This window comes from Streptomyces sp. NPDC056479 (assembly GCF_042795335.1).
In the GTDB taxonomy this organism is placed as follows: Bacteria; Actinomycetota; Actinomycetes; order Streptomycetales; family Streptomycetaceae; genus Streptomyces.
The window spans coordinates 57,672-110,001 of the sequence record NZ_JBHTRZ010000015.1 but is presented as its reverse complement, the minus strand read 5'-3'; the positions used below and the strand labels follow the sequence as shown (position 1 = coordinate 110,001).

Below are 52,330 nucleotides of genomic sequence, written 5' to 3'. Positions count from 1 at the left end.
CCTGGCTGGCCGGGCCTCGTCTGGGCGAGCCGGCGCGGGAGCTCTACCGGCGCGTCAGCGACAAGGCGGACTCGTCGTGAGGGCATTGAGCCGGGCACGCACGCCCTCCTGATCGGCATGGCCGAACCTGGCTGGCCGGGCCTCGTCTGGGCGAGCCGGCGCGGGAGCTCTACCGGCGCGTCAGCGACAAGGCGGACTCGTCGTGAGGGCATTGAGCCGGGCTCGCACGGCCTCCTGATCGGCATGGCCCAGTCGTTCCAGAAGGGCGAGGGCCTGCGTCCATGCCGCCCGGGCCTGCTCCACCCGGCCTGAGGCGAGGTGGGTGTCCCCCAGGCGGCGCAGCGTGCCGGCTTCGGCGTGGGCGACGCCGATCTTCCGCAAGAGGGCGAGGGCCTGTTCGTAGCCGGCGACGGCGTCGGTGTGCCGTCCCAGATGGTGCTGGGCCAGGGCGATGCTGTCCCAGACGTCCGCTGCGAGGTAGGGCCGGTGGTGAAGCTCCGGTATGGCCAGAGCCTCCTGGCAGTGATCGAGCGCCTGCTGGTGCTGTCCGAGCAGGATGTGGCACCAGCCGACGGCGTTGAGCGCCGCAGCCGTGCGCGGCCCCAGGCCGCCGGCCGCCCGATGCCGAGCGAGGGACTGCCGGGCGTGGAACAGAGCTCCTTCCAGGTCGCCTTGCTGCTCGGCCACCCAGCTCAGCTGCCGGTGGCCGTCGGCGCAGGCGGTGATCTCGCCCGCCGCGGCGAAGAGCTGAACCGCTCGCTCCATGCCGATGCGCGCCTGTCCGACCCGGCCCAGGCAGGCCGCGGCCCGGGCAAGGCCCTGGTGGACGTGTGCCTGGGCACAGGGATCTTCCAGGCGCTCGGCCGCCTCCATCGCCAGGTGCTGGGTCGCTTCGAGGTCGTGCCACCGAGCCTTCCGGTCCAGGTGGTGGGCGACGGACCAGGCGAGTTGCCAGGTGTGCGCAGCAAACCCATGGGCGGCCGCCGTTCTGATGGCCGCCATCACCACGGCCCGTTCGGTGTCGAACCAGGATGCGGCCGGGCTCGAGCGTTCCGGGCCCGGCGGGAATTCCTCGGCCTGAACGCCCCGGGAAGGCGCCGGCAGGGCGATGGCATGCCGGTCGGGAGAGTACGCCCGCCCTGCGCGGTGCGCGCTGTGCAGATAGTGGTCCAGGACGCGCAGGCGGGCGGCGTGCTGCTCGTGCGGTGCGTCGGCGGCACGGACCAGCTCGCCGGCATAGACGCGCAGCAGGTCATGCAGGGCATACCGGCCGGGCACGGGCTCGTCGGCGAGATGAGCCTCCAGCAGTTCCGACAGCAATCCGTGTGTCTGCGCGAGGGTCAGCCCGGCCAGGCTCCCCACGGCGGCGAGGGAAGCGTCCGGGCCCGGATGCAGAGCGAACAACCGGAACAGGCGTGCCGCGGCAGGAGTGAGAGCGTGATACGACCAGGACAAGACAGCGCGCACGTCGGCAGCCGCATCGCAGCCGCTCAGCGCGCCGAGGCGGCCCTGGCCGCCGCCTGAGCCGCACCGGAAGAACCCGCCACAAGCCCTGCCCCGAGCACGAGCGCGGTCGTGCCCACGCTGAAGATCCGGCGGATACTGCGCATCTCTTCTCCTTGATCGAAGGGCTGAGGGCGCCCACAGATCGGCCCATTGCCGTAATGCCCGCCTGCCGGGACCTTCGTCATGTCGACACAATGACCACTACGGTCACCCGACCGGAGCGATCACGTCGTACCTGCCCAAGCCGGCGTAGCGGCCAAGGGGCCCCCGAGCCAGCGCCTCGAACGGTAGACCGTGCCTGGGACGTCCCGTCCCTGACAGATGTCAGGGTGTTGAGGGTGCGTGCCAGGCGTCGGAGCGCAGGCGGGGGTTCACAAACAGGCTCTGAGAGGCTGCTGCGGTGCACGCCTCCGTGTCAGTACATTTCCTGAGGGGTAGACACTGCGGCGAAGCGCATGGCTACCCGCCGGCTAGAGGCGGGGCGCAGGCGCGATGGGGGCGGTGCCAGTGCGGCGCGTGGTCAGTCTGCAATCGGTCGAGCAGAAACTGTTGCTGCTCGCTCTGCTGTTCGTGATCGGTGGGTCGATTGTCGCGAACCTCTTCTCCTGGGACGTGAAGTGGCAGATACCGCTGATCTATGCGGTCCTTTACATCCTGCTATCGGTCGTTATCGAGATCCGCGATCGCCAAGCCCCAACGGCATCCACGCACTATCGCACCAGCGACGAGTTCTTCCTGTCCTTCGCCCGCCTCGTGCGCACCGCCGAGCGACACATCTACACCAGCTACGTGCGCAACACTCCACCGCCAAGTTTTCAGTCCCCGGCAGCGCAGCAGTATTTCAGGGCCGCAGCCGACTGGACTCGGCGTAATCCTGGCGCGTCGTTCCACCGCATCATCGGTGTCCCGGCTCAGGAACCAGGCCAAAGTGCCATGCGTCAATGGCTACGCGAGCACTACGAAGAGATGCAGGGCCTGGCCAACTACCACGCCCGCGTGGTGACCACGAACAGCGGTGTCGACGCGGTCAATATGGCGATCATCGACGACACCGCCGTGCTGCTGCTGCTGACTGCAGATGGATCGTTCATGAGCGGGCACAGCCTGGAGACGGCCGAAGCCGTCAACTCCTTCCGGGACTACTACAGGTCCTGGTGGGCCTCAGCGGAGCCGCTGGAGGGGTACGCTCAACGAACCGGCCTGATGGCCTCCAATCCCTGAGAGCCGCGTCTGACACATCTATGTCGACCCCGCCCGGATAGAGGCAGAGCCAGGCGCGATGGGGGTGGGATGTCGGTACGGCGGGTGGTCAATCCGTAATCCGTCGAGCAGAAACTGTCGGCAAGCCTTGTCGCCATGAAGCTTGCCTGGCATGCGGGCCGCCGGCCACGGCGGGAGCGGAACGGCGGGAAGCCCATCATCAGCGGGTCAGGGCCTGGCTGTCGTGCCACCCGCTTGGGGCCGGAGCAGGCTCGAACCCGAGTCGGGTGGGACAACTGCGGCAACCGCCGCGTAGTCCTCAAGAATCTGCAGCAGATGAGGTACTGGGACCAGCTCACGTTCGCGTCGCACGAACGGGCCGATCGCCTCCCATGTGCGGACGACCCTGTTGTTGAGGGTCATCAAGTAGCTGGCGTCGATGATGCCCAACCGCATGAGCACTACGAAGTTATGGAGGAAGAAGGCGACGTCATAGATGGCCTCCTGAGCCTCCGTGGGCAGGCCAGAGATACCAAGATCGGGATCATGATCGGCGCCGAGTCGGTCAATGACATACCGATGGTGCTGGTGGAACTTCACTGACCGGAAGTCATCGAGCAACGCTAAGTAGGCCGGAAGGTAGTTGGCGCGCTTCATGGACGACACCTGCTGAAACGCGAAGTAAGTCGAACTCAGCAACGCTAGTACCGACAGGCCGATCGCCATGATATTGAGCATCACCTGATTCCATCCCCTTCGCCGGGAACCTGTGCACCAATGAAAGAGACTCCTATAGCTCTGGTTCCCAAGCATGAGCACCAGCCGCAACCGGAGACTGGGTACGTCGTTGCGGCCACGAAGGCATCCAGCGCCGGCTCATCGCGATCTTCGATCTGCCTGTGCACGCCACAACTCCGGCTGTACCGCAGAAGACGGGGCAACGGATGCGAGCCGCGCAGCCCGAGAGCCAGCGACGCCTTGCCTGGCACACCGCCATGCGGCGGGCCAAGTCTGTTAGGGGTGGCTGTAGTCAACCGCCGAGGGCTCGGCGTACTCGTCGAGTTCAGGGAGATTCACGACGATGGGGTCGACGCCAGAGCGGACGACGGCCAAGACCGTCTCGAATTCGGGTGAGGCGTTGATCTCCTGGTGGATGAGACGCGCCGGGATGAACACGAAGTCGCCGGGCCCGGCTTCGGCGACGCTCTCCAGCTTGTCGCCCCACCGCAAGCGGGCGTTGCCGCTGATGACGTAGAGGACCGTCTCCTGGTCGCCGTGGTGATGGGCGCCCGTGGCCGCGCCCGGTTGGACGATGCCGCGGAAGGCCGACAGATGGGCCGCGTCGGGGTTGCGCCCGTCGAAGGCGACCTTGCGGATCACGCCGGGTGTCTGGGGTGTGTTGCCGTCGAGCTGGTCGCAGCGTACGACGCGGATCTGGGGGTTGGTGTGAGAGTCGCCCATTGGGATCCGTTCTCCGGTGTCAGGGTGTGCGATTCGAGCGGTTGGTTCGAGGCAGCGGCCAGAACTCTCCTCCGATGACGGCAAGAAGGCCCGACGACGGCCAGGGCACCGCCCCCCTGCTGATCTTTCTGTGTAGCCGAGTGCTCACGCAGATAGCAGCATTGTGCCGATTCGTGAGCTGCGGCATAAGTCGGAGTAGGAAAGTTCCCGCTGCAGATACTGCCGAGCGTCTAGAAACGCCCTTATGCGCCGTCAATCCTTGTCGTGCAGGTGAACCGAGTGACGGCAGATAGCATGGTTCCCCCTGACGAACCGCCAAGACGAAAGTCGATGCCGAGCGTACGGTGGCCGTAGGGGCAGGGACGGGCTGCCTCGGCTACGGCTGGTCGTGGACGCGGAGAGCGATGCAGGACGGTGGTTATGCCGTGGGTGCGGCGGTCCGCTGATGCCGACGGCGAAGGCCACGGCCGTGTTCTCTTCGTCGGGCTGCCGCTCGCGACACTGGCGCCGACTGCGGCTCATGAGGGCAAGGACCGAGGCGGTCCAGGCAGCCTGGACGGTGAACTGCCGTGGGTATGGCGTGAGTTGGACGGTGGGGGTGGAACATCCTGCCTCGGCACGGTACTGCTCTCCCCGTTGTCGCAAAACAGGCCTGGCACGCATCTGCGCAAGGTCGCGGCCGCGAAGGGCCTGCCGTCCGTGACCTGGGGCAAGGTGTGGGGATACCGCAAGTTGGACGACGCGCCGGAGGTGTGGATCGGCTACGAACGGGCGTTCTTCGAGACCGTCCACCACCGGGTGGAGAACTTCATCGCCGGGGCCCTCGGGCTGCCGTCGTTGCGGGAGGCCGTGAGAAATACGCGAACGCACTTGGAGACCCGGACCGTTTCATACCGTTCGTCAACGACCACCTGTGGGCCGAGGCGCTGATCTATGTACCCGACAACGCGTACCAGCACCTCACCGGCGAGGAATGGAACCGCAGCACTCGGTAGAGCTACGAGTCCTACCGACAGGCGCTTCTACCCCACCATTTGAAACGACGTCTTACCGGTTCCCGTTCAGGCGTTGCTCCAGTACGTCGAGTTCGCTCTTGAGGCGCTCTACCTGAGGGCTGTGGTTGTCCGGGAGGGCGAGGATCTGGTCGACGTCGCGGATCAGGTCGCCGTCGCAGGGCGTGGCGTTCGACGGTGCTATGGCGTGTATCCAGGTCAGGTAGTCGGCGACCTCGTCGGCCGGGCCCAGGAACGCGACCGTACCGGCCGGGATCAGCTCCTTCTCGGCGGGCAGGCCGTGCGTCAGGGTGATCAGACCGCCGGTCAGACTGGCGAGGTTGATCGCCGCAGTAAATCGCTGCACCGTGGTGGTGCGGATCAGACGCAGGTGTTGAGCGGGGCGCCGGGTCAGCCAGCGCAGCATCAGCCCCGGCCGTCACCCGGCTGACGCGCAGCCCGAATGCGCGTCCTCACGCCGGGCAATGCGCACAAGGGCGGCTGCGCGACCGGCCGAGGCTTTGCGCGCAGCCGCAATTCGCGCGGCTGCGCACGCCTTCCCCCAGGGCACTTGAGGTCTGCCTGCACACGTTCCAGTGCCGTTTCGGCGCAGGCACCCCCGCGGTCCCAGGCAGAGGTCGGTGTGCGTGATGGGGGTGCGGGTCCGGTGGGCCGGGCCGGCAGGAAGGCCCGGCCGCGTTTCGTCGGCCGCGGCCAGTAGAGGCCGTGGCTGGCGGAGGCAGTGGTCGGGGCATGGTCGGGGTGACCGCGATCCGACCACGGGATCCGGTGTCGGGCCTGGCCGCGCAGACGACACCGCTGAGGTCGCCGCCCTCGGTCGCGAAGCGCCCCACACGCAACGCCGCTTGACCCCAGGCCAGAGCGGTGTCACGTTCTCGGTGAGCAGCTGTGCCCTCAAACGGCACCCAACTCACTCACGACGAAGCCTCAGCCTCGGTATCCCCGGCTGAGGCTTCATCGCGTGCGCGCGGGCCCGGAAGCTGACCCGGCGCCAACTCCTCAGCCCGGTCTTCATCTGGGCCCTGTGCGGAGACCTGACGAGCAGCTTCCTTGAGTTTCCGCTCCAGCCACAGTTCTGCCAGAGGACCGAGGGGCGAGTACATCACGCGGAAGATCGGCACCACAGCGACGACGACGGCGCCAGCGGCCACAAAAGCGACCAGGGCCTTGGCGTTCTCAACGTCTTTCGGCTCCTTTGGGTCCGCCAACCAAAGCAGGCAGACGAGGATCGCCACGGCCTGAGCGACCATGAGCGCACCCCACAAGAGGCCAAGCGCAAAGAACAAGAGCGACTTCGCCGCTCCCACGCCGAACTTCGGCAACTCGACCTTGAACGCCTGCAATGCCGACTGACGCTCTGACTGCGTCATGGCCGCCATGTCCACCGCCTTGTGCATGAGGTCGTCGAGCGCTGTGCGTGTCCAGCCCTGAATTGCTCTGCTGTAGGCGGCTGCCTCCAACGTTCCAGCGATGAGAATCGCCGACGACACAGAGGCTACGGTCGTCGCAAAGGCTTCTGTCATCTGCACCCAGACAGACTGCCCAGGCGCCACCTGTCCTGCGACGCACGTTGCCGAACAGTGACTTCCGCAGGGGTATCGTCGCTGGACGCGGCGAACTCACCAGCTACGACTCCCGACAGATGAACGGCCCGCCAGCCGACGCCGCAGACCACGTGATCCCCGTCAGCAAGGGCGGCGCGCGCCTTGGGCCTTCTAGTGCCGTGACCGCAAAGGTTCACCGTGTCGCGGCCGCCGGCACGGCGCCTCGCCACGTCGTCGAACAACCGAGGTACGTCCGGTAGGAACCGTGGCCCTCCGCCTTGCGATGCAGCGCACGGGCCGCCAACTGGGCGGCCTCCTTGCGGCTGGTGACCTTCACACCCCGGTCAGGGCTCACACTCGCCGCCCCGCCCTCTCGGCCGGAAGGGACGGGGCAGGCGTTTAATCAGATGTGCGTACGGCGCGGGGTTGTTATGTTCGCCGTGTGCCGAAGCTGAATCAGATCATCGCAGTCGAAAAGGGTGTCAAGTCCAAGGCCCTCCAAGAGCTCACCCAGGCTCATCAGGACGTGCAGAAGCCCGCCCTGCTGGCCGGCATCTCCCGGACCTACCAGCCCAAGGACGAGGAGGGCGAGCAGCTGCCGCCTGAGTCCACACGGGTGCAGATCAAGGCCGAAGACGCTCTGCGGGCGACCGCCGGGACGCTGACGCGGCTCTTCGACGTGACCGCGACGAAGGACTGGGCGAACCGGTCCGCGGTCGCGGACGTGGTGGTCGACGGTACGGTGCTGCTGCCCCAGGTGCCCGTCCCGTACCTGTTGTTCCTGGAGAAGCAACTCACCGACCTGCACACCTTCGTGCGCAAGCTGCCGGTGCTCGACGCCTCCGAGTCGTGGAACCTGGACCCCTCGACGGACACGTGGAAGACGGACCCGGTGCGGACCATCCGCACGAAGAAAGTTCCGCGCAACCACGTGAAGGCCGAGGCCACGGAGAAGCACCCGGCGCAGGTCGAGGTGTACTACGAGGACGTCCCGGTCGGTTACTGGACCACGGTGAAGTTCTCCGGCGCGCTGCCCGCCCGGCGGGTCAACGAGCTCCTCGACCGCGTCGAGAAGCTCCAGCAGTCCGTCAAGTTCGCCCGCGAGGAGGCGAACAACACCGAGGTCACCGACCAGCAGGTCGGCGACGCGGTATTCGGCTACCTCTTCCGGTAGCCCCCACATACGCCCTCCGTCGCGAGCGGAGGGTGCGCGATGAGCGCAAGCTGAAACTGATGTTGAAGCTGATGAAGGGGTGTCAGTTGGGGGTTCGAATCCCTCTCCCCGCACCACGTGCGGGGGTGGCCCAAGCCTGGCAGAGGCGGCCCCGTGAAACTCAGATTCTCGCTCCAGTCTCAGTATTCGCCGCCGAACACCGGATCGACCGAGCGTGGGCGAACATCGACGGATGGGGGTTCAAGTCCCTCCGGCGCCTCTCTCGTGGCGCTGTAGTTCAAAGGCAGAACACGTCGATCTCAACATGACCCGCGATTCTTAAACGCCGCCGGTGTGCGCAAATGGGTGGCAAGCTGGAGCCCGGGAGCTGGACATGCTCCCGGGCTCCGTCACGTTCCCGCCCGACCCTTAGTGCTGTGACCGGCAAGGTTTCACCGGGTTGATTGGTCGGGCCCCGGTGGGTAGGGGTCTGCCGCCCCAGCGGATGCTTCTTTCGCTCCGGATTCGGGCACGTTCGCGTCGTTGGGCGACCAGGACGTCGGGGTGGCGGGCGTTCTGGTTGCGCCAGCGCAGGTAGGCGTGCAGGGCCCGGGTCTGGACGGTGTGGTCGGGATGGTTCGAGTTGGCCAGGGTGAACTGCCGTAGTGGTCCGAAGTGGGCCTCGATGGGGTTGACCCAGGACGCGTAGGTCGGAGTGAAGCACAGCTCGACCTTGTTGCGGGCCGCCCACCTGCGGATTCGCCAGTTCAGGTGCGCGGCGAAGTTGTCGAGGATCACGTAGATCGGGGCGCCGTCCGAACGGGCCGCTCGGATCGACCGCAACGCGGCCCAGGCGTGGTCGATGCCTTTGCGGTGCCGGTTGATCCCCCACATCTGATCGTCACCGACGGAGAGCAGCCGTGGAGTTAGGTGATGCCGTGGGTGCGCCGGTAGGTGGCCGGCAGGCGTTCGGGCCGGGTCAGCTCGGCCCAGCAGGAACCGGCGGTGGGGCGGATTCCCAAGGGCCCGAACTCGTCGCACGCGAAGGTGCGGTCCGGCCGCTCGTTGATCGTGTACTCGATCCGGACCAGCTTGGCGTCGAAGTCGGGGTCCGGGGACTCCTTCCAGGTCTTCGTGCGCTGGAAGGAGACCCCGCGGCGGGCGAGTAAGCACCGCAGGGCCTTCCGTCCGATGAGGACGGGGTGGGCACGGTTTCGTCGCAGGTGATCGGCGAGCTTACGGATCGACCAGTAGGTGAACGGCTTGCCCAGGACGGTCGGGCGGGTGGTAGCCGTCCGGACGACGAGGTCCTCGTCGTCACGATTGAGAAGGCAGGGACGGCCTCCCGCCCAGCGAGGGTTCAGGCATGCGAGCCCGATCTCGTTGAACTTGTGAATCACATCGCGGACGGTGTCCTCGTCCGCCTGGACCAGGCGGGCCATGAGGGGACCGTGCTTCCGCCGGCCGAGGCCAGGAGCATCATCGTTCTTCTTGAACTTGCGATGTGGCGGTGTCACCACCCGTCCGCCGGTCTGCGCGCCCATGCCCTGATAGCCGGCGTCCGCGAGGACCTCCAGGTACGGGCTGTCGGCCAGGAGCTTGGCCAGTCCGAGCTGTCGGGCCTGCGTGATGTCGGCGCAAATGCCGGGCCGGACCGGGCTGCAGAACAGCACTCGCCCCTCAGCGTCCGTGAGGACCATTGACTTCACGGCGTTCTGCTTGGTCTTGCCAGAGACGAACTTGTCCCGGTCCGTGCGGCCGGCGGCCGGGCGCCGCACGCGGATCTCCGTGCCGTCGATGATCCCGGTCCGAGCGTCGGTACCCAGGTGCTCGATGACCTCGGTGAGGGAGCGCAGCCGGATGCCCGGTGCCACGGTGCAGCCCCGCTGCGCCAGCAGGGGCCGTACCTCGCCGATGGCGCGGGTGATGGTGGAGCGGTCCACGCCGAACCAGCAGGCCAGCAAGTCATGAGTGGTGCCATGGCGCAGATTCACGAATGTGGCCAGCAGGCGGTCGACGAAGACGAACCTGTACTTCGCACCAGCTCCCACCGGCCGACGCCGCGGCCGAGCCGTGAGCCGAGCCTGATGCTGCTCATGCCACAACGGCCCTACCTCGGCGATGAGTTCAGCGATCACATCCGGCGACAGCCCAGTGATCCGGTACTCCGCCACGATCAACTCACGCGCCCCAGCCCCCACCATGATCAGTGCAACGAGCTACCTGGGTGCCGAGCCACGGCCAACCGTGCACGAGGTCGTTAGGGACACGACAACTGACCCTGCCCAGATAGTGCAGTCAACACAGCTGATGACCCGCCGTCTGCCCCAGACTCTGGCGTGAGCGGTCCAACTGAGCGGCTCACGGTGACGAGTACGGTGCCGAGGCTCCTCAGTGATCGCGACGGCGACGGCGTACGAAGAGAGCCCCCATGACCGTGATCGCTGCCACGGCGATGATGACGAGAATGATCCCAGCCTGCTTTTCGGCGTCGGTGTCGCCGTTGACGGCGACACCGATGCCGATGAACAGGAGTGCTACGCATTGCACGCGTATATAGACCACGGCGGCGATGCGGACTATCCGGATGGCCCGGGGCCAGGCATTCCCTGGCGTGTCAGTGCGCAGCGTTGCCGCCTTTTCCCTTGGTGGAACGGAGGGCTCTGCAGTTCTGGGGACGTGAGCTGGCTTCATCCCCGGGCCGGTGTTGCCCTTGGTTCGTGGCCTCTGAGCACCTTGGCCGGGATTTCGGATTTGCCCTGGCTGTATAGGAGCTGGCCTGATGAGCGGCTGAGACCAGAAGTCGTTCCCAGAGTCAGGCTGCGGTTCCCGCGACTGGGATGGCTGGGGAGCGGGGCTGGTTGGCGTTGTCTGTGCTTCCACGACTGGCGTTGTGGCTGGCGCGGGTTCGACTGCCGACCCGGGCTGGGGCTCGGGGGCCGGTGGCAGCAGGGTCTGAAGCCGGGCTGCCGCGGCCGCGGACACGAGTCGGCTGTCGTCGTCCACCAGCCGCCGGATCTCCTCGAGGGTGCGTCGGCGCACGTGGTCGTTGCCGATCCGGTGCAGGTGAGCGAGCCCGTCGATCACACCGAGTCGGTCGGTGGCGATCGGACTGGCCAGCGCATGGTGCAGGTGGGCGGGCAGGGTCCAGTGGACGTTGCGGGCGATGATGATGCGGCCCTCGACGTTGTCCTGCTTCTTGGGCCGCTGCTGGGGCATCTCGTCGACGACCCGGTCATGGACGTAGCTGTACAGCTCGTCGAGGGTGATGTCCCCGTCACCGTCGAGATCGGCGCTGCCGTCCCGCAGGCCTGCCACCAGGTGGCGGGTGAACACCGACTGCGCGGCCGCGCCGTGCGGCTGATTGTCCTCGAACGAGTACTGGGTGGCGTCGGATGCCGTCAGCACGGTCCGTCCCCGGCCCTGGAACCGCTCCAGCGTGTGCACGTCCGTGTCGGCCTTGGCGACACGCCCAGCCGGGAAGGCACCGCTGTAGCAGCAGTCGAGGATCAGCACCTTCTGCCGGGACATGCAGCCCGACATGGCCTGGTCGATCTGCTCCGCGGGCAGCGACGTGAACAGCAGACTGCCGCGGCGTGTGTTCGTCGTCGCCAGGTAGAGCCGACCGTCGTCGTCCTTGAGACCGTGGCCGGTGAAGTACAGCAGGGTGAGGTCGTCCCGCCTTCGGTCGCGGTACAGGTCGCCGATGGCCTCACCCACCCGGTGGTGCGGCTCGTTGATCAGCGTGGTGACCTCGAACCCCGCGATGTCGGAGTCCTTCAGGACGGTGGCGAGCGCCTCCGCGTCGTGCGCCGGGGCGGTCAGCGCCCGCAGCCCGTCGTCCTGGTACTCGTACGTGGCGATCAGCAGCGCCAGCCGGCGACCCATGGCTACCCGCCGGTGTGGCGACGGACGTACGCGTCGACCAGCTCCCGCCGCTCGGCGGCAGACGCCCGCTCCAGTTCGATGGTGTCACCGTCGATGGTCAGCGAGATGCGATGCCGGGCGGAATGCCGGCCGAGCCAGTCGCGCAAGGTCTCGATGAGCGTGGTGAACACTCCGCTGGATGCGCTCATCGCGACGACGACCGCCCCCAGCGTTACGACATCGGTGCCCTTCGCCCCGTCAGGAGCCGTCCCGGCGGGCGCGGGGCCGACCGACTCGATATCCAGCTCGGCTATCTCGGCCCGCAACTGCAGCGTCAGCCGCTCGGCAGGTTCGGGGTCCAGCTCGGGATCGAACGCGATGGACAACAGCACCTGCATCACGCCATCCGAACCGGATCTCCCTGGTCCATGGTCCGTAGAATCCTCAATCTGCACGAGTCCCCCGATTACGAAGCGTCCCAGTACCGTTCCTCACAGTGTGACGAACCGCGACCGCCGACGGCAGCCCTTCGTGCTCATTCGCCCATCGGATAACCCGGCGAGGCCAGAAGGATGGGCGCAAGGGGACGGGCGCTGGACGCGAGGCGCCCACCACCGGGATCGCAAACAGGCACTGAGTGGCAGGGCAAGCAGTGCCCTTTCGGCACTGTCGCGGCCTACTCGACGAGCCGACCGATCAAGCCTCCGCGTCGCCGCAGCTGCTGAACTGACTAGTTGTCAGTTTCTGAAGAGGTGCCGACTAGACTTTGGAGTAAAGATCACGCAAAGAGGAGATCTTTATCTCTTTGGGAGAATGGGGAGGGTAATGGATCAACATGATGCCTGCCGAGGCCAGGCAGCCGGCCGCGCCAACCTGGACGCTGACCAGGGCCGCTCAACGCGAGCTGCTACGGCAGTGTCCCGCCGCTTTGCCATGGGCGTCGTCTACGGCGCCGGCACTGCTACCGGCAGCCTCCTGATCACGGCCATCGTCTGGTGGATGAGCACCCACTGACGGCCTAGCTGAGGGGTTCGGCTGCAGACGAACCCCCGAATTTTCGATCACCACGACGGACATCCTCATCGCCGTCTTCGGTATGCGACTGGTCTTCCCCGTCCATCGTCGCCAGAGGCATGACAGGGCACACCCTTGTGCCGTCGCCCCCCACCTCAGCGCCAGCGGCGACCCCGTGACGCCCGCGGTCGCCCTTCAAGCCGTGTCCAGCCCGTCTCCGGTCCTCCGCCAGCTCGAGCGAATCCTCGACACGTTCCGCACGGTCAACCGCGGCAACAAGGCCTCGTCGCGGAGCCCGCATGCAGCACTCGAGTTCGACCAGGACGACTACGACGAGGAGCCGACGTGCCCGTCGTGTGGGCCGCGATTTCTACTACGTGCAGGGGATGCTCTCCGACGACGAGGGCAAGCTGGTCGAGATCATCTACCTGCACACGCCATGCGGCTACACCGCAGACGCACATCCCCAGTACGAGCATCAGGTACATGAGCAGCTGGACGGTCACGCCGCACCTCGCTGGGTACGGTGGCTGGCGCTGGCCTTGGTGTGGAGCTGCTCGGGGATCCAGTTGCGTTGGTGGCGGACGGCGTCGTACAGGGCGTTGCCGAAGCGGGTCGTGCGCATGCGGACCGCCGAGTGGCTAATGCTCAGGGTGTCGGCGATCTCGGTGTCCACGTAGCCCTCGACGGGCATGCGGATGACCGCCTGCGCGACCGCGGACTGTTCGCCCAGGATCTCCTCGAAGTTGGTACTGAGCACGGCGGCCTCGTGCCCGGAGAGGTGTCCCGCCGCCAGGAGCGGACCGAAGAGTGCGGGTGCGGTCTCTTCCGAGCCGTCACATCAGCACGTTGATGAGGATTGCGTCGCGCGCCTCGGTGCTGGAGCGCAGCAGCGCAAGGTTGTCCAGGGTGAACCCGTCCGATGCATCCGACTCCACGCCTTGCGAGGGCACTTGTTCTTGGCAGCGGGGGGGGGAGCGCGTTCGGACTAAGGCGAGCGCTTGGAGAAGGCGCTGAACGTCACGCTCAACTCCATGGCGTTCCGCTCCTCCGGCCAGGACCTGACCACCGCTGGCACCTACATCGAGATGGCGTCCCGCGTGACTGAGCCCGTTCTCCTGGGCTTGGCCGTTCTGGCCGTCCGTAACCGCGTCAAACGCTGACCGGCGCGAAGCAAGACGTGCTCCTCACCCCAGCACCGAACCATGACAACGGTGTGCTTGCGCATTCGGGAGAGCTGTGAACGCCGTTCTGGGGACATTCACGAACTCCGTGTCGCCATCGGTGATGTGGAGGAGTAGAAGGGGCCAGTGGGGTCGTCACGCTTGTGACCGGCTGTGGTTGTGTCGTCTGCCGCTTAGCGCGGACTCGTCGACGCCAGACGGATCCCGTCGCCGGTGCGGATGCGCACCGGCCGGGGTGAAGGCCACCGACGTCACGCCGGGGGTGCGCACCGAGATGGTCCGGCGTGCTGTACCGGAGCGGGGATCCCACAGCCGGACGGTCCGGTCCATGCTGCTGCCCGTGGCGAGGCCGCCGCCGGTGGCGAGTGTCCGGCCGTCGGGACTGAAGGCGACGGAGAAGGCACTGCCGGGGGCGGGAAGGGTCTTGCGGATGCGTCCCGTGGTGACGTCCCACAGTCGTACGCGGTCGTCGATGCCGCCCGTCGCGAGTGTCCGGCCGTCGGGTGAGAACGCCACGGCCGAGAGGTAGTCGGTGTGCCCTTTGAGGGTGCGCAGAACTCTGCCCGTGGCCACGTCCCACAACCGGACCGTCCGGTCGCTGCTTCCCGTGCCGAGCATCCGGCCGTCGGGACGGAAGGCCACCGAGCTCACCAAGGCGGTGTGCCCTGCCAGTTGCCGGACGGTCTTTCCGGTGACCGGGTCCCACAGCCGGACGGAGCCCTCTTCGCCGCCGGTGGCGAGCGTGCGCCCGTCCGGGCTGAACGCCGCCGCCCGCACCGCGCCGGCGGGCTCGGTCAGGACCTTCTCCGCCTCGGTGGTCTTCGTGTCCCACAAGCGAGCGGAAAGGTCATGCCCGCCCGAGAGCAACGTCCGGCCGTCGGGGCCGAAAGCCACTGTCTGCACATAGTCCGTGTGCCCGTGGAAGGAGTCGTGTTGGCTGCCGGTGTCCGTGTCCCAGGTGGTAACGGTGTTGTCGTTGCTCCCGACTGCAAGGAACCGGTCGTCCTCCCCGAAGTCCAGGGAATGATGAAGATGAAGTCGGTGGTGATCGACTTCTTCACCTTTCCGGTGGCCAGGTGCCACAGTGTGATCTTCCCCTCGTCACCCGCCACAGCCAGCGTCCGGCCATCAGGGCTGATGACCGACGTGTAGAACTCGTCATCGTCGCGGAGCGTCTTGCGTGTTGAGGCCGCGGCCACGTCCCACACCCGTGACCGCCCGGCTCGAACACGACCTCGCTGCCCAGCGGTTCGGTGTCTTCGGGCAGGCGCGTGGTGGTCGCGATGCCCTGGCCGACCAGCCATGCGAGGAACTGCTGCTTGATGTAGAGGTGGTCGGCGCCGGAGACGCCCACCGACGCCCTGCGGCACACCACGTGCTCGGGTTCGGGGAGGTGTGCGAAGTGCGCCACCCGGCCGGGTGGCGTCCTGATCGTCAGCCGTCCCCGGCAGCCGCCCAGCCACTGCCCGCACCAGAACGTCTGCCCGGCGTGGGCCTGCCGGAACGCGCGCGCCTGGTCGGCCTGCATCGGCAGCAGGGCGGGTATCTCCGACTCCGCGCTGTCAATGACCGTGGTCTGCACCAGGCGCTGGTCTCGGGGCACGCCACCTCCCGCACGGTCGGCTCGCTAGTCCTCCAGTGTCCCTCACGGGGAGCGGTTCGGAAGAGGACACCCCTTCCACTGTGTTGCGATCGACGTAATTCTTTGCGATCGCCGTAGTCATGAATCTGATCGGTGACCTCGCAGCCATCCGCACCCCCCTGCCGCAGCCCGGTGACGTCACACCGGAGGAGCTCTACCCCGATGCCCTCGCGGAGGCCGAACAGGCCCGCGAGAACTACGCGTTCGCCCTCGAGGCCCAGCGCGAGGACCTGCAGGAAGACCCCCTGCTGATCGCTCTTGCCAACGCCCGCGCCGCTCGCGAGGCCGCTGACCGCGAGATCCGCCATCTCCTCGCCTACGGCCGCGAGTTCCACGGCGACCGCCCCTACAAGCTCGAACCCCTTGCACAGGCAAGCGGCATGACGCCCTCCGGCATCCGCACCGCCTACACCAGCAGCGAGACCGAAAGCGTCGCTCGCCGGATTGGCCGCACGCCCGACAGTCGCCGTGCCCGCCCTCCGGCCACACCGGAGTCCTCATGACCGAACACCCTCAGACCATCAGCAACACGGCCGTGATGTTGCGGGCACCTGCTGCTACGGCTGTCGCCGGCTGGCGTCAGGCCCGCGCGAACGGCATCACGGACGGCATGGCACCCGCGCATCAGGCCGGGCGCGCCGTTCGCGGCGGACCCTCCCGCCTCCGTGGCGGAGGGCCTGCCGCTGCCGACCGTGGCCAACGAGCGGAACCGCACCGGGCGCAGCGAGAACGAGGTGCGCGTGCCGACGGAGGCTGTATTCGTCGGGTGGCGCATCGACGCACGAGCACAGCGGCCGGCACTCCCGCGCCGCGGTCCACTCGCTTTATGGGATGCCTCGCCCACAGATGGGCGCATTGCACTTCAATTTCACAATTGATGATGATATGGGCCTGTCCAATGTTCCGCGCTCGAACGGAGAACGCCCCACATGCGCATGCGCAAGCTCCTGACCGTAACCGCCATGGCTGCCGCAGCAGTCCTCGGCAGCATTGGCCCAGCCACCGCCGCTGACGAGGAGAACACAGGCAGCATCGTTCAATCCGCTTCCGGGAATGACCTGCCCGAGCATGTCGGACATGAAATGCCGAGCTCGTCGCCTGAGCACGGAGTGAATCGAATCGGGGGCATTTCCTACCAACGCCAGACTCCGGCCGCAGAGAGTCCTGACCAAGACGCAGACGAAAGCCTACTTAGCAGGCTGCTCGGCTGAGCGAATGGCGCGGAGCTCCGACCTGCGCCCGGCACACCCTTGATGTTTGTGGAGCGCCGACAGGGCCCGCGACGATGCATCGTCAGATGCCAACCACGGCCAAGCGACCGACCGCGCGCTGGGGGCGCGGTTCTTGGCGGCGTAGTAGGTGCTTGGCGCGATCCCTTCGGGAGCCGCCTGCCGGGCGCCGCCGCGAGGCGGGAGTCGTCAGACCGCGCCCGCCCCCGTACGCAGTCCGTGAAGGAACAGGTCGAGGTTCCGGTCACGGACGCATCACCACGCCGGTGGTGAACATGCTCGACTGGCTCATCCGGCACCCCCGTACCGCCCACCACCTCATCGGCGAGATCATCGGCGACGCCGAACACCGCCTGGACATCCCCCGCGACGTCAGCGCCGACTCCATCCGCACCGCCTGGGACTGGACAGCAAGCTGCCCCGCCAGGCAATGCTCGACTTCCTCGAGCCGTGGCGGCAGCCGGGCGGCTGTCATCTGCTGTCCGAGTCGGGCGCGGGTGGGGGCTGCGCAGGCAGCAAAACCGGCTCGGACCGCGTGGGTGTTCCGCCCGGCAGGCGCCATGCCTGGATCAGATTGCCCAGGCGGCGGGCCGGTGTCTCGCTGGGGATGAACAGGACGACTGCAAGCAGGGCAAGGGCGCAGGCCGTGAGTGCTCCTGTCGTCCAGGCGGACAGGCCTCCGCGTGCCATCGCGATGACGAATGCGGCTGCCGCGCCCAGCAGGCCGCCGATGCGGGCCATCGCGTTCACCATCGTCGTTCCCGCCAGAGCGGGCGACGCAGCGTCAGGGACAGCCCGGGTGTGCCGAGCAGGACTCGGAGGGTGAAACGGATACGGGTACGGCGGGTGGGAAGGGTGGCCAGTTCAGCGTGCCATTCCTCCTGCCACCGTGCTCGGTGCGGGGCGGGAAGCAGCAAGGTGAGCAGGGTCAGCAGGCGTGGGTTGACGCCGGAAGCGGAGGTCGTGGGCCGCAGGACGGCGGCGGAAAGATCGTGCAGTTCACGGCTTACCTCTGTCAGGCCTGCGGCTCGGGCCAGGGGCGCCAGTACGTCGATGGTTTCGCGTGCCTTGCGGTACTGCTTGGCCGGGGCCACGAATGCGATGGTGCGCATGTTGTGCAGCCGATCGGCGAGCCGGATCGCCAGCACGGCTTCCTCACGTGTCGGCCGGGCAAAGGGCCGCGCGTGGTCAAAGGTGAGGCTTTCCAGCGGGATGGCGCTGAGTTCGGCAGTGCGGACGGCGCGGATCAGGTCGGCTACCTCCGGTCCGAAGTATTCGCTCACGCGGCCGGGCGGGCAGTGGGTGTCGACGATGTCGTGCAGCAAGGCAGCACAGATCACGGACGGCGGCATGCCGACATCGGCCACGATGGCGGCGACGGCCAGGCAGTGGGTGAGCAACGGGTCTCCGCTGCGGCGGGTCTGGCCCGTATGCCAGAGAGCGGCCTCGTCGTGGGCGTGCACGATAGGCGCGGTGTCGGCGTCGGGGTGGTGCGTACGCGCAAGGGCCAAGAGTCTACCCAGGGACGGGGCGGCGGGACGGCGCCTGTTCGGTCGAATCGTTAACCAGCGCCGCGCGGCAGTCATGACACTCCCCCGTCGCCGGCCGGGCGGGCAGCCCACCCCGGCAAGGGCTGCTTGCGGGAGCGGTAGGCGCGCGCGAGGGCGTCGCGGGCCTGCTCGGCACCGTCCTTGGTGATCTGGTAGAAGCGGCGGCGCGGCCGTCCGGCTTTCTCGTGTACGGCGGGGTCTTCCCAGGTGCTGTCCACCCAGCCGACTTGTTCCAGGCGGGCGAGGATCGGATAGATCGTGCCCGACGGCAGTCCCGCCAGCTCGCACAGCTCAAGGCCGTAGCGCTCCTTGGCGGGGTCCTCCAGCAAGGCCCGCAGCACCAGTTGAGTCTGCAGGGTCATTCGCGGACTACCCATACTCGTACTCTACATAGCCTATATACAGGCTGTCCAGAGTAAGTAACGGACCGCGAGCCGCTCCCGCGGCTTCCGCGCCTGCCTGCGCCAACGAGGTATCGCGCACACCATTGCGGAGAAGGCCGGCCAGCCACGGCACCGGCACAACCGCGGTCACCGCGGCGGCCAGCCCCTGGGACGAGGACTGCTTCAAACCGACTCAAGGTGCTTCTGCGGCATCGCCACCAGAGACGAGAAGACCGCCACCTCATACGAGGCAGCGGTCACACTCGCGTCATGTCTGCTCTGGGCAAGATCCGTTTGAAGACGGACCTAGTACCAGGCGGTCTCGGCCAGACGCTGATTGTCGCAGAAGAGCACCGCCTTGCTCAGCCGGCCGTCGAGGTTGTTGATCACCTTGGTGTAGGCGTAGTCGATCCCCGGGTCGACTGTCTCGAGCACCCACACGGTGCTGGTGTCCGTGAGGCGGTTGCTGTGTGCGGCGCAGCCCTGAGGCGCGTTCTCGATGCGGGCGAACGAACCGCACCCGGGGCTGTAGAAGTACTTCAGAGTGATGGTGCGCCCGGCGTAGACAGCCGTCTTCGTCGCCCCGCCCGGCACATTGGGCTGGTAGTAGCTTCCCGAGCAAGAAGTCTGCTCGGGGTAGAGCCCCTCGTTGGAGAGGGTGCCGTAGTTGGCGCTCTCCATGGGGGCCGCCTGCGCCTGCAACGGCGTGAGCGCCGCCAGCCCAAACGCGAAGCCGACGCCGAGCAACGCACGCCAACCCCGACCGCCACTCCGGCCGGCCTCCCTCTCCCGCTTCGAGACCACGTCCCTCATCCTCCTCAGGTTGAAACCCCGCGATACGTCGCTGGACCGTTCACCAGGAGCAAGACTAGAAACCCGCTGACAGGAAAGGACCCTGACAAATGTCAGGGTCCCCCACACCACACCACACCACACCCAACACCCCACAGACCGAACACTGAAGGCCTCGCCCGACCCCCGCTGCTCTCGGGGGAGGCGTCTCGCTGAGGCACGAGGTTGGGCTGGGCAGTGCGGAGGCGAGGTCCTGGGCAGAAAGCCACGAAGTAACTTGGCTGGGGCTGTGTGGGTTTGGTGAGTGACGAACGGAATCGGAAATCCCGGACCGGGCCTTGCTGTGAAATCGCCCTTCTGGCCCACGGTGGGCTCTAGGCTCATGCAGTGTCCGGACGCATGAACACAGGCGTCCGCTCTACCGGGGGAAGCCGTGGACGTCTCGACGTTAGTTCTGCTGGGGGCAGCAGGGGGCCTTCTGCGTGGGCTGATGGATGTCTACACCAAGTTCGCGGACTGGCAGTCGGCCCGCCGCATTCACCGGCAGCTGCCTGCTGAACAGGGGGAAGAAGCACCCCCGTTCCGGAAGTTCTGTGACCCCGTCACAGACCCCATCGCTGCCGTCTTGCACAGTATGATGGGCGCTGGGGCTGCTGTGCTCCTCGGTACCACGGGACAGATCAGTGGCGCGTACGCAGCCATTGTTGTCGGCATGTCAGCGCCGATGCTCCTCACCCAACTCGGTCGCATCCAGTCGGTGAGTGACGCAGTCCTTGGCGGTGGCCAGGCCGCGGACGCTACGCAGACCGACCCGCAGTCGCTGCCGCTTGCTCAGCAACCCGCCCTGTCACCCCTCGCGGGACAGGCCCCTTCACAGAGCGCGGACGGCTCGCCGATGGCGTCGGGATCAGCCGGCCGCTCCTCGAGAATCGGCTGGACCGACCTTCGCTTACCGGATTCCGACAACCCCAGCCCGAGTGCTGCCAGACTGGGCTTCCCCCGTCCCGGCTTTCCTGGCCCCGACTTCGGGGCGGTGGAACACCAGCGGGAAGCCGGTGCCGGGGAGTCAGCTTCGGGCGGCGCACCCCGGGGTCCGGCAGGCGGACCCGGCCTTGGAAGCCCGGGCCACGGTGCACCGCGGCTGTCGGAAGGGCCAGACTTTAGTGAGGAGGGGACCGCGTGACCACGCGCCTCTCCAAAACGCACCCACACTCGCCGGGGCCCAGCAGGTGTCCGCGCCAACCCCCGCAGGGCATAACTGTGTTGGGACCAGCACTGGACGCCGGGCGAAAGCACCACATGCCGGCACGCCCGATCGGGCCAACGACCGCTAATTTCAAGGCAGTTGGCAGCAGGGGGGTGTCTGCATGAACAGCGTTCCGCAGCACCTGCACAGCGAGGACCGCCAGGAATACGAACGGATCCTCGATGAGGCGCTGCGCTCCGCACCACACCGCCCGGAACTGGCCGCCGTCGGACAGCGGCTCAACCCTGAGCAGCTGCGCACCATGGCGCTCAACGCCTCCGCACTCATCACCGCGGCGGCAGCCACCGAGTACCAGCACTACGTGAAGGTCCGCGAGGAACTGCGCCACCCGGCGCCGCTCACTGCGCCGCCCGTCCGTGAACCCGGCTCCACGAAGCCGATTCCGGCCAAGGTGGGGCTGAGCCGACGTCTCGGGGCGTCTGTCCTGGGAGTCGAACACCGCAGGGCCCAGGTCGCGGACCGGGCCCGCCAGCGACAGCGCCAGGTGCCTTTCGGCCGGCGCCTGCTGGCATCCTTCCTCGGAGTGCGCACACGTCCGGCCACTGCGCAGGTACCCGGATCGGGTATGACCCGGCAGCAGGAGGCCAAGAGACCAGCCGGCCCTTCAGCATCTGCCAGCAGAGCCACGATGAACGAAACTCACGGCACGAACACGGTGGGGCTCGCCGCCCCCATGGGCGAGGTCGCCGAGACCGGCGGCGCGGGCTGCCTCGCCGTCACCGCTGTCCTGGCCCCCATCCTCACCGGTGCCGCCGCGGCGATCTTCCTGCTCGTGGGCTACATCCTGAAGATGATCGACCCTGCACCGGTGTTCGCCCAGACCATGCTGACCACCGGGTGGATCCTCTGCGCGGTCATGGCAACCACCGTGCTGGTCGGGGCTGTAGGGCTGCTGATCACCGCCCTGCGCAACAGGCCCTCGCTCGATACGGAGCCTCACGGCGAGCTGAGCGGGGAGGTAGCCAGGGCCAGGGAAGCCTGGCGCGAGGCCCTCCTGGAGCGTGGAATCCTGCCGTTCCTGCGGGACGCCTTGGCCGACCCCGGCGCGGCAACACTGCATCGTACGGCTCCGCCAGCACCGACCGGCCGCATGCCGCACCTCGGCTACAACCGCCCGGGCTTCAAAAGCTCCGACGGCAGCCCGAGACCGAGCTACACCAGTCCGGACTACACCAGCCCGGACTTCGGAGGCCCGGAGCATCAGCCCGAGTGACTGCCTAGCTGACGATCCGTTTCCGTGCCCCACGGGCACCGTATCCGGCACCCGTTGCCGGCGGCCGGGCGCCCCGGCGAGCGCCGGGCGAAGGCACTCAGAGCCTGCTTCTGCACCCCCGCCTGCGCTGCGACGCCGCACACCGAGAGCACACGCCGAACGCGGGTTGCGCCCGCGCTCCGCGCGGACGACGGCGGTTCAGAAACAGGCTCTCAACTTGTTCTTTAACGTCTGGCCTCGAACGATCCTCTGAGGATGGCTGTAGAAGGTGCGCCCCGCAGCAGACGCTCAGACAGGATGGACGGGTGATCGGCTACGACGACGAGGCCCGGAACTACGACGCGTCCCGAGGCGGTGAACCGTGAGCCCTGGCCGCGGCAGATGCGGTGGAATGCTGACCCGCTGATCTGCGAATATGTATGATCAAGGCCATTCGCCGGAGCCACTGGAGGCGGTCGGCATGTCATTGGGGGTACGGCATGCGCCGTTGGCTCAAGGCCGCAACGGTCGCGGCAAGTCTGGTCCTGTTCGGGGCTCAGTCGGCCGTGGCCAGTGACACAGTGGGCTGGAAGACCGTCAGTACGAACTCCAACTGGTACTGCGGAGACTATGTCCTGCACCCAGAGACCTGGGAGCCCGGGATGTTCGGCCTTAATTTCAAGGCGTGCACGATTGTGAACTCCAGTGGCGGCGCGCAGGCCGTTCTGGTCGCGCAGAACGCGAACGAGCTCCATCTCTGGTACATGCAGAAGGGCCGTGTGGTGTTCGAGTCGCAGCTGGGGGGCGACGTCTGGTGCGCCGCATCCAACCTGGGGCAGGGCCTCACCCGCGGTTGCTACGCGCCAACGGTTCCGGTTGGTAAGTGCCAGCGTGTGGACGCTCCTTACGTCGAGATGACGATCAGCGGGGTCACGAAACGAGCGTACGGAAGGGCCGCCTACACGCCGTGCTGAGGCACCCCTTCGGGCCTACGAGTTAGTTCCGTGGCGAAGAACGCGCGAGGGCCAGCCGCCCGTCAGGGCGGCTGGCCCTCGCAGTAGACGTCGGCCAGCCTTGGCGGCCCCTCACTAGGCAGGCTGCTCCCTGCCCTGAGACTGATGGGGCCGTATGGGGCCGGTCTTCGGCGCGGTTAGAGCCTGCCAGCCGGCTTCCCGTCGTGACCACCCGCAACCTTCCATGGACGTGATCCAGGCGGGAGCATCCTGGTGACGGTGGACGGGGGTGGCAGACCGTGGGGCGTAGACGGGGTGCGTGGGCCGGGTCGGCGGTAGCGGGAGGGGCGGCGTTGGTGGCGGCTGTGCTGGGGCCGGTGACCAACTACGCCAGTGCCGCGGTGCCTGGCTGGGCGGCGCAGGCGTGGGTCATCTGGCCGGTGTTCGCCGTGCTGGTGGTGGTCAGCATCGGGCTGTTGCTGTGGGGCCGGCATCTGGATGCCGCAGCAAGGCCCCCGGCGCGGCTGGCACCGATGAGCCGACTGGCCCGAGGCCAGCAGGCTTCGTTACGCCCCCCGCATGTTCAGCGCGTGCGGGGGCGTGAGGGACAACTCGCCGTGCTGGCAGGCATGCTTCGGCGGCCACAAGGCCGGTTCGCGGTGCTGTGCGCGGTCGGCGGGATGGGCAAGACAACGGTGGCCGCGCAACTGGCCACCCAGGCCGAGGCTGCGGGCTGGCGAGTGTTTTGGGTGCGCTGGCGCGACGGTGCCGAGCTGGCGCAGCAGATGGTGCAGGCGGCGCTGGCCTGCGGCCTGCCAGAGGCAGAGTTGGAGGCCGCGCGAGCGGGGCAGGCGAGCCTGCCTGATGTGGTCTGGCGACAGTTGGGCCGGGTGCGGCGGTGGCTGCTGGTGGTGGACAACGCCGACGAGCCGCACGAGATCGGCCCGGCAGGGGAGCCGGTGGCCGACTATCGCGGCTGGATCCGTCCTCACGGCCGGGGCCTGCTGGTGGTGACCAGCCGGGATGGCAGCGAGCAGACCTGGGGTCCGTGCGCACAGCTGCTGCCACTGGAGCCGCTGCCGGTGCGACCTGCGGGGCAGGTCCTGCTGGACGCTGCTCCTGTGGCCGGCACCGCCGAGCAGGCCCGGGAACTGGCGGCGCGACTGGGCGGGCTGCCACTGGCGTTGCACGCGGCCGGCACCTATCTGGCCGGACCCACCAGCCGCTACCGCACCTTTGCCGCCTACCGCCAGGCCCTGGAACAGGAACTGCAGTTCTTGTTGGGAGCGGCGCACCCGAATGCCTCCCATCCGCGGGTCGCCCGCGCCGTGGTGCGGCACACCTGGGAGGTGTCCTTGGACCAGCTCGCCGGGGAGGGCAACGCTTTGGCCCGCCCCTTGTTGCGACTGCTGGCCCTGCTGGCTCAAGCCCCCGTCCCACTGTCCCTGATCACCCCGGACCTGCTATCCGCCGTCACCGGACACGACGTCACCGCGGTGGCCCTGGAGGCCGCGTTCGCCGGCCTGCACCGCTACGGTCTCCTCGGCCTGCCCCACTCTCCCGGCAGCACCGGCCCGGCGTCGGGCAGCAGTGAGGGGGCTCAAGTGGTGCTGCATCCCCTGATCCGAGAGATCAACGCTGTCGCCCTCACGGCCGAGACCTCCGATCTCGCCGCGTGGCACCGGGCCCTTGCCGAGCGGCTGACCACGGCCGTGCACGAGGCCAACCAGCGCGAGCGCGCTGGTTGGCCTGCAGCCGTGCTCCTCGCCCCCCACCTGCCGCTGCTGCTCGACTACGCGGACCTACGCACCGCCACACACCACCGCACCACTCTCAACGCCCTGGCCCAGGTGCTGCAGAAGGCTGGCGCTTTCGGTGCGGCGCGCCTGCTGCATGAACGGGTCCTCGACGTCGAGACCCGCATGCTGGGCCCCGAGCACCCCGATACCTTGACCAGCCGCAATGACCTGGGCAATGCCTTGTTCGGAATGGGAGAGCCGGCCGAGGCCATACGCCTGCTCCGGCAGACCCTGGAGGACCGCGCCCGCATCCTGGGCCCAGTGCACCCCGATACCTTGACCAGCCGCAATGACCTCGCATGCGCTTTGGACGGGACGGGTGAGCATGCCGAGGCGGTGGGTCTGCTGCGGCAGACCCTCAACGACCGCACCCGTGTCCTGGGCCCCGAGCATCCGCACACCCTGGCCAGCCGGGACAGCCTCGGTCTCGCGCTGGATGGGATGGGCGAGCACGCACAAGCAGTGCGCATGCACCGGAGCACCCTTGACGACCGCATCCGTGTCCTGGGCCCCGAGCACCACCTCACCCTGCTCAGCCGCCACAACCTCGCCAGCGCCCTGACCAGGGCGGGTGAGCAGACGGAAGCGATACAGCTGCTGCGGCAGGCGCTCAACGACCACGCCCGCATTCTGGGCGACGAGCATCCGCACACGCTGGCCAGCCGGGACAGCCTCGGTCTCGCGCTGGATGGGATCGGCGAGCACACACAAGCAGTGCGCATGCATCGGCAGACCCTGGAGGACCGCACCCGCATCCTGAGCCCCGAGCACCCGGATACCCTTGGCAGTCGCCACAACCTCGCTCTCGCTTTGACCAGCGCAGGTGAGCAGGCCGAGGCGATAGACCTACTGCGCCGAACCCTCAATGACCGCGTCCGCATCCTCGGCGACGAACACACGCATACCTTGAGCACCCGCAATGCGCTGGAGACAGCGCTAGCCATGTCCACCCAACGGCCACAGAACCGGTGGTGGCACTGGCTGCGGCGCAGGAACGTCGCAGCCAGTGGCGGTTGAGGAGGCCCTGTATCTCCGGGCAGGCCCTCCGGGACCTCGGCCACACGGCCGCGCCCACCAGCACATCACCGAAGGAGGCCGCCTTCACCGCCGTAGCCCCTGGCACCACCGTCTCCACGTCGACGAGCCCGTGACCGCCGCCACACCGACGCGCCGCCTTCGTACGGTGCTGAACCGCACTCGCGCGAGACTCCGCCGCTCGCCACCCGCGCCCGAGCCCAGGCCCACACCGGCGCCACCCGACCCGCCGCCCGCTCCCCCACCGGCCCCGTCACCGCCGCCCGAACCCCGGGCCTGGCTGGAACTCGTCGGCCCCATCGGCTCGTTCCTCTCACTTCACCGCCGTCCTCTTCTACTTCGGCTGGGCGAGCACCGACGCCGAAACGCAGGCACTCGGGCTGCGGGACACGCTCTTCCGGTTCTCCACGACCGACTATCTGCTGCGCAGCGTGGACGCGCTCTACCTCCCCGTCCTCGTGGCGGCCGCCGTCTCGATGGCAGGGACGGCGTTGCATCAACGGGTGCGGAGCGTGCCGCACGCGTGCTGCGAGGCCAACCACGAGCGCCTCAGCGAGCTGTGGCAAGCCGCCGACCCCGACCTTCTGCTGGTCAACGCACATGACCCGCTGCTGCTCTCCCTGGCCCAGCACCGGCAGACGCGTCGCGCACCGGAGACATGACTCTCGTCTCAAACGGCACCCTCTCCCGGGACCGCCGGAGGAGGTGCCCGCTCAGGTGCCAGGCGCCTGCACCACAGCCCCAGGCGCATGGCACCCGCGCGGGTCATCGAGGTCTGCGTCAGGGTGCCGGGGCCTCTGTCCGGCAGTCGGGGCACAGGCTCGGCTCGTCAGCCTGGAATTTCGCCCTCGATGATGGCCGTGATCTTGTCACTGAAGAGCGCCGCACTTGAGGTCACGAAACTCCAGGCACCTGACAGGGCATCAGCCGAGTGCGCCTCAGGGCAGGCCTCTGCCCAGCGGCGACAGTGAACTGCGGCTGGACTGGTAAGCCGCGGGCAGTGCGCCGTCGTCCCGGTCTGCCCCGTTTCGTGTCCGGCAGTGAGGTGCGACAAGGACAAGCCTGACCTGACCTGGTCGGCCGTCACACGAGGCGCTTGCGTCCCCAGGCGAACAGGAACACCGTCACGGCGGCCGTCAAGGCCAGCAGGATCGACGCACCCAGCCACTGCATGCCGGTCATCTGGGAGATCGGGAGATAGTCCACCGACCAGCCGACGACGTCGGCCTGCTTCAGGCAGAGCTCCTGCGCCTGCTCGGTGCTCTCCGAACGGCAGGTGCTCCAGCCGAGGAGGTCGCCGCTGCCAGTGATGTAGGAGCTGTCGATCTGGTAGGCGGCGTCGGGCAGTTGGGGGAACGAGTTCTCCGCGACGACACCCTTGTCGGTGGTGACGGTGACCACGTCGCCGAGGCTCAGCCGGAAGTAGCCCCAGACGAGCTGGACGAGGACGGCGAATCCGAAGGTGACCACCATGGCCGCGAGGGTGCGGCGGAGCACGAGGCCGATCGCCACGCCACCGACCACGGTGAAGAGGCTGAGCGCGGCAGTTACGGGGCCCGTGTTGTCGAAGGCGCCGCCCTCGGCCCAGAAGGCGACCGTGTTCTGGGCCTTCACCGGGTTCCACCACCGGCTGAAGGTGATGGACAGCGCCGCCGTGGTCACCACGACGACCAGCGCGGTCACACCGAGCTTGGTGGCCAGCCAGCGGGAGCGGCCTCCGGACTGGGTGGCGACGAGCTTGGCGGTCCCGTGTTCCAGGTCGCCCGCCAGTAGCGGGGCTCCAACGAAGACACCGAACACGACGGGGATCATGCCCAGGACGTAGGAGACCCGCTGGAACGCCTGGGCGTACGGATCGAACTTCGGGCCAATGCTGTTGATGTCCTTGCCGGGCCAGCCGTTGGCGTGCAGGAAGTCCATCATCTGTGTGTGCTGGTACGTGATCCACGCCGCCAGGAGTATCGCGGCGCCCAGCAGGATCCAGTAGGTGGCGCGGTGCTGGCGCCAGACAAGCCAGGTCATGCCGCTCAGCCGGGGGCGCCGGGTTCGGTCGGCCGTCGTGGTGGTCGGGGTGCCGGTGAGGGTGCTCATGCTGCCACCGCCCGCGTGCCGGTCCGGACCTCGGCGGTGGGAGTGATCAAGGGCGGCGCCCCGGATGAGCGCAGATACGCAAGCAAGAGTTCTTCCATGTTCGGGCTGTCGGTGTCCCAGGGCCCGACGACCGGTCCGTCGGGACGTATGAGCGCGACGAACTGCCGCCCGCTGGTGCGGAATTCGATGACGGTGTGGCTCTCGAGACCCACGGGCAGGCCCTCGCCGTCGCGGGCGCCGGTGACCCGGGTGTGGGCGTACAGCAGTTCGTCCACGTCACCGGCGAGACACAAACCGCCCTCCGTGACCGCGACGAGGTAGTCGCATACGTTCTCCAGTTCGGCCAGTGCATGCGTGGACATCAGCACGGTGGTGCCGCGCTCGGCGGCCTCGGCCATGAGCGTGCCCATGAGTTCGTGGCGTACGACCGGGTCGAGGTCGGACATCGGCTCGTCGAGCAGCAGCAGGTCGGGGCGCTTACCGAAGGCGAGGGCGAAGGCGACGCGGGTGCGCTGGCCGCCGGAGAGGGTGCCGACCTTGGCGTCCAGGGGGACGTTGCCCGCGCGGACAATGGCCTCGGCGGCGCCCTGGTCCCAGCCCGCGTTCAACTCCCGTCCCAGGCGCAGGTTTTCCGCGACCGTGAAGCGCCGGAACAGGGGCTTCTCCTGGGCGAGAAATGCGGTGCGCAGGCCGGCTTCAGCCGACCCCGGGGCCGCGCCGAACACGCTCAGCGTGCCCTCCGTCGGCTCCAGCACGTTCGTGGCGATCCCCAACAGGGTGGTCTTGCCAGCCCCGTTGGGCCCGACCAGCCCGCAGATCCGCCCGGCCGGCAGCCGGAACGAGCAGTCCCGCAGGGCCCAACCCCGCCGGTACCGCTTGCCCAGTGCGACCGCCTCCAGCGCCGGCGGATCGGCGTACGTACCGTTACTCATTTACGCTCCTTGCCTCAGTCATCATTCCGTCGTACTGCTGCTGCGTGGCCGACGTGACCAGTGCGGCCACGTCCTCCCGTTCCAGGCCCGCCTCGCGCGCCCGCGCCATCCACGCCAGCAGCTCGTCGTACAGCGGGGAATCCATGCCTGCCTGGGGGCGGGCCAGCGTGCGGGTGACGAAGGTGCCGAGGCCCGGCCGTGGTTCGACCAGGCCCTCGCGTTCCAGCTCCCGGTATGCCTTGAGCGTGGTGTTCGGGTTGACCGCGCATGTCTCGGAGACTTCCTTGGCAGTCGGCAGACGGTCTCCCGGCACCAGGATGTTCAGCCGAAGGGCCTGTTTGGTCTGCTGGACGATCTGCTGGAAGGCGGGGACCCCGCTGCGCCTGTCGATACGGAACTCCAAGATCATCACCACCATTCCACTAATCGAGTAGTGGAATGGTGGTGGAGGGATGCGATGTTTGTCAACGCCAGCTCGGACCGCCCCGATGTGGTCGATCAGCCAGCCCTGGACCGAAGCGGGCAGGACGCCGCATCCGTCGGCCACGCTTCGCACGGCCTCGGCGATGCTGGCGAAACCGGCATCCTGTGGCCAGATCACGCTGCGCAGGCCGAACTGCACGGCTCTCACCACCTGGCATTCGGCGATGCTTCCGGTGACCAGCACAATTCCCCTACCCGGTTTGACCGAGCGCGCGGCGACCGCCTCCATCAGGAGCAGCGTCTCCTCGGCGACGTCCATCGTCAGCATCAGAACCACGTCCGCCCGCTCGTGCTCCTTCTGAGGCAGCAGCGTCATTCCTCGCTGTCTCTGCAGGCAGGAGGCGGCTCCCTCCCCAGTGACCGGGTCACTGGCGAGAATGGCGATCGAGATCATCCTCGGGCGTCCTTCCTGGGACGCATCACCCTGGAGGCCACGGCCGCGAACCGCGGCGTACGTCTCCTGATGGCCGAAGAGGTTCCCGCTTCCTCTGAGAGCGGGAAGCCGCCGGACATACCGGCCGTACACACGAGCGTGTGCCCGACATCACCGACCGGAACTTCCGGCTCCGGGTCGTGGGTGTGTGGATCGTCATGGGCGGTGAAGAGCAGTCGCACGGTGAGACGCCAAGGGACGAGAGCACCTGATCAGCCAGAGGGGCGGTACCTGATCGGCCTCTCTGTCCACTACGACCCGCGGTCGCTCCGGGTTCTCCCGCCCGCTGTACCCCTGTTCCTGCCGATCGACGTGCCACCCTCGCGGCGGCCCACCACTGGCAGCGACCGCGGTGGTATTCGCGGCCCGGTAGCGTGCGTGGGCGGCGCCGACCGAGCGCAATGCCTTGGGCCGCCACTCCGTCCCCCGCCCGCCGTCTCCCGACCTGCATCAACCTGGTGTACGGGGCTGCCGGTTGCCGTCAGGGCAGGTCGCGCAGCGGGGCGTATCCGCGCTCGTACAAGGCGTTGGCGCCGTAGCGGAACGCCATGTTGCGCAAGGCGGTGGGCATGGACCTGGTCCGGTCCCGTCGGTGGGTCTGCCGCTGCACCCACCGTGTACGGGGGAGCCTGCGCTGGACGAACTGCCGGAGAAGGCCCTCGGTGTTGCCGCCCTCGGCCAGCACCTCGGCGAGAACCTGGGCGTCCTCCACCGCCATGGCGACGCCCTGGGCCATATTGGGTGAACTGGCGTGGGCCGCGTCCCCGACGAGCACGACGCGTCCTCGCGCCCACGTCTGGCAATTGACCTCCGCCACCGGTGAGACGTGCGCGTTTTGAGCGGCGGGTGTGGCCAGCAGGTCCCGTACACGCCGGTCATAGTGGGCGAAATGCGGGAAGAGGTCTTTGGAAGCCTTGGGCGGGTGCTCGGAGGCGGGCGCCGTCACGTCGGCGTAGCAGCACACCCGGCCCCCGCCAACCGGGTAGGCCAGAAAGGCCGTCCCCGGGCCCAGCCACACGGTCCACCGGTCGATGTCGGGAGCGTCGGCGAGGAAACGCCAGCAGACCTGCCCGAGGTAGCGGGTCCCGGCCGCCGGATCGACCGACTCCCGCAGGCCCGACCGTATGCCGTCCGCTCCTACGACCACGTCATACCGGCCGCTCCCCCCATCGCTGAAGTCCACGTGCACACCGTCGTCGTGCATACCGCCGTCGGAATACCTGACCGAGTCCACGGTGACCCCGTGGCGGACGGGCACCGGCACCACCTCCTGCAGGGCGGCATGGAGGTCGCCTCGGGTGATACCGACACAGCCGGCGGTTCCCCTCCACAGTTCGGCCATGTCAATATCGGCCAGCACCCTGCCCCGCCGGTCCATCAGTCGCTGGCCGGGCACGGACGCTCCCAATTCGCTGAGATGCTTGCCCACCCCCAGTGCGGTCAGCGCGCGGACGCTGTTCCCGGGCAGGAAGAGCCCGGCCCCACCGCTGCGGCTCTCGGAGGAACGCTCGATGACGTCGACGGACATGCCCTCGCGCTCCAGCGCGACGGCGGTCGCCAGGCCGGCGATGCCGGCTCCGACCACGAGGACGTCAAGGTGATTCGGCATGCAGATCTCCCGTTTGCTTTCCAGAGGTACGCACTGCACTACGACCTGCTCATCAGCTGGGTTCACGGCCATGGGCCTCGGAGATGGGCACGCGGTGTGATAAGCACCCGGCATGCGTATTCTTCTCCCGCTGCCCGACCGAGACTTCGACGTCACCGAGGTGGCGGTCCCCTGGCGGATGTTGCGTGGCGCCGGGCACGACGTGGTGTTTGCAACGGAGTACGGCGGCTCCTCGCCGCAGGCGGACCCACTGCTGCTGAGCGGTGTGGTCTTCGGGCAGCTCGGCGCGGAGCCGGAGCCGAAGGAGTTCTACCGTGAACTGACCGGCGAGGCCGGCTTCCGGGCTCCGCTCGCCTGGGACGCTGTGGAACCGGAGGAGTACGACGGCCTGCTCCTGCCCGGCGGGCACGCGCCTGGTATGCGGCAGTACCTCGGCTCCCGCGTCCTGCAGGCGAAAGTCGCCCGATTCTGGGCGACAGGCCGACCGGTCGGCGCCATCTGCCACGGCGTCCTCGTGCTCGCCCGCACCATCGACCCGGAGACCGGCCGCAGCGTCATCGCCGGCCGACGCACGACGTGTCTGCCCAAGTACATGGAGCGCAGCGCCTATTACCTCACTGCATGGCGGCGCGGACGCTACTACCGGACCTATCCGGCGTACGTCCAGGACGAGGTGGTCGCCGCGCTCGACGACCCCGATCGCTTCGAGCGCGGGCCAGTCGAGATGCGCCGACGCGGCACGGCCTCGGACGACACCCCGGCCTTCGTCGTCCAGGACGGCAACTACCTGTCCGCCCGCTGGCCCGGCGACGCCTACCTCTTCTCCCGGCGCTTCACCGCCATGCTGGCGTAGCCCGCGCGGCCGATGTGGCCATCCCAACGGCCTGCCTACACGGGCACGCCGGGCATTGCAATCCCCACCAGAGCCCCCACGAACCAATGATGCACAGGAGGGCGGAGAGCGACGCACGACCGACGAACTACGCAAGGTCGGCAACCGGTTGAAGGCGATTGCCGGCGAGGCCGAGATCGTCAAGACGCAGGGCGCCGTCGCGTTCACGTGGAAGCAGAACGGCCCGCTGTCGACGAAACGGTTCGCCGTCGCGCACCCCGAGCTCGCCGCCATCCACACGCACCGCGTCGAAGCGCTCGATACGAAGCGCCTCGCCGCCGAGCAGGAGAGCCGACGGCGTGGCCCCGACGAGTACCGGGCCCATCGTTCCCGACGCCTCGTTGTGCCCAAGGAGTCCGCCGCAGCGTGAGCACCAACCTTGCCGAGCGCGTCGCCAACAAGCGCACTGACCGTAGCACCGCCCCTGCCCACCCTCCCGCCCAGCAGCCCACCCTCGTGCAGTTCGTGCAGAAGCTGCGCCCCGAGATCGATCGCGCCCTGCCCGCCCACATCGGGGGCGCCGACCGTATCGCCCGCATCGCGCTTTCGCCTCGCCGCTGGACTGCCCCTCATCATCAACGCCGCCGGCATCCCACAGACAGCCCCTGCCGCGCTGGAGGCCGCCGAAGGCTGGGCCGCTGACGCATTGGCTCCTCGTACTCGGATGCCTCACCACACCTTGCCTCCGTCCACCAACTGGCTGTCCCTCGTCGGCCGTCAGCGGGTGGCCTGACTCCGCTACTAGCGCGGGACGGTCAGTGCCGTACGCGACACCGAGGTCGTCGAGAAGGCCACGCACGCGGCGTTCGATTTCGTCGCGGATGGGGCGGAGGTGTCGCCGAGGTGAGCCCAGAAGCCGCCAGATGTTGATCTTGAGCATGCCAGTGGTCGGGCGGCGGGGGCGTACCGTTTGTGCCCCGGTGTCCTGGCTGACACACCAGCCGCAAAGTAGCCGTCAGGGGGGCCCGAGGGCGTTGACGTGGTTTTCGTACTCGCGGCGGGCCTTGCACTGTGCCGAGATCGCCGGATCGCCCGGGGCACCGTCGGGGGGCTGGCAGCGGGCGAGGAGTTGGCCGTGGACCGAGGACGCGGCGCTCACGCGCAGTGTGTAGCCCTGGCCGCGCCGTACGGTCACGCCCTGGTCGAGCGCGGCCCGCTCGGCGGGTTTCAGCTCGGCCGCGCGAAGGAACTCGGCGACCTTGCCCGGCATGTCGAGAGTGACCGGCAGTTCCGGGGCCGGGGCGTCCTCGTGGCCGGCGGTGTGCTCGGGCATGAGGTCGGCGACGGCCGTGCGGATGGCGCCCCGGCTGACCCCCGTGTTCGCGGGCAAGGGCGGCGATAGACCGGCCCTCCGGGGGGATCGAACTGGCGCACACCTCGTCCGGGTCGAGACGGAGTGAACGGCGCACCACGGGCGTCTCCCTCACCCCACCATCGTCACCCTAAAGGGCCGAACTCAGTTTAGGCACCCGCACTGCCCGTCTCATGAAAGTCAGTCATGTCATGTTCTCCGGATCCCACCAGGGCCAGGAGCCTCCCTCACCGGCCGGTAATGCCAGCGGCGCGGCTTGGGCAGCCATCGTTCAGCCCGACTGCGTTACGCCGGCTATCGAGGGTCTGAACGCGTGGGATGCAGTGAGAAGAGCGCCTTGGACGGCTGAGGACGCCGCCCGTCTGACGTAGCGATCGCTGTCTGGAGGCCATACATCACGCTCTTGGTGGATCAGAAGAGAAACTGCCCCGTGCACGCTGGCACACAACACTCTGGCGGTTTCGGTCCTACTCGTCACAGGTACCCCGGCATCCGCACAGGCTGTGACCTTGTCCCGAAAATAGCGGAAGCACTTGTCTTCGTTCTGGCGGCTGGCTTCGGTGGCCTCACCAGCCATCACGAGTCGGTACTGGGAAGGATGACGAAGTCCAAATGCGATGTAGGCGACACAGGTTTCGTAGAGCGCCGTCACAGGATCCGGGACTTGCCGCGACACTGCTTCCAACTCGATGAACAGTGAGCTCCACACACGCAGGCACGTCGCATGGACGAGTTCCCTCTTCGAGGCGAAGTGGAGGTAGACGGCTGGCGGGCTGACTCCCGCACTTGTTGCTACTGCACGAATCGTAAGAGCGTCGGAGCCTCCGCCTTCCAGTAGCTGATCGGCGATGTCGAGAAGCTGGTTTCGGAGCAGACCACCCTGGCCCTTGGCGGCGCGAACTCGGGAACCAGTCACAGATACGAGCCTTCGTGAGAGGGCGACCATACGCAGGTGACGACACTGCGATGTTCTGACCGCGCGTGACCAGACATCAAGATGCCTTGGGTTTGATGGTGGTGACCACTTGGGTCACCCGGGCGCATAGTTCACCTTCGTCATCATGAATATCGACCTCGATGACAGAGTTGCGCCCCAGACGCAAGGGACGAGCTGTCGCAACGACGCTCGTGCGTGCGGGCCGAAGAAAATGCGTGCTCGACTCCACGGTGGCTGGTGCGGCGCCGGCTGGACCGTTGAGGGCGGCGCAAACGGCAGCACACACATCGGCGAGCCCCATCAACGCCCCTCCGTGGAGGCCGCCGCCCACCGTGGAAAGGGAGAGATCGTGCGCCAGTCTGGCTTGAACGCCGGCTTCCGCAATCTCCTTGAACTCGACTCCGAGCGTCTTGGCATACGGCGCGAGCGAGTAGACGTCTTCGGCTTCAAGTGTGACCACGGGACACTCCCATCCTGGTTAGTGGCGATAACTTATCGTCGTTAACTCAGGTCGTCAATCTTGGTGATCGAGGTCACCCGCGTCCTGTCGGACGCGAACGGGCTGTCCCTCCTCGTCGGTGTCTCGGCCAGCAGCGCCCAGGACAGCGAACGCTTGACGAATGGGCGGGCTCGGTCAGGTGAGTTCGGCGGAGGCGTTGCCGTCCCAGCCGTCCTCGCGCTGCCCGTAGCCGAGCATCGAGCGGGAGTGGCGGCCCAGCCGCCCTGGTCGGCGATGGCGATGGCGTCCTTGCAGCGCCCGCTGACCAGAGGCTTTCGGCTACAGCCGAGGCGGTGGCGGCCGGTGAGCGGTATTAGGTGGCGAGGGTGGCCACCGGCTCCTCGTGATGCCCGCGCTGGCCGAGGTCTTCCAGGTCGTCGCGGTCGATCCGCACGGCGTGGGGCTCTCCGACAAGCCCCTGGACGGGTACGACACCGGCACCCTCGCACGCGACATGGTGGCGCTGATGGACGCACTCGGGCATCAGCGCTTCGCCATGGTCGGTCACGACGTCGGGATGTGGACCGGCTATGCCCTCGCCGCGGATCACCCTGACCGGATCGACCGTCTGGCCGTCGCCGAGGCCGCGATCCCGGGACTTTCCCTGACACCACCTCTTTTCGGCAGCCAGGAGGCCAACGACCGCCTCTGGTACTTCGCCTTCAACCGCCTCATCGACATCAACGAGCAGTTGATCAGCGGACGGGAGCATCTCTACTTCGGCCACCAGTTCGCCACGAAATCCGCGAAGGCACTGCCAGCCCACGCCGTCCAGCACTACGTCGACACCCTCGCCGCCGACCCGGAAGCCCGCCGATCCAGCTTCGAGTTCTACCGCGCACTCGATACGACCATCGAACAGAACCAGAAGCGTAAGACTCGACGGCTGCCCCTTCCCGTCCTGGCGATCGGGGGTGCGGAGAACCTGGGCGCATCGGTCGGCGCAACGATGAAGCTTGTCGCCGACCTCGTGGAGAGCATCGTCCTCCCTGAATGTGGCCACTACCCTGCCGAGGAAGCCCCAGAGGCGACGCTGTCGGCGCTGACCGCCTTCCTGGCGCCCTACCGCGATAGGGCGAACGCATAGCCTCGCGCAGATAGGCGTATGGGGAGCCGCCTCCCACCGGCGCAGCCGCGTCAGTGCCATCACCGAGCCCGTGATGGCACATCACCCGCCACCCAACACCTCATATCCCTGCGATCCGCACGCTCCCTCGGGCACCGACTGTCAGATGGGTGGCCAGTCTCGCAGCGCCGCGTCGGCCACCTGTCGGAGTCCGGAGCGGTCAGACAATCATGGTGGGTCGTCTAGGTTTCTCACCGAAGCTCGGCGTGGGGCGGTGCGGTGATCCGGCGATGAACGTCCTCGACCAGGTCCCGCATCGCCATGTGGAAGATCTCGGCCTGGTGTTCGCCGACAAAGGTGGTGTGTCCGAAGACTTCCAGGACGACCATGCCATGCATGTGCCCCCATGCGCTGACGAGGAGAGCGGCCGCAGGAGGCGGCAGGGTGCCCGGGCCGTGCGGAATCAAGTGTTCCAGATCCGCCTGGAGGGCTGACGAGAGGACCCGGGTGTCGGCTGCGGCCAGTTGTGACGTGGTGAACCCGCCGAACATCTCGCGTTGGAAGACCTCGCCCACCCGGCGCATCGCCTGAGTCGTCGGACCCTCGGCCGGTGCCTCGTAATGCCGCAACGGCGCCCCGTACAGCAGCTGGAATCGCTCAGGGTGGGTAACGGCCCATCGGCGGTAACCCTCGGCGGCGGCCAGGAACCGCAGAGCAGCCGGTTCGTCCGCCATCGTGTCGACAGCCGCTGTCACGGCGTCGGCCAGGTCCTCGTACGCCTTGGCGACGAGAACCGTGACGAGGGCGTCCCGGTTCGGAAAATAGTGGTAGAGCCCCTGCACCGTCATACCGAGGCCACGGGCGACCGCTCTCAGGGACAGGGCGTGCAGCCCGTGCTCGGCGAGGTGGCTCTCGGCAGCGGCCACGATCTCCTGGGTGGCGACGGCCCGGCGTCGCTGGCGCAGGGATGGCAGGACCGTCGCGGACGCGTCTGCGGACATGCGGCGATCCTATGGTGCCGACCCGACGGGGTCTCAGAGTCCTACGACGTTCTGAATACCTAACAGTGTCAGGTAAATCTCCTCCTGCTCAAACGCCGATCGCCTGACTAGCGTCGTGTCCTGGCGATGAAGAGCGCGGCACGGCACCCCCTCTGACGGGGCGACGGAACTCTGCGCCGCACTGCGCCGGCCCATGCCCGGCCAACCCCTCGCCTTGCCCCCAGAAGTAACTTACAAGGAGAGCACCCGTGTTCGAACGTGTGGCCGGATTGGCGATTCGCCGATCCCGGCTTGTCCTGGTCGTCGCCGCCCTAGCCGTGGCCCTTATGGGGGTCGTGGGAGCGGGCGCCTTCGACAAGCTGAAGGGGGGTGGCTTCGATGACCCGGCCTCTCCCTCCACCCGGGCATCGAAGGTCATCAACGAGAAGTTCGGCGGCGAGACCAACCTCGTTCTGCTGGTCGGCTCCCCCGCCGGCCGCATCGACACCCCCGCCCACCGAGAGACCGGCCAAGCCCTGGTGGCCGAGCTCAAGAGGGACAAGCGGCTCAGCAACGTCGTCTCGTACTGGGAATCCAACAGCCCAGACCTGCTCTCCAAGGACGGCCGCGAGGCCATGGTACTCACCCACGTGAGAGGCGACGACACCCAGCAGCGGCAATACGCCAAGGCGATCCTCGACACCTACAGCGGCACCTACCGGAACACCCTCACCGTCCAGGCAGGAGGGGGCGCCGCCGTGGGCGCAGACCTGTCGAACCAGGTGGTCGAGGATCTGATCCTCGCCGAAGGGATCGCCATACCGCTGACTCTCGTACTGCTCCTGTTCGTCTTCGGCAGTGTGGTCGCGGCCCTGCTGCCGCTGATCATCGCACTGATCGCCATCATGGGATCGTTCGCCCAGCTCTTCCTGCTCGGCAGCGTCACCGATGTCGCCGACACCGCGACCAACCTCACCACCGCCCTGGGCCTGGGACTAGGCATCGACTACGCCCTACTGATGGTCAGCCGCTTCCGGGAGCAACTCGCGGCCGGGGTGAGCGTGGATGACGCCGTCCGGCGCACCGTACACACAGCGGGCCGCACCGTCGCCTTCTCCGCCGCGACCGTCGCGGCCGCCCTGGCGGCACTCCTGGTGTTCCCCCAGTACTTCCTGCGCTCCTTCGGCTTCGCCGGAGTCGGCGTCGTCGCGATCGCGGCCCTGAGCACCCTGTTCGTGATGCCGGCCCTGCTGAAGGTTCTGGGGCACCGGGTCAACAGCGGGCGGCTGCCGTGGGCGAAGACGCGGAACTCCGCCGCCCGCGCACCCCTGTGGGGACGGGTGGCGCGCACCGTCATGCGGCGGCCCGCGCTCACCGCACTGCCCGTCCTCGCGGTGCTGTTCTTCGCGGCCAGCCCGCTGCTGAACATCACCTTCGGCACGCCGGACGAACGCGTGCTGCCCAAGGACGCCGAAAGCCGCCAGGTCTCGCAGGTACTGCGCGAGAAGTTCGGCGGCAGCGAGGACTCGGCCCTCCACATCGCCATCAACCAGTCCGTGGACAAGACCCCGCTGGCGTCGTACGCGGCCCAACTGGCCGCGCTCAAGGGCGTCGAGCGCGTCGAGACCAGCACGGGAACCTACACCGCGGGCCAATCCACGGCGACCGGGCCGGGCGACCCGACCCTGGGCCGACCCGACGCACAGCAGATCACCGTAATGAGCGGCCTGACACCAAAGTCGGACGCGGCCCAGAGCCTCGTCGAGCAGGTGCGCTCGGCCACCCCTCCCCCAGGGACACACCCCCTGCTCGGCGGAACGGACGCCGAACTCGTCGACTCCAAGGAATCCATCGGCGACCGGCTCCCCGTGGCCGTGGCCCTGATCGTCGTCACGACCTTCCTGCTGCTCTTCCTGTTCACCGGCAGCATCGTGCAGCCGCTGCGCGCAATGGTCCTGAACGTGATCAGCCTGGGAGCCACCGTCGGCGTGATGACCTGGATCTTCCAGGACGGCACCCTCTCCTCACTGCTCGGCTTCACCGCACAGCCGATGGAGATGACGATGACCGTGCTGATGTTCTGCATCGCCTTCGGCCTCTCGATGGACTACGAGGTCTTCGTCACCAGCAGGATCAAGGAACTCCACGATCAGGGAGCGGACAACGAGACCGCCGTGGGCAACGGACTCGGCCACACCGGAAGCATCGTCAGCGCGGCGGCCTGCCTGCTCGCGGTGAGCTTCTTCGCCTTCGGCACCTCCAAGCTCAGCTTCATGCAGATGTTCGGCCTCGGCAGCGGACTGGCCATCCTCATCGACGCCATCGCCATACGCGGCGTCCTGGTCCCCGCCGCGATGCGGATGCTCGGCCGCTCGGCCTGGTACGCGCCCGACTTCCTGCGCAGACTCCACAACCGCTACGGCCTCAGCGAGGGCGGACCCGAGCCGACCTCCGCATCCGGACGCGCGGCGGTGGCCCCGGCACCCACCGCGAACTCGACCAGGGGCTGACCAGCAAGCGCCGCCCGGCGCGAGTCCGGTTCCCGTCTGTCCACGCGCCACCGCGAGGCGGCACACGGCGGCGAGCTGCCTGTCCAGATGGCCTGATCATGCAGGACCGCTGGTAACACGGGGGCACGCTTCGACACCGCCGGGGCCCGGTACGGGCCCCGGCGCTTAGGAATCCAAAACCGAGTTTTGAGGAGAAGGCCATGATCTTCCACATCAACCGCTTGACGCCCAAGCCCGACCTGAGTGAGGAGCAGCTCACGGCTTGCCTCGACCTGCTACGCCAGGTCGGCGAGACCAGTCCCGCCGTGAAGTCGTACGTGGTCGGCCCACACCCCCACCGGGGGCTTCGCATACGGAGCCGTGTTCGTGATCGAAGACCTCGACGGCTACTACGACTACCTGAACCATCCCGCGCACATCCGCCTTGAACTCGAAGGTATCGGATATCTCGCGCGGTTTGAGGCCTTCGACATAACGGACTCCGCCGACCCCGAGATCAAAGCAAAGATCAAGCAGGTACAGGCTCGCCATTTCGCCGAACACCCCGAGATCGCCGCACTCGTGGCACAGGCCACGTCTTTCACCAGGCCTGGCAGCGAAGACACAACAACCCCGTCGTCCTGAGCGGCGAAATCCTGCCGGGCGCCCCACGGCCACACCCCTGACGAGGCGCCAGGCCTGGAGCGCAGATTCAGACCGCGCCCAGCGCGCTACAACCCGCGGAACCAGGAGCTCGCAATGAACACGAACGACCCGATCGACCGACTCAAGGATGCGATCAACTCGCACGATCCTCACCAGGTCGCTGACTGCTTCACCGCCAACTATCGGTCCGAGACCCCGCATCGGCCGCAAGACGGCTTCACCGGGAACGACCGGGTGCTCATGAACTGGACCGCCATCTTCGGTCGGCTGCCCGACATCCGGGCCGAGGTTCTTCGCCGCGCCGCTGCCGATGCCGAACTGTGGTCGGAATGGGAGATGGTCGGCACAGCCCCGGACGGCACCCAGGCCGTCATGCGTGGGCCAGTCATCATGACGACCCACGACGGACGCATCGACTGGACACGTTTCTATCTAAGTCCTGTCGCGGTCAACGTCAATGGATGAGCTGACTGAGGGGTCTCGCGTTTTTCGGACAGGAATCTGACCGTTTTTCTGTTGCGGGCCGCGTTGCATACGGCCCGTGATATCAGAGGGGTCTGATAGTGGTCGTCCATCGCATACCCGATGACTTCCTTTGTGCAGCAGTCAATGAGCCTCTTTCATCCTGTACTGGAGGGTGAAATAGGCTGTTCAGAGGGCGTGATGACAAGGCAGGGCCCCCCGTCGTTGGCGTGGTGATTCCACTCATCACACCGGCGACCGAAGGGGCCCTGTGGTTCTCGTCGCCGTCGCCCGGCCACTGCCCGGCAACCCCAACGACTGCAAGGTATGGGAACTGTCCGGCGCCAAAGCCGCCGTCGGCAACACCACCGTGGTCGCCGACGGCGGCTACCGCGGCACCGGCCTGATCATCCCGCACCGCCGCGAACGCGGGCAGGCCGAACTCCCAGCCTGGAAAGAGGAACACAACGTCTCCCAACGCAAAGTCCGCGCCCGCGTCGAGCACGCCTTCGCCCGGATGAAGACCTGGAAGATCCTTCGTGACTGCCGCCTCAAGGGCGACGGCGTCCACCACGCCATGCTCGGCATCGCCCGCCTGCACAACCTCACCCTCGCCGGGTGACGTAGAAACAGGCAGGTTATCCGGCACGCCAAAGATTATTTACGGGACAGCGCTTAGAGTGCCGGTCAGAGCAATCCTGAGATGCATTCATCCCCGGCGTGAACGCCAGAGCTTCTGCAAGAGTCCCGGTAAACGACGCATTCGCCTTGCCGTGGCCATCGTGCGACTACCAGGTGGTGACGAACCCACCATCGACCGTGATGTCGGAGCCGGTGACATTGCCCGTCCGGTCGCTCGCCAGCACCAGCACCACGTCCGCGACCTCGGCCGGCTTCGAGAACCGGCCGGTGACAGCAAGCCCCGCGGCCTGGGCGGCCACCTCCTCCGGCGCCATTCCTGTCGCCTGCGACACGGCGGCCGCGATGCCCCCACCGGCCAGCCACAGATCGGTCTCGACGGGCCCGGGACTGACCGTGTTGACACGGATCCCGTGGCCGCCCACCTCCTTGGACACGCCCTTGGAGAAGTTCGCCAGAGCCGCCTTGGCCGCGCAGTAATCGATCACACCCGGGTCGGGGTAAACGGCGTTGACCGAACAGACGTTGACGATCGAGCCGCTGCCCCTGGCCAGCATCAGCGGCAGCACCTCCCGCGTGACACGCACCGCGGTGAACAGATTGAGGTTCATCGTCTCCTGCCACTGCTCGTCCGTGACGCTCAGGAATCCGCCCGGCCTGGCCGGCGCCGAGCCCACGTTGTTCACGAGCACGTCGATTCGGTCCCCGACCGCGGCGATGAGCCGCCCGGCGCCCTCGACCTCGGCGAGATCCGCCTGCACCAGACGTACGTTCCCGCCCCGGACCAACGCATCGAGCCCCTCGGAAGAGTGCCGCGCGCCGGCCACCACCTGCATGCCCTCTGCGGCAAAGGCCTCTACGACCGCGAGCCCGATTCCCCGGCTAGCGCCGGTGACCACGGCCACGCGGCCCTCCAGCCCAAGATCCATCGTGCTGTCTCCTCCGTACGCGCGGCCACGTGCCGCCTGGGCGGGTGATCCGGTAGGAAGGTCATCGGCCTCATCACACACATGCTTGAATCGAGCCCCCTTTGGTCGCCCCCGGCATGTGCGTCGGGCCGTGACGGTCGAGGGCTTCTTCCGGTGCGACGCGTATTTCGGGCGATATCATCCATTCCGACCGCAGATGAGGATCAATTCCGCAACGTTGCGAAGCTTGATGTTCGTGCGCTGGGAGACGTCCTTCAGGACCTCCCAACGTTGACCCCAGCGCTGCCCGGCCGAGTGCGACGACCATGCCGATCGCCTGGTCGACGACAGCATGCGAGACCACGGCCTCCTTGAGCTGGTCGGCCTCTGCTTCTAGCTCAACGATTCAGTCGGCGTCGTCGCCGGGCTCATCTGATCTCTACGTCACGCCCCCGGTCCTGATCCCTTTACCCAAAGTGAGCGAAGGGGGCGCCCGCTCTTGTGCTCTGGGCAGGTTGACTTAATCCGGCCTCGCAAGGTGGCAATCCTGAGCAACCTCTGTCATGCGTATGGCTGGCTTCTGGGGACGGTGCCCGTCGGGCAAGGTGCTGGGGGTGTCACGGACAGATGATGACGCTGGGTCGGCAGGGCAGATCACTGCGGCAGGTCGAGCTCGGCAGCCCGGCGAAAGACGTCCCCACACATGGGTGACGGTATCGGCGAGCATTCGGCGATACCGGTCAGTGCGTGGCGCAGTACCCTGCTCAGCAGGAAGAACTGGTTGCTGTACTGCCCGCCCTTGCAGATGTACAGGCGGAAGACGTCGACGGCTTGTCCGTCACGGTCGTCGACGACGGTGTCCGGGAGCCAGGCGAGCAGGTGGTAGTCCCGCTTTTCGGTTGCAGCGTCGGCGACAACCTTGAGGGGCAGGGCATCGAAGTCCGCGGCGGACAAGGATTCGTCTATGGCAACGGAATAAGCGGCCAGTGCCGCGAAGACCTCGATCAGCCGTCGCCCGTCACCGTATCGATGTCACAGGCCCTCAGGGCCTCGTGGCGTCGATCCTGACGCCAGGGCTCCTGGTCCACGAGCGGCAGAAGGACACGGCCCAAGAGTGCGCAACGTAGAAGATGCTCCACCAGCTGAAGTGCTCGAGCAGGAACCCGCCCACGATCGGCCCAACCTCGTCTACGAGGCCCGACTGCGCACCTGCTACGGCCTCGCGTGGCGCCGCAACGCCCCCGTGGCATCCCTGACGCCCCTGCAACTGGCGAAATACGGCGTCCCACTGACAGACACGGCGGCGGCAGGCATCACACCGGCGCTGACCCCGCCTACACCACAGCAGACGCCACCAGGCCCAACTACCAGGACAACCGCCTCAGCAGAACGCCCCGCCCACAGCCGCCCCGTCAAACGCGATACCCGGCACACAAACCCCTGCACAGCCAACCCAACAACGCGCCAGGCCCGACACTACAGCGACGCCACGCCACCAGGCCGGAGATCTGCAGCTCCAGCATCAACGTCACGTCCCATGCATCCTGCGAATAGAACAGCGGATACTGATCGTGGCCTCCGGCCCTTCATCTTCCCTGACCTCGCGCCAGAGCCGCGGGCCCGTAGTCACCGCCGTGACGCTGCACATGAATCCGGCCCCGGCCCCACTTGACCCGCCCGGTCCGTTCTCGGTCTTGCCCGCGGTGGGGAACAGCCCCGTACCAGCGATCGTCGTCATGAAACGGCCGCTAGACCGCAGGGCGTGCAGCCAGGAGACCGGAACGGATGCACGGACACGGCGGCCACGATCTCGTCGTACTCGCCCTGCAACGGTCCGGTGATGTCGCAGACCTCCGACCGCGGGTTCTCACCGATCGCCGCGAGCCCGTCAGTCGCGGTAGACAGCAAACACTGCGCTTACGTCCCCTTTGCGACGAAGACGGCGTGCGCCTGCTCGGCGACTTCTAAGGGCGCGGCCCCCGGGGGCCTTTCCCCCAGGGTCCGCACGTCATCGAGTAAGGAAACCCCTGACGGTCCTGATCAGCTCTTGGTGTACCCGGAGCCGTTTACGCTGGCTCGCGGAGGGTGTCCGGGATGAAGTTCGCGTCACAGGTGTTCGAGCCGGAAGTTGAAGCCCTGGGCGAGATGGCCGCCACCCGCCCGGCACACCCCGAGGTCGGGGTCGTAACCTGCGAAGAACAGCACATGGCACTTCGTGCAGTAGCGCCAACTGTCCTGTCCCGCGGCGCGGTCGTGCTCGGCGTGTGGGAGGAAGAACTGATAGCCGGCGGGCTGGTGCTTGGTCGGGCCTCCACCAGGACAGGCGCCGCGATTGGCCGAGTCGCCGTTGTAGAAGACTGACATGCACTTGCCGCAGAACCGCCAATGCTCCTGACCGGTGGTCGGTGCGGCGCCCATTTCCTTGTTGGGGAGCAGGAAATGCCAGCCCACGGCCTGGTGGGGCCCGCCCTTGGGGCAGTTTCCCTGGTTGTTGGGGTCGCCGTTGTAGAACAGGGAGCGGCAGTTGCCGCAGTAGCTCCATCCCGGCTGGCCAGTGGAGGGCGGCGCGCCCATTTCCGCGTTCGGAAGGACGAATTCCCAGCCCTGGATTTCGTGGGCGCCACCGCGAGTACAGACGCCGAGATCCTTTGGGTCTCCGGCATGGAACAAAGTGCGGCACTTCCCGCAGTGCCGCCACGCATCTTGGCCCGACGAGGGGGAGGCGCCCATCTCCCTGTTGGGGATGAGGTAGTTCCAACCGACCGCCTCATGAGGGTTGGGCCCGCTGCCTGGACACACGCCCTTGTCGTCGTAGCCGTCGAAGAACATGACGGCGCACTGGTCGCAGTAGCGCCAAGCCGCCTGGTGAAGCGGTCCCGGCACGTCGTGCGGGATGCGGAAGACGAGACCCTGGGCGAAGTGCGCGCCTCCTGACGGACAGTTGCCGTCGGCGGGGCCGAAGAAGAGGGCGAAGCACCGGTTGCAGAAGCGCCAGTCGGCCTGACGATCGGCACCGGCGATCATTTCGCCGATGATGAACCGCTGGTGAGCGCCTTTGTCGCCGGCGCCGCTGATGGCCACCGTCGCATACCAGTCGGCGTGCGGACCCTCGACCTTGGCGCTGCACTCGTTCGACCCGGCGTAGGGGTTGTCCCACATGACGATCAGACTGGTGCCCTCGCTGTCGAGCCGGTAGCGCACCCATCCCTCGGTGCCGGTGCCGACACTGAAAGCCTTGCTGCGGCTGCCGAACAGCCCAGTGGCTCGCGGTTGGATCGCACCCGAGGGGGTCTCCCGGAAGCCGCCATGGTCGTGGCCGCTGTCCTCGTAGACGAGCGGCACGCTGGTCACGTTGTTTACCTCACAGACGACCGAACGCGCGGCGTCCTCCATGAAGTCGACGACTGTCTTGATCGCCTCCGTTGTTGCCTTGATCGCCTCGGCAGTCTCCTTGACTGCCGCGATGGCGGCCACCGCTGTAACCATGCTTTGTCTCCTATAACGTCCGATTCTTGTGTTCTGCCTGTGGAATACGTTTCATCGAGGAGCCCGGCCCCCACCTACTGGCGAAAGCGGACTCACTCAGCGCGGTAAGAGTTCGAGGTGAACCGTTTTGTCGTACGGAACGACCAGGGTGTGTGCGCCGGGCGTGCTCCAGTGCGCGGGCACCAGGAAGAGGCGGCCGTTCGACTGGGCCAGGAGCCGCAACCCTCGGTAGCGGTAGAGGAGTTCACTGCCCGCCGCTGACGCCAGCCGTGTGCCGCTGGCGCCGGTAGGGAGGTTGCGCAATGGCTCCTTGGTGTACAAGACGACCTCCGCGCGGCCCGGCAGGGAGTCCGCGTCGTCCAGCGCCCTGCCCAGCCCGTAGGCGGCGGCGAAACTGTTGGCCGTCCAGAACGCGCTGGCGATGACCAGGAGGGTGATCCACGCCATCGCGTATCTGCACAGCCGTGCGCAGGCCGGTGAGGCCAGCCAGTCCACGACGGGTGAGCGCGCCGGGAGATCCACGTCGTCCGGCGCGGTGGCGAGTCGGCGCCGGTCCCGGCGGATGGTGATCCGACGCATCAGCCAGGCTCCGTAGGCGAGCCCCCCGGCGCCGGCGCCGAGACACAAGGGCGTCGTGGCGATTGCCTCGGTCCGCGCAATGTGCGGCACGAACATCCCGACGACGCCCCGGGCCAGCGCCAGGCAGCCGAGCAGCGTGACGAAGATCCCCACCCAGCCGGTGACATCGTCCCGGTCCTCCGACGACAGAAGCAGGCGGACACCCGCATGCGCGGCGAGGGCCAGCAGACCCAGGACCGAGACCGCGATGAGAGGCGGGTACACGGCCTCCACCCCATACAGCAGCATGTCCTGGAGCGACTGGTTCATCAGCGACAGGTAGACCCCGAAGTACCCGAAGCGTGCCGTCGTCGCCACGTAGCCGAAGTAGAACAGCAGCGACGTCGCCACCGTCGCCGGCCCCAGTACGTTGACGACAGTCCGCGTCCGCTCAAGGAACTGCCCGCCAGGAGATGCGGCGGCGGTCATGCTCCGCTGCCCGCCGGGTCGGAGGGGACCTCCTCGGACGGGGAGCCATCCACGGCTGTCGGGGAGTTCTCAACGTCCGGTGAGGGACTGGACGTCGGCTCACCCGGTGTGACGCCGGACGACGGCCCGGCGAAGGTGATGACCTGCGTCTCGGTCAGCCGGACCACGATCGGGCGCTGCGGCGAGAGGTCGTAGCCCGCAAGCTCACGGCTGTCGCAGGGCCACGCGGCGTGCGACGTGCAGGTCGCCTCGACCTGGACGTTGACCGTGGCCTGGCTGGAGCCCGGCGTATCGGTCTCGACCCACAGGGTGCATCCGCTGCCGTAGTCCGGTTCGAGTACGGTGCCCTGCGGGCAGCCCTGGGACAGGGGAACCTCGCCAGCCCGGATGGGATGGCTGCCTACGAGGTCATCACCTGCGCAGCCGTGCACCAGATCGATGTTGTCAGCGTTCGACCGCCACACCGACACGATCGTCAGCGGTACGGCAGGCGAATGGTTGGCAGGGGCGAAACAGCCGCCTGACCTCGAATCGTCCAGGGCCTTGAAATTCGGGAACTCGTAGATCGGATAGGCGTTGTCCACCGTCGCCCCGGGGAGTCTGATCGAACCGGGATGCCGTCCCTTCGTGCCGGGCCGCGATCCGCCGTTTCCTCCCCCGTCTGCGTCCGCGCCCCCGCCTTCGCCTTGCCCCCCGCCCGCCGACTCCCCGCCGTCGCCGCCCGCTTGCGCACCCGACCCGGCCGCGTCGGGCCGCGCGCCCGCGTCGGGTCCGGAGTCATCGCCGCTCACGACCGTACGGGCGATGACGAAGACGCCCAGCAGGAGCAGTACGGCGGCCAGGACCGCCAGCGTGACGTGCATATGGACCGAACGAGAATTGGTCATGAGAATGCCCCCTTGCCCCCGTGCTCCCGTTCACCTTCATCGGGCCCCCGCTCCTCCACCGGCTGTGGCGTCGCCGTCCGCGCCTGGTCGAGGATCTGGATGAGTTCCAGCCAGCCGCTGAACGCCTGCCCGCCGTCGCTGGTGGTGACGCAGCCCGAAACCGGGTCCGCGTCGGACGCGAAGTCGACGATGACGCGGCGTAGGCCGCGGCCGGTGCGGGAATCCATAGGGTGAGGATGTGCTGCCCGCCGAGAGGACGCATCGTGGTGGCTACCGAAGTGTTTTCCGGCAGCCGGCGCTTCGGGAGGGTGGGGGCCCGATGACTCTCATGGAGCGCGAGCGCGAACTGCGCCGGATCGACGAGCTGTTGGCCAGCGCGCGGGCAGGGGAGGGCGCAACCCTGCTGATCGAGGGAACGGCCGGCATCGGAAAGACGGCGCTGTTGGCCGCGGCCGGGGAACGAGCCGCAGGGCAGGGCGTGACCTCGCTGACCGCGCGCGGCGGCGAATTGGAGCGGGACCTTGCCTTCGCGGTCGTCCGGCAGTTGTTCGAGGCCCGGCTGCGAAATGAGCCGGCCGAAGTCCGCAACGAACTGCTATCTGGCGCAGCGGAGTTGGCCGCACCCGTCTTCGGCATGGCGCCCGCCAGCGCTGATGCGGGAGTCGTGGGCGCGGTGGTGCACGGGCTGTACTGGCTGTGCTCGAACCTGGCGGACCGTGGCCCGCTGCTCCTGGCGATCGACGACGCGCACTGGTGCGACGACGCCTCGCTGCGGTTCGTGTCCCATCTAGCGCGCCGGGTCACGGAGTTGCCGGTTCTGCTCGTCCTCGCCACACGGCCCGCGCTGCCCGGCCGGACCGACCCGGTGGGCCGCGCCCTCAGTGGCGTAAGTCCGGAGGTCGTGCGGCTGGGGCCGCTCAGCGAACGGGCCGTCGGCGCGCTGGTCCGGCAGGCCCTGGCGGCCGACGTCGAGGACGAGTTCTGCCGGGCCTGCGCGAGAGCGACCGCGGGCAACCCCTTCCTGCTCAGCGAGGCACTCATCGGCCTGCGCGCGGACGGGGTGCGTCCGACCGCCGCCGAGGCCCACCGGATCGACGCACTGCGTCCCGAGACGCTCACTCGCGCGGTGCTCACCCGGCTCGCACGCCTCGGCCCGGACGCCGTACGCCTGGCCCGCTGTGTGGCTGTCCTCGGCCCCGCCGCCGAACTGCGCCGCATCGCAGCACTGGCGAACCTCGGCTTGGGGCAGGCGGCAGACCTCGTCGACGCGTTGGCACACGACGGGCTCGTCACGGCGGGTTCGCCGATCGAGTTCGCGCACCCGCTGGTGCGTGGCGCCGTATACGGAGACACGGCCGAAGCCCTGCGCGCCGTGGCTCACAAGCAGGCCGCCCGCATGCTGGCCGCGGACGCGATGCCGTCCGAGCAGCTCGTACCGCACCTGCTCGCGGCGGCGCCGGACGGTGACCCGTGGGTGGTCGCCGAACTGCGCGCGGCCACGGCCGACGCCCTCGCGCGCGGGGCACCCGAACTCGCGGCAGCCTGCCTCGAACGGGCTCTGGCCGAGCCCGCGGAACCCGTTCTGCGCGCGGAACTGCTCACCCGGCTCGGCGGAGCCCTGGGCATGCTCAACCGCACCGCCGAGGCCGCCGACGCGCTCCGGGCCGCACTCGACCTCACCTCGGATCCGGACCGGCGCATCGAGATCACCATGGACCTGGGCCGACTGATGGTGATGACCGGCCAAGGGCACCAGGCCCTCGAACTCTTCGAAGGCGCCCGGCGCAGTAGCGCGGCCCGCCCCGGCGGCGTGCCGCGGCGCATCCTCGTGAACGTCGCCTGGGGCCGCCTCACGGCGCTGGAACCGCCCTTGGATTGGATGCGGCAACTGGACTCGGTCGCTCCACAGCTCCGCGGGGGCAACGACGACGACCGCATGGCCCTGTCGCTGCTCGCGTTCGGCGGCGCCGCGACCGGGGATCGGCCGAGCGCCAAGGTGGCTCGGCTCGCCGCCCTGGCCGGCGACGGCCCGCTACCGCCCGAACCGTGGATCCTGATCAATCTGGCCAGCGCGGCCCTGGCGGTCGCCGACCATCTGCCGCCCGCCCTCGACCTGCTCGACCGCGGTCTGGCGACCGCGCGGCGGCTCGGGGACATCACCGCCTTCGCCTACCTGTCCGTACTGCGCTCCCATACGGCCCACTACGCCGGGCGCCTACTGGACGCGGAGGCGGACGCGTGGGCGGCACTGAGCCTCGCGAAGGCAGAGTCCCAGGACGCGCCACTCGCGGCAGCCGTGCTGGTGGATGCCCTGATCGACCGCGGTGACCTACCGGGCGCGCAGCGGATCCTCACCGAGCAGGGCATCGACGGCGACCAGCCGCTCAGCATGCTCATCGCGCACTTCATCCACACCGCCCGCGGCCGGCTCCGGCTCGGACAGAACCGACACCGCGACGCACTCGCCGACCTTCTCCCGTGCGGCGAGGGCCTCGTGGCCGCCGGATGCGTCAACCCCGGCTTCGCCGCCTGGCGTTGCCCTGCCGCGCTGGCACACCTCGCGCTGGGCGAGACCTCCGCGGCCCAGAAGCTGGTCGACGAAGAGCTCGCCCTCGCCCGCGCGTTCGGCGCGCCGCGTGCCATCTCCGCCGCCCTTCGTACGGCCGCCCAGATCGAGGGCGGGCAGGCAAGCATCGAACTGCTCCAAGAGGCCGTCACCCTCCTCGACGGCTCACCCGCCCAACTGGAACACGCCCAGGCTCTCGTCTACTACGGCTCGGCGGTACGCCGGACCGGCCGGCGCGCCGACGCCCAGGAGCCGCTGCGGCGGGGGCTGGACCTCGCGACACGATGCGGGGCCCGAGCCCTGGCACAGCGGGCCAACGACGAACTCGTGGCGGCCGGCGCCCGGCCCCGGCGCGCGGCCCTCAGCGGGCCCGCGGCCCTCACCGCCAGTGAGCTCCGGGTCGCGCGCATGGCCGCCGCCGGCAGCTCCAACCGGGAAATCGCCCAGGCACTGTTCGTCGCCCGACGCACGGTCGAGGTCCACCTCACCAGCACCTACCGAAAGCTCGGCATCACCTCACGCCAGGCGCTCCGCGACGCCATCGACCACGCTACCGATCCGCCCACCGACGCGAGGGACTGAGCCGCGCCAGTACATCGGGGTAGCGCAGCAGCAGCCCGGACCCATGCGTACGGCGACGATCACCGCGATGACCGCCAAGATGCCGAGCACCCACACAGAGGTGCCGCCGCTCTGATCCCAGAAACCATCCCAGAAACCGCTGCCGTCAGTGACCGCGGCCGCTGCGAAGCCCGGCCCCCGTGGCACATCCCCCGCTCCCCCATCACGTGCTTCTGGACATGAAATTAGCCCTGGCACTGACAACAGGCACGCGAGGACATCGAGTTGTCCCGCTGCGACGACAGCCCGCGGAGCGCAGCGTGTGGCGAGATGCCCGAGTGTGTTGTGTGTGGTGCGGGGTCAGATGCTGGGGTCGGTGAAGTGGAGGCTGCAGGCGCGGTCGAGGGCGTCTTCGGGGGTGCCGGCGAAGCCGCTGGTGGGCAGGAGGCGTCTTGGTACTCATCGGTGCTAGCGAGGTAGAGAGCGAAGCCCAGGTAGAGGGCGAAGCCCAGGTACTGGCGGATCCGCCGCCGGCATGAACCTGACCGGCGCCAACCTGATCCGCGCGGGCCTGACCGGCGCCAACCTGACCGGCGCCGACCTGACGGGCGCGCGCCCGTCCGACGCGGATCTGACCCTCGCGCGCCTGACGGGCGCGCGCATGACCGGCATGGGCCTGACCGGAGCCGACCTGACCGATGCCCGCCACCTGAAGCTGATGTCGGGGATCATGTGGGATCGGGGCACGAGGTGGCCAGGGAATCTCGGCAGCGTGGCCTGGGCCCTGTCCGACGAAGTGCACCCGGGCACCTACCTCGTACGCGGAGAGAGCTCAAGACCGCACCCGCACCTCAGCCTGACCCTCTCTGGTCAGGCCGCCTCTGCCGGTCGCGGCCAGGAAGAGGCTGTGGTCACCGTTCTCGAACCGCGCCAACCCCTTGCAGTGGCCATCAGCGGAACCCGGCAAATCTTCCGGGTTCAGCTCAAAGCCTGTGTCTGATCAACGTGCTTCAGCGCACCGGAGCACCTCCCACCCCGGCCGCAGCCCCACACACCGCCACCAATCAAGCCACAGCCTGGGCGTTCAGAAACAGGCTCCTAGTGCTGAAGCGGTACACGGTGAGCTGGAGCTGCTCTGTCGGCTGCGGCATGGTTCCTCCTCGGTCGGTGCCCGTTGTCCTGATGGGCTCCGCACACCACGGTTCTGGGAGGGGCACCGGTGGAGCGCCCGGCGGACGAACGACCTTGTGCCCCTCCCAGGTACGTGGTGCCCTCGGGCATCAGGACTGCGGGTGTCGACCGAGGCACGAACCACTGACTCACGGTGCCCAACAACCGATCGATTGATGGACAGGGATCGTCTGGGCGACTTGTGGTCGTCTCGCGCGGCCAGCAAGGGTGTTCAGTTACACGCCGATGCCGTACAGCGGGTTGGTCTCGTCCCAGATCACGGCCTGCTCGAAGTAGCCGGTCAGCGATTTGGAGCCGTCGGTTCAGCCGCCGTGGCGGCCGGTCTCGAAGAGGCCCTTGCCGGTCGCTGGCGGCAGTGGCGAAGCCGCGGCGTAGCCTGTTCCCGCACCAACGGGGCGGGAGATCCCGCA

Annotated in this window: 47 protein-coding genes and 5 pseudogenes; 19 read left to right on the top strand and 33 right to left on the bottom strand. The window is 67.9% G+C overall.

The features are described 5' to 3' along the window. Positions 1-180: 180 nt before the first annotated feature. Positions 181-1,467: a tetratricopeptide repeat protein gene (locus ACFQ6S_RS42090; protein ID WP_383421396.1), complete on the bottom strand. Its 1,287-nt coding sequence runs from the start codon at positions 1,465-1,467 to the stop codon at positions 181-183. Between the two features lie 555 nt (positions 1,468-2,022). On the opposite strand from ACFQ6S_RS42090, the gene ACFQ6S_RS42085 reads away from it, so the two are divergent. Next, on the top strand, positions 2,023-2,727 hold the full coding sequence (locus tag ACFQ6S_RS42085) for a hypothetical protein (protein ID WP_383421393.1): 705 nt from the start codon (positions 2,023-2,025) through the stop codon (positions 2,725-2,727). Positions 2,728-2,934: 207 nt separating this feature from the next. On the opposite strand, the gene ACFQ6S_RS42080 is transcribed toward ACFQ6S_RS42085, so the two are convergent. Further along, positions 2,935-3,432: a hypothetical protein gene (locus ACFQ6S_RS42080; RefSeq protein WP_383421391.1), complete on the bottom strand. Its 498-nt coding sequence runs from the start codon at positions 3,430-3,432 to the stop codon at positions 2,935-2,937. 288 nt (positions 3,433-3,720) lie between these two features. Next, complete coding sequence (locus ACFQ6S_RS42075) at positions 3,721-4,167, bottom strand: cupin domain-containing protein (RefSeq protein WP_383421388.1); 447 nt, start codon at positions 4,165-4,167, stop codon at positions 3,721-3,723. Between the two features lie 636 nt (positions 4,168-4,803). On the opposite strand from ACFQ6S_RS42075, the gene ACFQ6S_RS42070 reads away from it, so the two are divergent. After that, positions 4,804-5,097: a hypothetical protein gene (locus tag ACFQ6S_RS42070; protein WP_383421386.1), complete on the top strand. Its 294-nt coding sequence runs from the start codon at positions 4,804-4,806 to the stop codon at positions 5,095-5,097. 117 nt (positions 5,098-5,214) lie between these two features. On the opposite strand, the gene ACFQ6S_RS42065 is transcribed toward ACFQ6S_RS42070, so the two are convergent. The 3 genes from ACFQ6S_RS42065 to ACFQ6S_RS42055 form a co-directional block, all read right to left on the bottom strand. Then, positions 5,215-5,586, bottom strand: a complete 372-nt coding sequence (locus ACFQ6S_RS42065; protein WP_383421383.1) for a hypothetical protein — start codon at positions 5,584-5,586, stop codon at positions 5,215-5,217. A 508-nt stretch (positions 5,587-6,094) separates the two neighbouring features. Beyond that, positions 6,095-6,709 carry a hypothetical protein gene (locus ACFQ6S_RS42060; protein ID WP_383421380.1) on the bottom strand — a complete coding sequence of 205 codons (615 nt, stop codon included), beginning with the start codon at positions 6,707-6,709 and terminating at the stop codon, positions 6,095-6,097. Positions 6,710-6,917: 208 nt separating this feature from the next. Continuing rightward, entirely contained in the window at positions 6,918-7,079 is a 162-nt protein-coding gene (locus tag ACFQ6S_RS42055; protein ID WP_383421377.1) for a hypothetical protein, read from the bottom strand. Between the two features lie 87 nt (positions 7,080-7,166). Between ACFQ6S_RS42055 and ACFQ6S_RS42050 the strand changes: the two genes are divergently transcribed. Further along, positions 7,167-7,898, top strand: a complete 732-nt coding sequence (locus ACFQ6S_RS42050; RefSeq protein ID WP_383421374.1) for a hypothetical protein — start codon at positions 7,167-7,169, stop codon at positions 7,896-7,898. A gap of 408 nt (positions 7,899-8,306) precedes the next feature. Here ACFQ6S_RS42050 and ACFQ6S_RS42045 read toward each other — a convergent pair. From ACFQ6S_RS42045 to ACFQ6S_RS42025, 5 genes and pseudogenes are all read right to left on the bottom strand, one after another. Beyond that, a pseudogene (locus ACFQ6S_RS42045) lies at positions 8,307-9,369 on the bottom strand (IS630 family transposase); the annotation flags it as partial. 19 nt (positions 9,370-9,388) lie between these two features. Continuing rightward, positions 9,389-10,081 (bottom strand): annotated as a pseudogene (locus tag ACFQ6S_RS42040) (transposase family protein); the annotation flags it as partial. Positions 10,082-10,268: 187 nt separating this feature from the next. After that, positions 10,269-11,765, bottom strand: a complete 1,497-nt coding sequence (locus tag ACFQ6S_RS42035; protein WP_383421371.1) for a caspase family protein — start codon at positions 11,763-11,765, stop codon at positions 10,269-10,271. A gap of 2 nt (positions 11,766-11,767) precedes the next feature. Next, positions 11,768-12,142, bottom strand: coding sequence for a hypothetical protein (locus ACFQ6S_RS42030; RefSeq protein ID WP_383421368.1), 375 nt, complete (start codon positions 12,140-12,142; stop codon positions 11,768-11,770). Positions 12,143-13,260: 1,118 nt separating this feature from the next. Beyond that, the gene (locus tag ACFQ6S_RS42025) at positions 13,261-13,518 is read right to left on the bottom strand and encodes a hypothetical protein (protein WP_383421365.1); all 258 of its coding nucleotides are present in this window, start codon (positions 13,516-13,518) and stop codon (positions 13,261-13,263) included. A gap of 241 nt (positions 13,519-13,759) precedes the next feature. On the opposite strand from ACFQ6S_RS42025, the gene ACFQ6S_RS42020 reads away from it, so the two are divergent. After that, complete coding sequence (locus ACFQ6S_RS42020; protein WP_383421362.1) at positions 13,760-13,921, top strand: hypothetical protein; 162 nt, start codon at positions 13,760-13,762, stop codon at positions 13,919-13,921. Positions 13,922-14,077: 156 nt separating this feature from the next. Here ACFQ6S_RS42020 and ACFQ6S_RS42015 read toward each other — a convergent pair whose 3' ends face one another. From ACFQ6S_RS42015 to ACFQ6S_RS42005, 3 genes and pseudogenes are all read right to left on the bottom strand, one after another. After that, positions 14,078-14,776 carry a WD40 repeat domain-containing protein gene (locus tag ACFQ6S_RS42015; protein ID WP_383421474.1) on the bottom strand — a complete coding sequence of 233 codons (699 nt, stop codon included), beginning with the start codon at positions 14,774-14,776 and terminating at the stop codon, positions 14,078-14,080. A 3-nt stretch (positions 14,777-14,779) separates the two neighbouring features. Further along, positions 14,780-15,025 (bottom strand): annotated as a pseudogene (locus tag ACFQ6S_RS42010) (WD40 repeat domain-containing protein); the annotation flags it as partial. Beyond that, positions 15,000-15,545 carry a competence protein CoiA family protein gene (locus ACFQ6S_RS42005; protein WP_383421359.1) on the bottom strand — a complete coding sequence of 182 codons (546 nt, stop codon included), beginning with the start codon at positions 15,543-15,545 and terminating at the stop codon, positions 15,000-15,002. The gene ACFQ6S_RS42005 and the pseudogene ACFQ6S_RS42010, both read right to left, overlap by 26 nt. A gap of 119 nt (positions 15,546-15,664) precedes the next feature. On the opposite strand from ACFQ6S_RS42005, the gene ACFQ6S_RS42000 reads away from it, so the two are divergent. Beyond that, a complete protein-coding gene (locus ACFQ6S_RS42000; RefSeq protein WP_383421356.1) occupies positions 15,665-16,087 on the top strand; it encodes a hypothetical protein in 423 nt (140 codons plus the stop codon). A 1,197-nt stretch (positions 16,088-17,284) separates the two neighbouring features. Here ACFQ6S_RS42000 and ACFQ6S_RS41995 read toward each other — a convergent pair. From ACFQ6S_RS41995 to ACFQ6S_RS41980, 4 genes are all read right to left on the bottom strand, one after another. Beyond that, positions 17,285-17,566: a hypothetical protein gene (locus tag ACFQ6S_RS41995; RefSeq protein ID WP_383421353.1), complete on the bottom strand. Its 282-nt coding sequence runs from the start codon at positions 17,564-17,566 to the stop codon at positions 17,285-17,287. Next, positions 17,560-18,276: an HD domain-containing protein gene (locus ACFQ6S_RS41990; RefSeq protein ID WP_383421350.1), complete on the bottom strand. Its 717-nt coding sequence runs from the start codon at positions 18,274-18,276 to the stop codon at positions 17,560-17,562. Before ACFQ6S_RS41990 ends, ACFQ6S_RS41995 begins: the two co-directional genes overlap by 7 nt. A gap of 119 nt (positions 18,277-18,395) precedes the next feature. Next, positions 18,396-18,725: a PadR family transcriptional regulator gene (locus tag ACFQ6S_RS41985; RefSeq protein ID WP_383421347.1), complete on the bottom strand. Its 330-nt coding sequence runs from the start codon at positions 18,723-18,725 to the stop codon at positions 18,396-18,398. Positions 18,726-19,052: 327 nt separating this feature from the next. After that, positions 19,053-19,559 (bottom strand): hypothetical protein, encoded by a 507-nt coding sequence (locus ACFQ6S_RS41980; protein WP_383421344.1) that lies wholly within the window; start codon positions 19,557-19,559, stop codon positions 19,053-19,055. Positions 19,560-20,905: 1,346 nt separating this feature from the next. On the opposite strand from ACFQ6S_RS41980, the gene ACFQ6S_RS41975 reads away from it, so the two are divergent. The 4 genes from ACFQ6S_RS41975 (at position 20,906) to ACFQ6S_RS41960 (ending at position 26,446) form a co-directional block, all read left to right on the top strand. Next, the gene (locus ACFQ6S_RS41975) at positions 20,906-22,018 is read left to right on the top strand and encodes a hypothetical protein (RefSeq protein WP_383421341.1); all 1,113 of its coding nucleotides are present in this window, start codon (positions 20,906-20,908) and stop codon (positions 22,016-22,018) included. Between the two features lie 479 nt (positions 22,019-22,497). Then, positions 22,498-22,971, top strand: a complete 474-nt coding sequence (locus ACFQ6S_RS41970; protein ID WP_383421338.1) for a hypothetical protein — start codon at positions 22,498-22,500, stop codon at positions 22,969-22,971. 356 nt (positions 22,972-23,327) lie between these two features. Next, a complete protein-coding gene (fxsT, locus tag ACFQ6S_RS41965) occupies positions 23,328-25,766 on the top strand; it encodes an FxSxx-COOH system tetratricopeptide repeat protein (RefSeq protein WP_383421335.1) in 2,439 nt (812 codons plus the stop codon). Between the two features lie 449 nt (positions 25,767-26,215). Beyond that, on the top strand, positions 26,216-26,446 hold the full coding sequence (locus ACFQ6S_RS41960) for a hypothetical protein (RefSeq protein WP_383421332.1): 231 nt from the start codon (positions 26,216-26,218) through the stop codon (positions 26,444-26,446). Positions 26,447-26,867: 421 nt separating this feature from the next. Here the strand turns inward: ACFQ6S_RS41960 and ACFQ6S_RS41955 are convergent, their stop codons facing one another. The 4 genes from ACFQ6S_RS41955 to ACFQ6S_RS41940 form a co-directional block, all read right to left on the bottom strand. Continuing rightward, positions 26,868-27,875, bottom strand: coding sequence for an ABC transporter (locus ACFQ6S_RS41955; RefSeq protein WP_383421329.1), 1,008 nt, complete (start codon positions 27,873-27,875; stop codon positions 26,868-26,870). Next, positions 27,872-28,807, bottom strand: a complete 936-nt coding sequence (locus ACFQ6S_RS41950; RefSeq protein WP_383421326.1) for an ABC transporter ATP-binding protein — start codon at positions 28,805-28,807, stop codon at positions 27,872-27,874. The genes ACFQ6S_RS41955 and ACFQ6S_RS41950 overlap by 4 nt, the downstream gene beginning before the upstream one ends. Then, entirely contained in the window at positions 28,800-29,225 is a 426-nt protein-coding gene (locus ACFQ6S_RS41945) for a GntR family transcriptional regulator (protein ID WP_383421471.1), read from the bottom strand. The genes ACFQ6S_RS41950 and ACFQ6S_RS41945 overlap by 8 nt, the downstream gene beginning before the upstream one ends. A gap of 979 nt (positions 29,226-30,204) precedes the next feature. Continuing rightward, on the bottom strand, positions 30,205-31,332 hold the full coding sequence (locus ACFQ6S_RS41940) for an FAD-dependent oxidoreductase (protein ID WP_383421323.1): 1,128 nt from the start codon (positions 31,330-31,332) through the stop codon (positions 30,205-30,207). A 112-nt stretch (positions 31,333-31,444) separates the two neighbouring features. Here ACFQ6S_RS41940 and ACFQ6S_RS41935 point away from each other — a divergent pair, with 112 nt between their 5' ends. The 3 genes from ACFQ6S_RS41935 (at position 31,445) to ACFQ6S_RS41925 (ending at position 32,866) form a co-directional block, all read left to right on the top strand. After that, positions 31,445-32,185 (top strand): type 1 glutamine amidotransferase domain-containing protein, encoded by a 741-nt coding sequence (locus ACFQ6S_RS41935; RefSeq protein ID WP_383421320.1) that lies wholly within the window; start codon positions 31,445-31,447, stop codon positions 32,183-32,185. A 148-nt stretch (positions 32,186-32,333) separates the two neighbouring features. Then, positions 32,334-32,594 (top strand): hypothetical protein, encoded by a 261-nt coding sequence (locus tag ACFQ6S_RS41930; RefSeq protein ID WP_383421317.1) that lies wholly within the window; start codon positions 32,334-32,336, stop codon positions 32,592-32,594. Then, positions 32,591-32,866, top strand: coding sequence for a hypothetical protein (locus tag ACFQ6S_RS41925; RefSeq protein ID WP_383421315.1), 276 nt, complete (start codon positions 32,591-32,593; stop codon positions 32,864-32,866). Before ACFQ6S_RS41930 ends, ACFQ6S_RS41925 begins: the two co-directional genes overlap by 4 nt. Before the next feature lie 313 nt (positions 32,867-33,179). On the opposite strand, the gene ACFQ6S_RS41920 is transcribed toward ACFQ6S_RS41925, so the two are convergent. The 3 genes from ACFQ6S_RS41920 to ACFQ6S_RS41910 all read right to left on the bottom strand — a co-directional run bounded on the left by ACFQ6S_RS41920 (position 33,180) and on the right by ACFQ6S_RS41910 (position 34,933). Further along, positions 33,180-33,554: a resolvase gene (locus ACFQ6S_RS41920; RefSeq protein WP_383421313.1), complete on the bottom strand. Its 375-nt coding sequence runs from the start codon at positions 33,552-33,554 to the stop codon at positions 33,180-33,182. A 253-nt stretch (positions 33,555-33,807) separates the two neighbouring features. After that, a complete protein-coding gene (locus ACFQ6S_RS41915; RefSeq protein WP_383421310.1) occupies positions 33,808-34,482 on the bottom strand; it encodes a TetR/AcrR family transcriptional regulator in 675 nt (224 codons plus the stop codon). 46 nt (positions 34,483-34,528) lie between these two features. After that, entirely contained in the window at positions 34,529-34,933 is a 405-nt protein-coding gene (locus ACFQ6S_RS41910; protein ID WP_383421307.1) for a PaaI family thioesterase, read from the bottom strand. A 385-nt stretch (positions 34,934-35,318) separates the two neighbouring features. On the opposite strand from ACFQ6S_RS41910, the gene ACFQ6S_RS41905 reads away from it, so the two are divergent. Then, positions 35,319-36,059, top strand: coding sequence for an alpha/beta fold hydrolase (locus ACFQ6S_RS41905; protein ID WP_383421305.1), 741 nt, complete (start codon positions 35,319-35,321; stop codon positions 36,057-36,059). 230 nt (positions 36,060-36,289) lie between these two features. Here ACFQ6S_RS41905 and ACFQ6S_RS41900 read toward each other — a convergent pair whose 3' ends face one another. Next, the gene (locus ACFQ6S_RS41900) at positions 36,290-37,039 is read right to left on the bottom strand and encodes a TetR/AcrR family transcriptional regulator (RefSeq protein ID WP_383421302.1); all 750 of its coding nucleotides are present in this window, start codon (positions 37,037-37,039) and stop codon (positions 36,290-36,292) included. Between the two features lie 248 nt (positions 37,040-37,287). Here ACFQ6S_RS41900 and ACFQ6S_RS41895 point away from each other — a divergent pair, with 248 nt between their 5' ends. The 4 genes and pseudogenes from ACFQ6S_RS41895 to ACFQ6S_RS41880 all read left to right on the top strand — a co-directional run. Continuing rightward, positions 37,288-39,528, top strand: coding sequence for an MMPL family transporter (locus tag ACFQ6S_RS41895; protein ID WP_383421299.1), 2,241 nt, complete (start codon positions 37,288-37,290; stop codon positions 39,526-39,528). A gap of 366 nt (positions 39,529-39,894) precedes the next feature. Then, the gene (locus ACFQ6S_RS41890; protein WP_383421296.1) at positions 39,895-40,152 is read left to right on the top strand and encodes a hypothetical protein; all 258 of its coding nucleotides are present in this window, start codon (positions 39,895-39,897) and stop codon (positions 40,150-40,152) included. A gap of 114 nt (positions 40,153-40,266) precedes the next feature. Then, positions 40,267-40,638 carry a nuclear transport factor 2 family protein gene (locus ACFQ6S_RS41885; RefSeq protein ID WP_383421293.1) on the top strand — a complete coding sequence of 124 codons (372 nt, stop codon included), beginning with the start codon at positions 40,267-40,269 and terminating at the stop codon, positions 40,636-40,638. Between the two features lie 277 nt (positions 40,639-40,915). After that, a pseudogene (locus ACFQ6S_RS41880) lies at positions 40,916-41,257 on the top strand (transposase); the annotation flags it as partial. Between the two features lie 166 nt (positions 41,258-41,423). On the opposite strand, the gene ACFQ6S_RS41875 reads toward ACFQ6S_RS41880, so the two are convergent. The 7 genes and pseudogenes from ACFQ6S_RS41875 to ACFQ6S_RS41845 form a co-directional block, all read right to left on the bottom strand. After that, positions 41,424-42,203, bottom strand: coding sequence for an SDR family NAD(P)-dependent oxidoreductase (locus ACFQ6S_RS41875; protein ID WP_383421290.1), 780 nt, complete (start codon positions 42,201-42,203; stop codon positions 41,424-41,426). A gap of 73 nt (positions 42,204-42,276) precedes the next feature. After that, positions 42,277-42,588 (bottom strand): annotated as a pseudogene (locus tag ACFQ6S_RS41870) (ANTAR domain-containing protein). A gap of 248 nt (positions 42,589-42,836) precedes the next feature. After that, positions 42,837-43,136, bottom strand: coding sequence for a hypothetical protein (locus ACFQ6S_RS41865; RefSeq protein ID WP_383421287.1), 300 nt, complete (start codon positions 43,134-43,136; stop codon positions 42,837-42,839). Positions 43,137-44,288: 1,152 nt separating this feature from the next. Then, positions 44,289-45,656 carry a hypothetical protein gene (locus ACFQ6S_RS41860; protein WP_383421285.1) on the bottom strand — a complete coding sequence of 456 codons (1,368 nt, stop codon included), beginning with the start codon at positions 45,654-45,656 and terminating at the stop codon, positions 44,289-44,291. 108 nt (positions 45,657-45,764) lie between these two features. Next, positions 45,765-46,715 (bottom strand): hypothetical protein, encoded by a 951-nt coding sequence (locus tag ACFQ6S_RS41855; RefSeq protein ID WP_383421282.1) that lies wholly within the window; start codon positions 46,713-46,715, stop codon positions 45,765-45,767. Continuing rightward, complete coding sequence (locus ACFQ6S_RS41850; RefSeq protein WP_383421279.1) at positions 46,712-47,602, bottom strand: hypothetical protein; 891 nt, start codon at positions 47,600-47,602, stop codon at positions 46,712-46,714. Before ACFQ6S_RS41850 ends, ACFQ6S_RS41855 begins: the two co-directional genes overlap by 4 nt. Then, positions 47,599-47,829 carry a hypothetical protein gene (locus ACFQ6S_RS41845; RefSeq protein ID WP_383421276.1) on the bottom strand — a complete coding sequence of 77 codons (231 nt, stop codon included), beginning with the start codon at positions 47,827-47,829 and terminating at the stop codon, positions 47,599-47,601. Before ACFQ6S_RS41845 ends, ACFQ6S_RS41850 begins: the two co-directional genes overlap by 4 nt. Before the next feature lie 92 nt (positions 47,830-47,921). On the opposite strand from ACFQ6S_RS41845, the gene ACFQ6S_RS41840 reads away from it, so the two are divergent. Continuing rightward, the gene (locus tag ACFQ6S_RS41840; RefSeq protein WP_383421273.1) at positions 47,922-50,750 is read left to right on the top strand and encodes an ATP-binding protein; all 2,829 of its coding nucleotides are present in this window, start codon (positions 47,922-47,924) and stop codon (positions 50,748-50,750) included. A 514-nt stretch (positions 50,751-51,264) separates the two neighbouring features. Then, positions 51,265-51,729, top strand: a complete 465-nt coding sequence (locus tag ACFQ6S_RS41835) for a pentapeptide repeat-containing protein (protein ID WP_383421270.1) — start codon at positions 51,265-51,267, stop codon at positions 51,727-51,729. Positions 51,730-52,330 lie beyond the last annotated feature (601 nt).

Coding starts and splice junctions, on each gene's coding strand:
- ACFQ6S_RS42080 (WP_383421391.1), bottom strand. CDS start 3,432: ATGGCGATCGGCCTGTCGGTACTAGCGTTGCTGAGTTCGACTTACTTC.
- ACFQ6S_RS41945 (WP_383421471.1), bottom strand. CDS start 29,225: ATGGTGGTGATGATCTTGGAGTTCCGTATCGACAGGCGCAGCGGGGTC.
- ACFQ6S_RS42030 (WP_383421368.1), bottom strand. CDS start 12,142: ATGCAGGTGCTGTTGTCCATCGCGTTCGATCCCGAGCTGGACCCCGAA.
- ACFQ6S_RS41905 (WP_383421305.1), top strand. CDS start 35,319: ATGCCCGCGCTGGCCGAGGTCTTCCAGGTCGTCGCGGTCGATCCGCAC.
- ACFQ6S_RS41875 (WP_383421290.1), bottom strand. CDS start 42,203: ATGGATCTTGGGCTGGAGGGCCGCGTGGCCGTGGTCACCGGCGCTAGC.
- ACFQ6S_RS42075 (WP_383421388.1), bottom strand. CDS start 4,167: ATGGGCGACTCTCACACCAACCCCCAGATCCGCGTCGTACGCTGCGAC.
- ACFQ6S_RS41935 (WP_383421320.1), top strand. CDS start 31,445: ATGCGTATTCTTCTCCCGCTGCCCGACCGAGACTTCGACGTCACCGAG.
- ACFQ6S_RS41970 (WP_383421338.1), top strand. CDS start 22,498: ATGCGCCGTTGGCTCAAGGCCGCAACGGTCGCGGCAAGTCTGGTCCTG.
- ACFQ6S_RS41940 (WP_383421323.1), bottom strand. CDS start 31,332: ATGCCGAATCACCTTGACGTCCTCGTGGTCGGAGCCGGCATCGCCGGC.
- ACFQ6S_RS42035 (WP_383421371.1), bottom strand. CDS start 11,765: ATGGGTCGCCGGCTGGCGCTGCTGATCGCCACGTACGAGTACCAGGAC.
- ACFQ6S_RS41975 (WP_383421341.1), top strand. CDS start 20,906: ATGAACAGCGTTCCGCAGCACCTGCACAGCGAGGACCGCCAGGAATAC.
- ACFQ6S_RS41885 (WP_383421293.1), top strand. CDS start 40,267: ATGAACACGAACGACCCGATCGACCGACTCAAGGATGCGATCAACTCG.
- ACFQ6S_RS41845 (WP_383421276.1), bottom strand. CDS start 47,829: ATGGATTCCCGCACCGGCCGCGGCCTACGCCGCGTCATCGTCGACTTC.
- ACFQ6S_RS41985 (WP_383421347.1), bottom strand. CDS start 18,725: ATGACCCTGCAGACTCAACTGGTGCTGCGGGCCTTGCTGGAGGACCCC.
- ACFQ6S_RS41915 (WP_383421310.1), bottom strand. CDS start 34,482: ATGGTCGCCCTCTCACGAAGGCTCGTATCTGTGACTGGTTCCCGAGTT.
- ACFQ6S_RS41980 (WP_383421344.1), bottom strand. CDS start 19,559: ATGAGGGACGTGGTCTCGAAGCGGGAGAGGGAGGCCGGCCGGAGTGGC.
- ACFQ6S_RS42065 (WP_383421383.1), bottom strand. CDS start 5,586: ATGCTGCGCTGGCTGACCCGGCGCCCCGCTCAACACCTGCGTCTGATC.
- ACFQ6S_RS41950 (WP_383421326.1), bottom strand. CDS start 28,807: ATGAGTAACGGTACGTACGCCGATCCGCCGGCGCTGGAGGCGGTCGCA.
- ACFQ6S_RS42000 (WP_383421356.1), top strand. CDS start 15,665: ATGAATCTGATCGGTGACCTCGCAGCCATCCGCACCCCCCTGCCGCAG.
- ACFQ6S_RS41900 (WP_383421302.1), bottom strand. CDS start 37,039: ATGTCCGCAGACGCGTCCGCGACGGTCCTGCCATCCCTGCGCCAGCGA.
- ACFQ6S_RS41835 (WP_383421270.1), top strand. CDS start 51,265: ATGAACCTGACCGGCGCCAACCTGATCCGCGCGGGCCTGACCGGCGCC.
- ACFQ6S_RS41840 (WP_383421273.1), top strand. CDS start 47,922: ATGACTCTCATGGAGCGCGAGCGCGAACTGCGCCGGATCGACGAGCTG.
- ACFQ6S_RS41850 (WP_383421279.1), bottom strand. CDS start 47,602: ATGACCAATTCTCGTTCGGTCCATATGCACGTCACGCTGGCGGTCCTG.
- ACFQ6S_RS41955 (WP_383421329.1), bottom strand. CDS start 27,875: ATGAGCACCCTCACCGGCACCCCGACCACCACGACGGCCGACCGAACC.
- ACFQ6S_RS41855 (WP_383421282.1), bottom strand. CDS start 46,715: ATGACCGCCGCCGCATCTCCTGGCGGGCAGTTCCTTGAGCGGACGCGG.
- ACFQ6S_RS41995 (WP_383421353.1), bottom strand. CDS start 17,566: ATGGTGAACGCGATGGCCCGCATCGGCGGCCTGCTGGGCGCGGCAGCC.